We start from the raw sequence: 57,671 nt of genomic DNA on the forward strand, positions 1-57,671 counted from the left end.
CCGTCGGGCCGCATCTGGAAGCTGTTCCGTAGTCAGGTGGGTTGCTTTCATCGACTCTGGCTCTTTTATCAATTTTTATCGCTCCCGGACTGCAGCGGTGCAGTAGCAATGGGAGGCCGTTGAACTGATTCTTGACAAAAGGGCCGGTGCCAGCGATGGCAACCCGTGGGCACAAACAGCATTTCGTGCCAAAAAGCAGATTCCCTGGAAGCCGCGCCAGCGCTGGGCTCGGCGAGTGGCACGAAAGGCTGGTTGGTGTCGCGCAGAGCAATGGTCGGCCTTGTGCAGGCGCGCCTATAACCACTGACACACCGAATCGACTCGCGGAGAACGACATGCAGACATGGCAGGATCATCAGGACATCAGCGCCCTTCTCATTCAGTACGGCTGCGCTCTGGATGAACGGGATTGGGACGCTCTGGCGCGGGTTTTTATTGCCGACGCGCAGGTGGACTACGGCAGTCTGGGAGTGTTTTACGGGCGTCAGGCAATCGTCGAGGTAGCTCGGGCTTTCATCGAGTCCTGTGGACCCACCCAGCACCTGATCGGCAATATCCGGATCAGCGTCGACGGCGATCAGGCGCAGGCAAAATGTTATGTGCAGGCCACCCATGCCGCTCAGCAGGCGAAGGATCCGCGCATCATGACGCTATGGGGCGAATATCGGGATTTGCTGGTTCGCAGCGACACAGGCTGGGCGATCGAAAAGCGTAGCCTGCACATCCAGCATCTTGACGGCGATATCGGTGCGCCGTTGAAAGGCTCCGTCTGACATAACCGGTACGCGCCAGGCTTACCGGTTATTCGCAGTCAGCCCGTCGGGCTGACTGCTGTCAGTTGTATACCGGCTTGCGCCGCGCGAAAAACGCAGTTATGCCCTCGTGAAAGTCCTCACTGGCGGCGCATTCGACAAAGGCCAGACGTTCATTCTCCAGCTGCTCCTCCAGGGTTCGTTCTCCAGACTGGCGCAGCAGCCGTTTAATCGCAGCATTTGCCCCCGCCGGGCCGCCAGCCAGTTGCCGCGCCAGGCTTTCGGTGCGCTGCCGCAGCTGCTCTGCCGGTACTATCTCGGCAACCAGACCCAGATTCAAAGCCTGCTCGGCGGTCAACGGCTCGTTAAGCAGCGCCAGCCGCATGGATCTCTGCAGTCCGACCTGGCGTGGCAAATACCAGGATCCACCACCATCAAGGCTCGCGGCGATGGCGCTGTAGGCCAGACAGAAGCGTGTATCCTCTGCGGCCAAGGACATATCGCAACCCAGCGCCAGACTCATGCCAGCGCCGGATACCGCGCCGTGAACACTGCCCAGCACGATCTGCGGCATTTGTGCCAGCATCGCCAGCGCCTGATTCAGCGGCTGGATGATCGCCGAAGCCAGCTCGGCAGGCTCCGGCGAGTCGCGGAACGCCGCCAGATCCCCACCGGCCATGAACGCGCGGCCGGCGCCAGCCAGCACTATCACCCGCACATCAGCCCGCGCTTTCAGTTCCTGGCAAATCTCCAGCAGGCGCGACGCCAGTTCCACGTTGATCGCGTTCAGCGCCTGGGGGCGATTGAACTCTACCCAGGCCACACCCTCGGCGATGCTCAGCTCAATTGACATCACGCAGGTACCGCCAGCGACTTGAGCGGGATGGAGGCGTCGGCAAGCGCTTCAAGGTCCGGTATCGCCCCGGCCTTCACCAGCGCCTTACCCTGCACGAAGTCCTTCACCAGATTGACACTGTCCAGCGCCAGCACCCGTCCGTCCTTCAGATACACCACGGAAAAACTGCGCGCCGCCGGGTCTCCGCGCATGACCGTCTGGTCATACCCTACCGACAGGCCTACGGTCTGCAGCTTGAGGTCGTATTGATCGGACCAGAACCAGGGCAATGCAACATAGGGCTGAGGGTTGCCCGTCAGATAATCCGCCACGACCTTGGCCTGATCATTGGCGTTCTGCACCGACTCCAAACGGATAGGGGCGCCTGTTGAGCAGAAGGGGTTGTGGTGGGTCGCGCAATCGCCGATGGCGAAGACGTCGGGCACGCTGCTGCGGCAGAATTCATCCACCAGAACGCCCCCCGTCTCGATCGCCGCCCCGCCATTGGCTAATGGCGTAATTGCAGGGAGAATCCCGATACCCACCACTACCAACTGCGCCGGCAGCACGGCTCCGTCCTGCAGCTTCACACCGCTGACTTGGCCGTTTTCTCCGACGATCTGATCCACGCTGCAGTTCAAGCGTACATCGACCCCGCGGGCTCGATGTTCACCTTCGTAAAAGCGTGACAGGGGTTCACCGGCGACCCGCGCCAGTACGCGGTCCTGGGCTTCCACCACGGTCACCGATTTGCCCAGGTTATTGAGTACTGCCGCCGCCTCGAGGCCTATATAACCCCCGCCGATGACGACCACGGTATCGGTGTCGCCGAGTTCGGCGCGCATGGCGTCGACATCGGCTCGAGTGCGCACATAATGTATGCCCGCCAGATCGTGACCCTGGCAGGCTAGCCGCCGCGGCGCGCCACCGGCGGCCCATATCAGGGCGCCATAGCCAAAGCGTTCACCCGATTCGGCCCGCAGTTGGTGACCCTCAGTATCCACTGCCTCAATGTGCAAACCGGTGAGCATTTCGATTTCATGGGTTCGCCAGAATTCCGCCGGGCGCAGCAGCAAGCGCTCGAAGGGCTTCTCACCAGACAAGTATTCCTTGGACAGCGGCGGGCGCTCATAGGGCAGCTCCGGCTCGTTCCCGACCATGGCGACGGTTCCGGTGAAACCCCGCTGCCTCAGCAGGCTTGCCGCCTGCGCTCCGGCATGCCCGGCACCCACAATTATCACGTCAAATGTTTGCATTATTGCTCTCCTGTGTTTCGGAATCCGCCGGCGGGGCAGGTCAATCCTCGGGGGCTATCCTTACGCAGAGACCGTCCAGTTCTTCGCTGAAAACCACCTGGCAGGCCAATCGCGAACTCGAAGTGCGATGGTCGGAATATTCCAGGAGATCCATCTCATCTTCGCTGGCCGGGCCTACCCGTTCAGCAAATTCATCCTCCACGATGACGTGGCAGGTCGCGCAGGAACAGGTGCCGCCGCACAGGGCAAGGATGTCTTCCACACCGTTGGTACGCATGATGTCCATCAGCGTCAGAGACGGTTGAGCCGGCAGGCTAACCCGCTGGCCCGCACGGTTTTCGACAATAAGAGTGCTCATATTATTTTTCTCTCTCTAGTTCCCGGACAATTGAAAACGGCCCGCCCTGGTGGGCGAACCAACTGAATCAGTTATATAAACCCTGCCCAGATTCAAGCCTGCGAGGCAATCCTGGCGGGACGGCATACCGGGCGCCATGCTCACGTTCAAAGTGTTGCGCCTGGGCGATGAAGGCTTCGAAACCCTCGATTTCGATATACCCCAACGGTCCGCCGGTCCAGGACGGAAAGCCAGCCTCGATCGCACCCAGGTCAGCCTCCAGCGGATCAACCACGATCCCGGCGTCCAGGCAGCGGGCCGCGGCCAGTGCCTGGACATACAACAGCCTTCGCTTGAGCAGATCGATGGTTTCCAGATCAACGCCCCTGGTCTCGACCGCCGGCACAGCTGCCGGACTCCCGGTGCCCACTGACGTCACCCGGCACAGATTGGCTACCAGAACACTCGAATAGCCTTCCTCCAACAATACCTGTTGCTCCTGCTCGGAGACCTGCTGCAGCACGCCCAGGTAGCTTTCCAGATCTTCTCTCTCCTTGCGCTTGTTCAATGCCTGACGGGCAATGAAGAAGGTGCGCGCCATCGCCTTGGCCTGAGGCCTGCGCAAGGTATTGAAGAAATAGCGCGCCTCAATACGCAGGCCCGCATCAATCGGCACTTGTGAACCTTCGTAAATGCATTTGAGGATATTGCCAACGGACGGATGTTCAGCGCCAAACCCGGTATGCCGCGCCGCGATCATCGGCGCGAAGTGACGATACCCTTCGGCTGAATGCGGACCGCCGCCCGGCAATCGATAGCCTTTTTCGTCCCAGGGCGCCTGTGCTTCGGGGTTTGCCAACACCCAGCGGCGCGCATCCTCCAGTGCGGTGTCTGCGGACATCACGGCATGCACTATGCTGCCCGCCATGGCATCTTCGAGGGAGATCAGCTCTCCATCCAGCAACCAGGGTGCAGCGGTCTTGATGCCGACCAAGCGTGGCAGACGCTGGGTGGCGCCGCCGCCTGGCAACAGTCCGACGCCTACTTCCGGAAGCGCCATGCGCAGCTTGGAGTCGGCAATGGCTACGCGATAATGACAGGCCAATGCCAGCTCCAGACCGCCGCCGACGGTTACGCCATGGATGACCGCCGCCACCGGTTTGCCACAGGTTTCCAGCTCCCGCAGCCGCCGGGACCAGCTGCCACTTTCTGCGATGCCGCGGGCCAATTCCTGCTCGCCGTCGAGCGCACACCAGCTATCAATATTGTCGAGCAGTTCCGGCAGGTCAGCGCCGGCACAGAACCCGCCCGGTTTGCCGGACATGATCACCGCGCCCCGTACGTCCGACGAGTCGCGCAGCACGGCCAACACCTCGTCAAACTCGCGCTGGACCTCATCGCTGATAACGTTCATGCCTTTCTCCGGCACATCGAAGGTGACGACCGCTACCCCATCACTATCGGCTCTGACTGAGAAATTCTTCATCGTCCGCCTCCTCATACCCGCTCTATGACAGTGGCTGTGCCCATGCCAGCGCCCACGCACAAATTGATCAATGCGGTCTGTTTGTCACTGCGTTCCAGCTCATCCAGCGCGGTACCCAGAATCATGGCCCCGGTTGCCCCGAGCGGATGACCCATGGCGATGGACCCACCATTCACGTTAAGCCGGGCCGAATCAAGGTCCAGCTCCTGCTGATAGCGCAGCACCACAGAGGCGAAGGCTTCATTCAGTTCAAACAGGTCGATATCGCTTAAGGTCATGCCAAGCTTCTGGAGTACCTTGCGCGTTACCAGCGCCGGGCCGGTGAGCATGATGGTGGGTTCGGAGCCGATCGAAGCCATACCAATGATTCGGGCGCGGGGCTTGAGTCCGAGGGACTCGCCGGCTTCACGCGAGCCGATCAGCACAGCTGCGGCGCCGTCCACCACGCCGGAGGAGTTACCACCGTGGTGGACATGGTTGATCTTGCCGGCTTGCGGATAGCGAGCCAGGGCAGCCTGGTCATAGCCTGATTCGCCCTGACCCACAAAAGCCGGCGCCAGGTTGGCGAGGGAATCCAGGGTGGTCTGCGGGCGCATGTGCTCGTCGCGGTCGAGCAGGACCAGCCCGGCCTGGTCTCGTACCGGCACAATGGAACGATCGAAGCGCCCTTCGGCCCAAGAACGAGCTGCGCGCTGCTGGCTCTGCACCGCGTAGCTGTCCACATCTTCGCGGCTGAAGCCATGCAATGTGGCAATGAGATCGGCTCCGATGCCTTGCGGCGCATAGTAATGATCAAAAGCAAACGCGGGGTCGACCAACATCGCCCCGCCATCCGCGCCAAGCGCCACCCGGGACATGGATTCGACGCCTCCGGCGACAACAAAGCGAGCTTCACCGCTGGCAACCTTGCCAGCGGCCATGTTGCAGGCTTCGAGCCCCGAGGCGCAGAAACGATTGATCTGTACGCCAGGAACGCGCTGGTCGTAGCCGGCAACCAGCGCGGCAATGCGCGCTATATCGCTGCCCTGCTCACCTACGGGCATGACGCACCCAAGAATCACATCATCTACCAGCGAGGTATCGAGCTGATTCCGATCGCGGATGGCCTGCAGAACTTGGCTAGCAAGGCTTAGAGACGTCACCTCATGTAGCGAGCCGTTTGGCCGACCGCGCCCTCTGGGCGTGCGGACGGCATCAAAAATGTAGGCTGAACTCATTCTTCCTCCGGGCTATATTCTTGTCGTCAGGGACCAGCAGCTATTGTTCAACGTGGCGCCAGGCGCAGTGCTCCATCCAGGCGTACCGACTCGCCATTCATGTAGCTATTGGTGATGAGAAACCGGGCCGTTTCGGCGTATTCCTGGGGATCGCCAAGACGCTGCGGGAAGGGCACGGTGCCAGCCAGGGACTCCCGAACATTCTCCGGCAGTCCCGCCATCATCGGCGTGGCAAACAAACCCGGAAGAATGGTATTGACTCGGATGCCATCTCCCATGAAGTCACGGGCAATCGGCAGGGTCATGCCGACCACACCCGCCTTGGATGCCGCGTAAGCGGATTGGCCGACCTGTCCATCCTGCGCAGCGATACTGGCGGTATTGATAATCGCTCCGCGCTCGCCATGCTCGAGCGGGTCCAGCGTAAGCATGCCGGCCGCCGAATGGGCCAAACAGCGGAAGCTACCAACCAGATTGATCTGAATGACCTGATCGAATGCGGTGCTGGGGAACATCTTGATCTCGCCGGTTTTTCGATCACGACCGGCAGTCTTGATGCCTTTGGAGATACCGGCGCAATTGACCAGAATGCGTTCCTGGCCGTGCGCCCCTCGAGCGCGCTCAAAGCCGCTTGCTACCGACTCGTCGGACTGTACATCCACTGCGCAGAAAACCCCGCCGATTTCTGCGGCCACAGCCTCGCCACGCTCGGTGTTCATATCAAAAATGGCCACCTTGACCCCATCGGCCGACAGCCGGCGCGCTACTGCCTCACCTAGTCCCGAGGCACCACCGGTTACAACCGCAGCAACTTCTGTATTCAACTTCATATTTCCTCCAGCGGCCATGAGGGGCTTTCCCGGCCAGATTGTTTTTGTCATTGGGTCCATTGTGTTGATTCCGCTGGAGGAACCCTTGACCTTAGGTGCCAGAAGTTAACTTTTCACGCCATTAACTGCGTAACTCTGTATTTGCCAGCTGCAGCGGTTGTGTCTTAATCTGCGACAGTTACATACGATAAATATAAAGCGCTACCTTGGGCCAAGCCCATGATCCAGTGAGGAGATAAGCATGAAATCCGGACACTCTGGCTGGGTTCTCGCCATTGCACGTACTCTGGATGCCTACGGACTGTCACATACAGAAATTTTTCGCAAGGTAGGGATGGATCCCAGCATCCTCAAGGATGCCAACAGCCGCTATTGGCAGGAAATGATCAGTCGCCTGTGGCGCACTGCGGTGAAGGAAACCGGAGATCCGAACTTCGGCTTGAAAGTCGCGACTCAGATCCGCCCTTCGTCGTTTCATGTGGTTGGCCATGCCATGAGCTGCAGCGCAACCCTAGGCGATGCCATTCACCGCTTTGCTCGCTATGCCAAGCTGATCTCCAGCTCCGCCACTATAGGATTAACGGAAACCGAGGATTCGCTGAAGCTGAATTTCGCCTTTGACACGGGAGATATGCCCGTATTGCCTGAAACAATGGATACAGTCGTGGCGGGGCTGGTCTGTTTCAATAACTGGATCGTAGGGGAAGACGTCGCCCCGATGGAGGTGCGCCTCATGCGTCAGCGCCCCGAAGATCCGCAGGAATATCTGCGTCTGATGAAATGTCCCGTGCTGTTCGAACAGCAGGAGGACTGCATCATTTACAGTCCGGACGACATGCTTTTGCCCATGCTTTCCGCTGATGAGCATTTGGCCGCCACCCTTGACAGTATGGCCGCCACCCAGCTGGCTCAACTGTCCGAGCGCTTTGCCCGAAAAGTACGAGAGTGCCTGGTACTGCAGCTGTCCGAAGAGAGCGAAGTATCACGGCGTACTACGGCGCAGCTGCTAAACATGACCGAACGCACCCTGCTGCGACGCTTGAAAGAAGAAGGCACGACCTTCCAGGAAGTGCTCGACCACCTGCGTGAAGAACTCGCATACGAGTACTTGCAGCGTCCGGACTGTACTGTACAGACCGTGTCATTCATGCTCGGTTTTTCCGATGCCAGCACTTTCTCTCGCGCTTTCAAACGCTGGACGGGGCACCGTCCCAGCCTGGCGCAACACACCGGGCCGCACCCCCACCCGGACCACTGAAAGCCGCACAGCCCGGTTTTTGTCAGCCCTTGCTCGGTCACGCGACAATATGCCGACCACATATCGGCATATTGTCGCGTTGAGCCCGGGTCTGGCCCGGCAAGCCATCGTGAACGCCAGCTTGCCCCGCTACGGTCTAACCACTCTTAACTCCCAATAAAAATCAGGAGACAACTATGAACCTCCAATGGTCGCAGTACTGGATAGGTCTGTTCGCCGGCAACAACGACGAACTAATGACACTTTATGCCAACAAGTTTGAATTCGAGGACGTCAACCTGGGCGTGCATATATTCGACGACCTGAATGCCCTGCGAGAGTTTCACTCGGGATTTCTGATTGAGGATCCAAGCAAGTCCTACAACCACTTCGATGTTTTCGAATATGTCGGTGACGAGCACCTCGGGTCTTTTCAATGGACTTGGGAAACCAAGCATGCCGGCGATTTCCTCGGCGTTGCCGCTGCCGGCAAGACGACGAAGACCCGCGGCGTGACTGTGATGGCCTGGGATGAGAACGGCAAAATCACCCTGGAACGGAGCATCTGGGATGCAGTACCGGTACTGCGTCAACTGGGAGCCATTCCGTAGTTCATCCGTGACCGCCTCGACTGGAGCCTAAACACCAGCCAACCGATGTGCGCTCTGGTCAGGCTGAACAGGTACTACATTTTGATCTGATGCCGAAGGAATCAAGCGAAGATGCCAAGCATATATGAGGAATTGTTCTCCCTGACTGGCAAGACTGCCCTGGTCACCGGTGGCGCCAAAGGTATTGGTGCGATGATAACCCGCACGTTGATCCGTGCAGGCTGTACGGTCTTTATGACCGGACGCAGCCAAGCGGCTGCAGAAGATCTGGCTGCAGAACTCGGATCCGATGCCCCGCTGATCTTCCTGCAGCATGATCTGTCGCAACCGCAAGGCATTCAGGCCGTATCGGCAGAGCTGAGCAAACTGTGTCCGCGACTGGATATTCTGATAAATAATGCTGGCACCTTCAATGCGGCGCCCCTAGGGGATACAAGCAACGACAGCTGGGATCAGGTGATGGGCCTCAATTTGCGAGCCCCCTTCATGTTGGTTCAGGCGTTGTTGCCGCTATTGGAGGCAGCTGGCAGCGATGCCGAACCGGCCCGAATCATCAATCTCGGCTCGATCGGAGGACTGATGCCGCAGAGTAACGGCGGCGCCTATGCCTATGGCTGCAGCAAGGCAGCGATACACCAACTGACTCGCATGCTCGCGTCCGACATGCGCAGCCGTAACATAAACGTGAATGCCATCGCGCCGGGATACTTCCCCAGCGATATGACCTCCGGTTTTTTTGACGCAGTACCCAACCTTAGAGAAAGCATGCTGGCACAGATTCCTGCGGGACGCTTTGGTAGCGCTGAGGACGTGGGCGGCATGGTGATTTTTCTAGCCTCGAGAGCTGGAGCCTATCTGACCGGCTCGGTCACCGCGCTCGATGGCGGCCTGCTCAGCGCCCCCTGAAACAACCATTCACAACTATAAAAAAGGACCTGGACAATGGCCACAGTGACCACTATTGCTCTGTTGAGCAAAAAAAACGGCATGCCAGACGCACTGTTCACCAAATACTGGCGTGACGTGCACGGGATGCTGGCGACGCGCATCCCCGGATTCTCTTCCTATGTTCAGTTCCATCTGCAAGCACCGCTGAAACTACGGCCGTCTGACCATGGCGCTCCGGAAACCGATCTGCAGGGCATCGCCATTGTCGATTTCGTCAGCGAAAACGAGCGTGCCGGACTAGCCAGTAGCGAGGTTGCAGGGATGATCAGACAAGACGAGACCAATCTGTTCCAGAGTTCGCTGCTATATAACCTTCAATCAGGCGCCGACAATCTATGGCTCGGACATCTGCCGAACGCACAGCAAGAAGAAAAGCACTATTTTCTACTGCTGCAACGATGCAGCGGATCGGACCCGTCCAGCCTGATGGAGGCCCTGCGGCTAAAGGTCATCCCCGCTTTATGTGGTGATCAGGACATAATTCGACTGCGATTGTTTCCGCTTCGCATAAGCGACGCCGCTCATTGGGAAACACCCGGAGTCAACAACCAGCCTTCCGATCACAATAACTTCGACGTTGTGTTGCAGGTGACAGGCGTCGGTGATCGCATACCCGAAAGCATAGGCCAATCCCTGGAAGAGCTTCCGCTGGCGCCGGGTCGACTGCAATTATATCCGGTAAACGCTGCCTACCCGATGGTTCAGGACGGCCGCCCCACTCATCTCGGCTTGAGGGGGCTGGATGTTTTGCAGACAATTGAGGCGGTAGGGGCGGCAAATCAGTACGAGAACAGACTGCTTGAATTGCTGTACGGCGTGTCGACGGATAGCAAACCGAAACCACGCTGCTGACACAGCGTATTCTCGCTATGTCAGCAACATAGCGCTGGCACGAAACGCAGGCAGATAGTGAATTCTTGCCTGCGAGGAATCACGCCACTGTTTCACTCTCAAACCAGGCGGCGGTCCCATTCTGGTCCGCCTCCAGCAGGCCGGCTACCCGTTGCAGGCTGGCCAGCAGCATCAGTTGTTCCCAATCAGCCAACTGACCGAAACGCTCCAGAAACTGGCTTGGCAAGAGTGCAGGTTCCGCCTGGATCGCGGCCAGGCCTTTTTCAGTCAGGGCCAGGTGTACCTTGCGCTTGTCGCGCTGACTGCGAATGCGGTGAAGCAACTCTCGGTTCTCGAGGCGGTCAATGATAGTACTGAGTGTTGCCTGGGACACGCTGACCTGCTTTGCCAGCTGGCCCAGGGTGCCCTCACCCATAGCCTTGATGCTATGCAGGATCAGCAGCTGAATGGGCGTCAGTCCGCTGTGTCGGCCCAAACGTTTTGCATGAATCTCACTGGCTCGTTGCAGCCGTCTAAGGGAAAGATAAAGGTCGTGCATCATGTGCATGTGTCTAACTCCGGCGGCACGTCGAACGAAGGCAGTATTTTGCCATAAACCCTAAATATTACAGTAATAACTAGATAAGCTTTTTCAGATGCAGGGATATAACCAGAAACCCCATGGAAAGGCGCTATCAGCGCATCGAAGGCAAGAATGCTACAACATTAGTATTTTGACTTCAAAGTAGTTGCTTGTTTAAATCGGCGATCACATAGCCAAAAACACCCGAGAAAGCGCTTTTGGCCAAATTTCTTTCCAACGGACAAGACTATGTGTGGAATAGCTGGAGAACTTCGCTTTGACGGGTTGCCCGCTGATATGGGTGCCCTGGACAAAATCACTCATCACATGATCAAACGCGGCCCGGACAGTGCCGGCCTGTGGTCCCAGGGCCCGGTCGGATTCGGTCACCGCCGCCTGAAGATCATGGATTTGCACGCCGCTTCGGGTCAGCCCATGGCCGACGCTGAACTGGGATTGTCGATGGTCTTCAATGGCGCCATCTACAATTACCCGCAACTGCGCGCCGAGCTGGAATCTATGGGCTACCGCTTCCATTCGGGCGGCGATACCGAGGTCGTGCTCAAGGGCTATCACGCCTGGGGTGAACAACTGTTGCCGCGCATGAACGGCATGTTTGCCTTTGCCATCTGGGAGCGCGACGCGCAGCGCCTGTTTCTCGCCCGCGACCGCCTGGGCATCAAGCCGCTGTACATCAATCGCACCAACGAACGCCTGCGCTTTGCCTCCAGCCTGCCCGCCTTGCTGCAGGGCGGCGGCGTGGATACCGCAATCGATCCGGTCGCGCTGAATCATTACCTGTCGTTCCATGCCGTAGTGCCTGCGCCGCGCACCATGCTGGCGGGGGTCGAGAAACTGCCACCGGCGCACTGGTTGCGCATCGAGGCGGACGGGAGCCAGCAGCAGGAGTGCTGGTGGACTGTGCGATATGGCGCGCGCCCCGAGGAGCAGGAGCTAACCTTTGATGACTGGCAGGACCGCGTCCTCGACAGCCTGCGCGCCTCGGTCAAACGCCGCAATCTGGCGGCGGTCGACGTCGGCGTGTTGCTGTCGGGTGGGGTGGATTCCAGCCTGCTGGTAGGGCTGCTGCGCGAAGCGGGCGCGGACAAGCTGCAGACCTTCTCGATTGGCTTCGCTGACGTGAACGGCGAAGCCGGTAACGAGTTCAAGTACTCGGACCTGATCGCCGAGCATTTTGCGACTGACCACCATCAACTGATGATCCCCGAGCAGGAGATCCTCACCGAGTTGCCCAATGCCTTCCGCGCGATGAACGAGCCGATGGTCAGCCACGACTGTATCGCCTTCTATCTGTTGTCGCGGGAAGTGTCCAAGCACTGCAAGGTGGTGCAGAGCGGTCAGGGCGCAGACGAAATCTTTGCCGGCTATCACTGGTATCCCAAGGTCGACGAGGCAGACGATCCGCTGGCAGCCTATCAGCAGGCGTTTATGGACCGTGACTTCGCGGAGTACCGCCGCACGGTGCAACCCGCCTGGGCGAAACACGATTACGCCGGCGACTTCATTCGCGACCACTTTGCCCAGCCCGGCGCGACCAGCGGCCTGGACAAGGCCATGCGTCTGGATACCTCGGTGATGCTGGTGGATGACCCAGTCAAGCGCGTCGACAACATGACCATGGCCTGGGGCCTCGAAGCACGCGTGCCCTTCCTCGACCACGAAGTCGTCGAGCTGGCAGCGCGCATTCCCGGTAAGTACAAGCTGCCGGACGAAGGCAAGTACGTACTGAAGGAAGCCTCGCGCAAGGTCATTCCCGCTGCGGTGATTGATCGCCCCAAGGGTTATTTCCCGGTACCGGGACTCAAATATCTGGAAGGCGGCACCCTGGATTGGGTACGCGAGGCGCTCACCAGCCAGCGCGCCCGCGAGCGTGGGCTGTTCAACCCGGCGTACGTCGATACGCTGCTGGATGATCCGAAGAGCCACATCACGCCACTGCGTGGTTCGAAACTGTGGCAACTCGCCGTGCTCGGACTCTGGCTGGAGGCGCACGAACTCTGATCCGCTGTGACGGTCAGGATTGGACAGGGAAAGCATCGGCTGCAAACGCCGGATATCACCCAATTGCCCGAAGAATGTTAGTGGGCCAGAAGAGGATAACGCTCGAATGACCAAGCATGTGCATCCCGACCAGCACCGACTGCGGCGTGGCCAGGCTCCGACGTACGAGAGCATGCGCGCAGGACAGGCCCAACAGGGTGGGCTGGATGAAGGGCGTACGGAACCTGTGACTATCCAGTGCGGCTGGGGACGTTTGCTGGTAGGTCAGACCTTCTCCGATTACGAACTGTTGGCCAATACCCTGCTGGAGGAGCGCCCCGGTGAACGCGACATCGCCCTGTACGTGGCGGATCCGCAGGTGGTGCTGTCTTATGCGCCGCAGCACCTGTTTCTCGATCCATCCGACACCCTGCGCCTGTGGTTCAGTGATTACCGTCCCGCGCATCAGAGCCCACACGGATTTCAGATCCGTCGGCCGCAGAAACCCGAGGACTGGGCCGCCATCAATACGCTGTATGCCGCGGCGGGAATGGTGCGGGTGGACCCGCAGCGCATTACCGCCCGCGAGGACGGCGGGCCTACCTACTGGCTGGCCGAAGATGAAGATACCGGCGAGATTATCGGCACGGTCATGGGTCTGAATCACGAAAAGGCCTTTGGTGACCCGGAAAAAGGCTCCAGCCTCTGGTGCCTGGCGGCGGACAGCCAGAGCATGCGCCTGGGGATCGGCGAAGCGCTGGTGCGTCACCTGGTCGAGTACTCCATGAGCCGCGGATGTCATTATCTCGATCTGTCGGTGATGCATGACAATCAGCAGGCCAAGACGCTGTATCGCAAACTGGGCTTCCGCAAACTGCAGACCTTCGCCATCAAGCGCAAGAACAGCTTCAACCAGCCGCTGTTCATCGGTCCGGAAACCGACAAGGAGCTCAACCCCTACGCCCGCATCATTACCCGTGAAGCCCGCCAGCGCGGTATCGAAGTACTGATCGAAGATGCGCCCGCCGGGCTGTTTGTGCTGACCCACGGCGCACGCCGCATTCGCTGCCGCGAATCACTCAGCGACGTCACCAGCGCCGTGAGCATGACCTTGTGTCAGGATAAGACACTCACCCACCGCACCCTGCAGCGCCATCAGCTGCGCACCCCGCAGTTTCAGCTGGCGAGTGAGCCCGGGCGCAACGCGGCCTTTCTTGCCGAACACCAAGCACTTGCGGTGAAGCCCAATAATGGCGAGCAGGGACACGGCGTTGCGGTGAATATCCGCGATAACGCGGCGCTGGAAGAAGCCATTACCGAAGCGCGGCAGTATGACGCCGAGGTACTCCTCGAGAGCTATCACCCAGGCGAGGACTTGCGGGTGCTGGTAATCAACTATGAAGTCGTGGCGGCGGCAATCCGCAAGCCTGCGGAAATATGCGGCGATGGCAACAGCCCTATCTCACGGCTGATTGAAAAACAAAGCCGTCGGCGCCAGGCGGCCACTGATGGCGAAAGCCAGATTCCGCTGGATGCGGAGACGCGGCGTACGGTGGAGTCTCAAGGCTATACGCTGGACGACGTGTTGCCGGCCGGCCAGCAGCTGTTTGTCCGCCGTACCGCCAACCTGCATACCGGCGGCATACTGCTGGATGTGACCGACAAGTTGCACCCGGACCTCCGGCAGGCAGCGGTGAACGCCGCTGAAGCGCTGGAGATCCCCGTCGTAGGTCTGGATTTTCTGGTGCCTGCGGTAGATCAGTCCGACTACGTGATCATCGAAGCCAACGAGCGGCCGGGGCTGGCAAACCACGAGCCCCAGCCCACCGCCGAGCGCTTCATCGACTTGCTGTTTCCGCTGAGTCGGGCGCATCCTTGATGCGAGAAGCGACAGCCCGCGAACGGAGATTTTATGCCCTATAAGCACTACGGCCCGGACATGGGCTTTCTCAAAGGCACCCTGCTGGAGATGTTGGCCATCCCCTGCCCGACCGGTTTCACCGACGGCATCGTGCGTTATGTGTCGGAGCACCTGGACGCCATGGGCGTGCCCCATGAACTGACCCGGCGCGGCACCATTCGCGCCACCATCAAGGGTCGGCAGAACAGCCCGGACCGCGCTATTGCAGCGCATCTGGACACCATCGGCGCCATGGTGCGCAGCATCAAAGCCAACGGTCGGCTGGAACTGGCGCCGATCGGTCACTGGTCGAGCCGCTTCGCCGAGGGCAGCCGGGTCAGCCTGTTCGGCGACCATGGTTGCCTGCGCGGCAGCGTGCTGCCGCTTATGGCCTCCGGTCATACCTTCAACGAGGAGGTCGATACCCTGCCGGTCAGTTGGGACCACATCGAGCTGCGCATCGATGCCGTCACCACCAGTCGCGCCGAGACCGAGGCGCTAGGGGTCAACATAGGCGACTTTGTTGCCTTCGATCCACTCCCGGAGTTTTCCGATAGCGGTTACATCAGTGCTCGGCATCTGGACAACAAGGCCGGCGCCGCTGCGCTGCTCACCACCATCAAGCAGATAGTCGAGAGCGGCGAACAGCTGCCGATGGATCTGCACCCCATCTTCACCATTACCGAGGAAACCGGAACCGGTTCCGCCGGAGCACTGCCCTGGGATGTCAGCGAATTCGTCGGCGTGGATATTGCGCCCTCCGCTCCCGGGCAGAGCAGTACCGAGCATGCTGTGTCGTTATGCATGCAGGATTCCGGCGGGCCCTACGATTACCACCTGTCACGCCACCTGCTCAGCCTGTGCCAGCGCGACGAGATACCAGTGCGCCGCGACGTGTTCCGCTATTACCACAGCGATGCCGAGTCAGCGATACGCTCAGGCAACGACACCCGCACCGCGCTGATTGCCTTTGGCACCGATGCCACCCACGGCTATGAGCGCACCCATCGCGACAGTCTCGAAGCCGTGACCCGGCTGCTCACCGCCTATGCGTTCAGCCCGCCGGTTTTCGAGAACGATGAGCGCGACGATGCGCCCCGGGAAAACTTCCAGCGCCAGCTCAATCCAGAAACCATGTCGAGCAACGACACGCAATTGCCGCCGCTGGAGCGCGTATTCGCGCACAAGAGCATGGACGGCGACATACCGGAGTGGGACGAGAAAAAGCGCCTGACCGGCACCAACGGCAACCCCGATAACAACAATACGTGAGCGAACCGCTGCCCATGCACAAACTCCCTACGCTGGTCCTTGGCGGGCTGACCCTCGCTGTTCTGACACCTAATCTGCTGGCACAGGAGCGACAACTGAGTCTGCCCGCCCAAGTGGTGCTGGGCAGCGAACGCGGCAACGAAGAGGTGCGGCTACCACTAGCGCGTGACACCCTCGCTGGCGATCAGATCAGCCCCCAGAGTCTCGGTGCGAATATTTCGGAGTCACTGCAGCGCGTGCCGGGCATCGTTGCCCTCAATCGGCAGAACTACGCCCAGGACCTGCAGATATCCTCCCGCGGGTTCGGCGCCCGTGCAGCCTTTGGCGTGCGCGGTGTGCGCCTGGTGCAGGATGGTATTCCGCTGACCATGCCGGACGGCCAGGGCCAGCCAGCCTTGTTCGATCTGGACAGCCTGCAGCGCATTGAAGTACTGCGCGGTCCGCTGACTACGCTGTACGGCAACGCATCCGGCGGAATCATTCAGGGCTTCACCGGCGAGGCACCCTTCTATCCGACCCTGGACACCCGGACCGCCTTCGGTCCGGACGGGCTGCGCCGCTCGCGATTGCGCTATGGCGGGCAGCATGGCGATCTGAATGTCAGCGCCAATGTCTCGCGATTGGAAACTGACGGCTATCGCGATCACAGCGATACCCGCCGCGACCTGGCCAATCTGCGACTGGGCTGGGATATCGACGATGCTTCCAGCCTGACGTTGCTGGTCAACATGCTCGACCAGCCGGACACTGAAGACCCGCTGGGGCTGACTGCAGACGCCTTGCGGGAGGATCGCCGCCAGGCGGTGCCGGGCGCTTATAGGTTCAATACCCGCAAGTCGGTCACGCACAACCAGGCAGGTTTGAACTACCAGCGACGTCTGAGCAACGACGATGAGATCACGGTGATGATCTATGGCGGCGAGCGCGACGTGCAGCAATACCTGGCATTCCCCGGTGACGATTCCATTCGAAATGGAGTATTGCAGCCCGGAAGTGGCGGCGTGATTGAACTGGATCGCCGTTTCGGTGGTGGCGAACTCGGCTGGCAGCGCGACACCGAGCTGTTCGGTCTGCCCGTGGAGCTGGCCGCTGGCCTGACCTACGACTATCAGGGCGAAGGCCGCAAGGGCTTCGTTAATAACACTGGCGTCAAAGGCGCACTCAAGCGCGATGAATTCAATCGGGTCGACGGCCAGGAAGCCTATCTCATCAGCACCTGGCAGCTGGATCCGCGCTGGAGCCTGACCGCCGGGGTGCGGCACAGCCGCATCGAATTCGATTCGGATGATGACTTCCTGTTCGACGGCCAGAACGACAGCGGCAGCGTGCGCTACAACCAGACCAATCCGGCCCTGGGCGTCAGCTACCAGTGGACCGAGTCAGTCAGTTTATATGCCGCACTCGGCCAGGGTTTTGAAACGCCGACCTTCCAGGAGCTCGCCTACCTGCCCGAAGGCAGCGGCCTGAATTTCGGACTGGAACCGAGCCTGTCACGCAACGCAGAAATCGGCCTCAAGCTGCGCAGGGAAAACACTCAGGTCAACGTTGCGCTGTTTGAAAGCCGGGTCAAGGATGAGATCGTCACCGGCCCCGACCAGCTGGACACCGGCCGTTTGACCTATGCCAACGCCGGCCGCTCGACCCGCCGCGGGCTGGAGCTGTCGATCGATCAGCAGTTCGCCCACGGCGTCGGGGCCTACCTCGCCTACAGTTATCTGGATGGCACCTTCGATCGCTATCGCAACAGTGACGGGGAAGACCTATCAGGTCGGCAATTGCCGGGCGTGCCGGAACACAGCCTGTTCGCCGAGCTCAGCTGGCAGCCGCCGGGGACCGGCTTCACCACCGCACTGGAGGCGCAGAGCCTGAGCCAACGCTACGCCACGGACGACAACAGCGCCCAGGCAGCGGGTTACGCCGCATTCAACTGGCGCGCCAGTTACCGGCACGAGATCGGTCAACTGGCTCTGGAGCCCTTCGCGCGGATCGACAATCTCGGTGACAAGGAGTACATCGGCTCGCTGATCATCAATGGCGCAGGCAATCGCTTCTATGAGCCAGCGCCGGACCGCCAATGGCTGGTGGGGCTGGGGCTGCAATATCAGTGGCGATAAGCTGAACGTGAGCATCGGTGCATTTAGTCCCGATGGCACGATCTGTGGAAGGCCCGGTTCCATCCTGGCCAGCGTTAGCTGGCGACGACGCTGATCGAGGAAGAACTCGTCGCTCTCCGTAGCGCCGGCTTTTATTTCGGGCAGCGTGCCTGACGGCGACGCCTAGGGTACGAGCTGGTGCTCGAACTCCCCGGTAAACCCGCTCCCACCTCGCGAGCCCGAACAGCCGATTACCCTCGCTGCGTATGAGCGTGCCGGCTAACTTTCAATATATTAAACAAGTCCTCCCATTCGGCCTGAAATTTAGCTCTGGGGAGGCTTCTTTGTTTGCTATTTTTTACATAGACTCGGTCCGAATCTATCCGTCATCGTCATCGCCGGTCCGCGCCAGGAGCCACCCCATGAACAGCATGCAGCCACCCATCGATGCCGCGCAGGATCTCAGTCTTGATCCGTACTGGATGCCCTTTACGGCCAACCGTCAGTTCAAGGCGCGGCCGCGTTTGCTCGAGAGCGCTCAGGGCATGTTCTATACCGATGTTCAAGGGCGTGAAGTGCTGGACGGCACCGCCGGGCTGTGGTGCTGCAACGCCGGACACGGCCGCCAGGAAATCACCGAGGCAGTCAGCAAGCAGATCGGCAAGCTGGATTACGCACCCTCCTTCCAGATGGGGCATCCGCTGGCCTTCCAGCTGGCTGAACGGCTGGTGGACATTGCTCCGGCGGGGCTCAACCGCGTATTTTTTACCAACTCGGGTTCGGAATCGGTGGACACTGCGCTGAAGATTGCCCTGGCCTATCAACGAGGCCGCGGCCAGGGCAACCGAACCCGTCTGATCGGCCGTGAACTGGGCTATCACGGCGTGGGCTTTGGCGGCATTTCGGTCGGCGGTCTGGTTAACAACCGCCGAGCCTTTGGCGCCTTGCTGCCCGGCGTCGATCACCTGCCGCACACGCTGGATATCAAGCGCAACGCCTTCACCCGGGGCCTGCCTAAACAGGGCATGGAACTGGCAGACGATCTGGAGCGCATTATCGCCCTGCATGGCGGCGAAAATATCGCCGCCGTAATTGTCGAGCCCATGGCCGGATCCGCCGGCGTCATCCTGCCGCCGCAGGGCTATCTCAAACGCCTGCGCGAGATCACCAGCAAACACGACATTCTGCTGATTTTTGATGAAGTCATTACCGGCTTTGGCCGCCTGGGCGAACCTTTCGCAGCGCAGCGCTGGGAGGTAACGCCGGATATCATCACCACCGCCAAGGGGCTGACCAACGGTGCGATTCCGATGGGCGCGGTATTGGTCAGCGAGCAGATTCAGGATGTATTCATGCAGGGCTCGGAGAGCGTTATCGAGCTGTTCCACGGCTACACCTATTCCGGTCATCCGGTCGCCGCGGCTGCCGCCTTGGCGACCCTGGATATCTACGCCAGCGACGGCCTGCTGACCCGCGCGCAGCAGCTGGAAATTTACTGGCAGGAGGCATTGCACAGCCTGAAGGATCTGCACCACGTGATTGATATCCGCAATGCGGGCCTGGTGGGCGCGGTGCATCTGGCCAGCCGCGACGGCGCTCCCGGCGCGCGCGGTTACGAGGTATTCGAAGAATGCTTCTGGGACGGACTGATGGTGCGCTGCACCGGCGACATCATCGCCCTGTCGCCGCCCCTGATTCTCGAAAAAACCCATATCGACCGTATTGTCGAAACGCTGGCAAAGGTAATCCGGCGTACGCCCTAAGCCGCAAATAGCGGAGTCGCCACCTCGACCAGTCCCCCCTTTGAAAAAGGGGGCTAGGGGGATTCGGGCTTAAACAAACCCCGATGCGACCCCATCCGCCACAATCTCCGCTGCAGATTGCCCCCACTCGATAACTCACCAGTCATGGTATCGCTGCCGCGATCACCTCTTTCTTGCGGGCACACCATGGTCTAAACGTGACTGACGGGTTACATTCCTCGTCAACCAATGCATTCAAGACCATAATTTTCCCTGGATTGTTAAGAGGCTTCGAGAACCAACCACGCAACAGTCTGATGAGACCCGTTGGAGTCACCTGGCAGACCGCGCTCGCGAAAGCGCTTACGGATTGCCATGAGTGTGCCGAGCGCGATTCCTGACTGAAATACTGGTTCTCGTAAAATGCTTCAGGATGAGTGGCCAGACCGGGTCTAGCGCCCGGCGACCGACCATTCAATTCAGCCTGATCGCCAAGCATGGCGAACAGGCGCCGGGGTACAGCGAGGAGTCCTGCGAGATGTCGCGTTTACCAGTCATTGTCGGGTTCGGTGGATACAACGCCGCTGGCCGTAGCTCGTTCCATCACGGCTTTCGCCGCACCATCATCGAATCCCTGAGTCCGGCCGACCGACAGCAGATGCTGGCCGGGCTCGCCGTGCTCATGAAACTGGTACGCGTGGAAGGCGATAGCTACCTCGACGATGACGACCAGCCGCTGAGCCTTCAGGACATTGAACAGCGTTTCGGCGATCAGATTCTCGACGGCACCCTGGTGCGCCGCGTCGAGAAACGTCATCTGGACGTCGATGCGGCGCACTGGCACAAGAATCTGACGGTGACCGGCGAGGCCGGCAAACCCTTCTCCTTCATCACCCTGGCCAAGCAGTTGCCCGAACCTCTGCCCTCCGACTGGGTGGTCGAGCCGCTGAACGCCGCTGAAGTGCTGGTCACCATGTACGACGGCTGTGACCTCAAGGTCGACAGTTATCGCGCGCTGGCGGTGAAGTCCGCCGGACAACTGCCCAGTGGCTTTGAGCCCGGCGAGCAATACACCTCACGCTTTCACCCCCGCGGCCTGCAGATGACCATCGTTGCCGCCACCGACGCCCTGCGCTCCAGTGGTATCGCCTGGGACGACATCACCCAGCGCATACAGCCAGACGAAGTGGCCGTGTTCGCCAGCAGCATCATGAGCCAGCTCGACGAATTCAGTTTCGGCGGCATGATGCAGTCGCGACTCAAGGGCAACCGGGTCAGTGCCAAGCAACTTGCACTGGGCCTGAACAGCATGCCGGCCGATTTCATCAACGCCTATATCCTCGGTAGCGTCGGCACTACCGGCGCCATCACCGGTGCCTGCGCCAGCTTCCTGTACAACCTGCAGAAAGCCACTGAGATGATCACCAGCGGCCGGGCCCGGGTGGCACTGGTCGGCAGCAGCGAGGCGCCGATCACCCAGGAATGCATCGAAGGTTACGGCGCCATGGGCGCGCTGGGCACCGAGGAAGGTCTGCGCAATATCGAAGGCAAGGCCGACGTCGACTTCCGCCGCGCCAGTCGGCCCTTCGGACAGAATTGCGGCTTTACGCTGGCCGAATCCAGTCAGTTTTTCCTGCTGATGGATGACGAGCTGGCGATGGAGCTGGGCGCCGATATCCACGGCGCAGTGCCGGATGTATTCGTCAGCGCCGACGGCTACAAGAAATCGATCTCCGCACCCGGACCCGGTAATTATCTGACCATGGCCAAATGTGTGCACAGCGCCATGCAGATTCTCGGTGAAGACAGCGTGCGGCAGCGCAGCTTCGTGCATGCGCATGGCTCCAGCACACCGGCCAACCGGGTAACCGAGTCAGAACTGCTGGACCGCGTCGCCGGTGCCTTCGGCATTGCCGACTGGCCGGTGGCCGCGGTGAAGGCCTTTGTCGGCCATTCGCTGGCCAGCGCCAGCGGCGACCAACTGGCTTCGGCGTTGGGCACCTTCAAATATCAGATCATCCCCGGCATCAAGACCATTGATGAAGTCGCGGATGACGTGCATCAGCAGCAGCTGCGCATCAGCACCCATGATGTCGATCGCACACAGGACCCGCTTGAGGTCTGCTTTATCAATTCCAAAGGCTTCGGCGGCAACAATGCGAGCGCGGTGGTGCTGGCCCCACAGGTGGTCGAGCGGATGCTCCGCAAGCGCCACGGTGAAGAGCGTTTCGCCGAGTATGCTGATCGCCGTGAAGCTGTCCGTGCCGCCGCGCAGGCCTACGACCAGCGCGCCACGAAAGGTCAGCTGGAGGTGATCTACAAGTTTGGCCAGGACATGATCGATGACCGGCAGATCGAGATCTCAACCGAGCAGATGACAGTGCCGGGCTTTAGCCAGCCGCTGGTGTTTCGCAAGGATGACCGTTTCAGCGACATGCTCGACTAAAGCTCCCCGAAGCAGGGGCAAGTGCAGAATCAAACACGCACCTGGCCCCTGCCAAAACAGATTCATCCGCAATCCTTACCGCACCTTTCCCTTGAGTTGTAGTCCATAACTTGGAACCGTTGAAACCTCTGAAAACGCAACGAGCGAAGTCAGGCCAGACGCAACTGAAGTAAAAGCGCAGTATGCGTAGGTAAGTGAGTATTAACGCGAGATGTCATGTCGCATGGTCTGCCCGGTCGCTATCAGGGTTTCGTGAGCATTCAGGTCAAAGGAGCATACATATGTCATTCAGTAAGCAAGTATCAGCTGCCCGTAAAGAAGCCGAAAAAGAAGCGCACCACCTGGGTTCGGTTGCCCGCCGTTTTTACAAAGACGCCTCCAAGGAGTCCAGCCACGGCCTCAACATGCTGCAGAAACGTGCGCGCCACACCATGCATGACATGCATCTTGGCGATCACGGCAATCGCGCCTCCCACTCGCTGCAACAGGCCGGTCAGATGGTCAAGCAGCATCCTGTGGTCACCCTGGCTATTGCCGCCGGCGCCTTTGCACTGGTCGCGTATTTCCTGACCAAGCCACGCAATGAACATACCCGCCAGGTCGGAACCGATAGCAGCCAGACGCCGTTGTAAGCACTACCTAGGCGCCGCTGGCATTCCAGCGGCGTCGCGCCTGTCACAATATCCTGCCTTGATGCTGCCACCCCAGACACCGTACAGTTCAGCTATCTGTCTCAACTGAACCGAGGTCAGCATGTCGCCCTTCAGCTTCGCCACCACTGCACAAATCCTTTGCGAACCCGGCTCTGCCCAGCGCCTGGCCGACCTCTGCCATGAGCGCGAGGTCCACCGCGTGCTGATAGTGACCGATCCCGGCATCATCCAGCTAGGCTTGCTCGACGATATTTTTCCCGGCTTTGCGCAAGGCGGCATCGAGTACCAGATATTCGATGCGGTGGCGGCTGACCCGCCGGAAGCGGTGGTCCTGGCTGCAGTGGAACAGGCCCGAGCCATGCAGGCCGAGCTGGTGGTCGGCTTCGGCGGCGGCAGTTCCATGGATGTAGCCAAGCTGGTCGCGCTGCTGGGGCACCCCGAGTGCAAGCAGCAGTTGTCTGATATCTATGGCGTGGGCAACGCGCGGGGTCGGCGTTTGCCACTGATCCAGGTCCCCACCACGGCGGGAACCGGTTCGGAAGTCACCCAGATCGCGATCATCACCACTGGTGAAACCACCAAGATGGGCGTGGTCTCGCCATTGCTGTTGCCTGATCTGGCCGTACTCGATGCAGACCTCACGCTCGGCCTTCCACCCGCCGTCACCGCCGCCACCGGCATCGATGCCATGGTGCATGCCATCGAGGCCTACACCAGCAAGGTCAAGAAGAACCCGCTGTCTGACATGCTCGCCCGGGAAGCCCTACGCCTGCTCTCGGCCAACCTGAGCGAGGCCGTGCATAACGGACAGAACCGTGAAGCTCGTCAGGCCATGTTGCTCGGCGCCCTGCTCGCGGGTCAGGCCTTTGCCAATGCGCCGGTTGCAGCCGTGCACGCGCTGGCCTATCCGCTGGGCGGGCATTTTCATATCCCGCATGGCCTGTCCAATGCCCTGGTGCTACCGGCGGTGATCGAATACAACGCCTCCCACGCCGCGCCGCTCTACGCCGAGCTGGCTCCTATTGTCGTGGGCGATAAGCTGGAGCCCGGCGACGATGCGAGCCTGACCGCACAGCTGGTGGCTGCACTGTCCAGACTCAGCCCGGACAATGGCTTGCCTAGCCGTTTGCGCGATGCCGGGGTACCAGAGGACAGTTTGCCCATACTCGCCCGCGACGCGATGCTTCAGCAGCGTTTGCTGATCAATAACCCCCGCGAGCTGAGCGAAGCCGACGCCCTGGCCATCTACCAGAAAGCCTATTGATACATATTGATCTACAGGGCCGCCGACCCGTTGTCGGGGCCCGCTCTCAGGACACCCCATGATCGAAACCGAGAACGCTTCACGTCGGTACTACCCCTACCTGCACCCCATCACCACCCGCTGGCACGACAACGATCTGTACGGCCATATCAACAACGTCACCTACTATGCGTTCTTCGACAGCGCAGTGAACAGCTGGCTGATCGAACAGGGCGGCCTGGATATCCACAACGGCGAACAGGTAGCTTTCGTGGTCAGCTCGGCCTGTGAATACTTCAAGCCGGCGGCCTTCCCTGAACGCATTGAGGTTGGCGTTCGCGTGGGCAAGCTGGGCAACAGCTCGGTGCATTACGAACTGGCGGTGTTCAAGGCCGGCGAAGAAGCGCCCTGCGCGGCCGGGCGCTTTGTACATGTGTTTGTCGAGCGCAGCAGCAACCGCTCATGCGCCATCCCCGCCGGACCGCGCGCGGCGCTGGAACGGTTGATGATTTGAGCCTCAGTGTCTGGTTTGCCCGTTGATAACGTCGGTCTTTGGCAGGGAAACGAGGCTTTCGGCTCCGTGGGTTGCGCTGAACGTCTGCCAGGCGTGGGACGCGTTATCCACAGCGATCATTACCACCTCCGGCTTGTCTGGTAGTTTGGACACACCGTAACGCGCCTCGACCTCGGGCATATCCACTGACAGAAAATGACCATGCTCGTCATTATGGACAGTCTGCACCTGCTGCTCCTGTACCAGCTGCAGCAATCGATGCTCCACCCTGAAACTATTCGACAGCGCCTCATCACTCATGATCGGCACCCACTTGCGGCGGGTGAATCTTGCCGCCCGCTTCTCGCGGAAAGTGGCCCAGGTACTCAAGACGATAGCAATCGACAGGCTCAAGACCAGATAAAACAGCAAGCTTTCCAGGCCGAATAGCAGCAGCGCATCCATTTCGATACGCAGGCCTTGGCTTTGCTCAGCCAGCAGTCCAGCGATGCCGATATACAGCAACCAGGCTAACAGCCCCCAGGCAGCCAAGGTGAAAGCGGTATCAATCAATTTCGGCATCCAGTGCCTTGGTGTGCAGATAAGAGTCATGAGTTGTTCCTCGCAATTCCACGGTCGGGACTGATCCAGCGCGCGCGCTCCTGCCGCGGCCTGAGCATGACTTTGGGAAAGCTCGCCAAAGTCGTAAGCAGCGTGATGATCCAGAACACCAGCGGGTACCATATGATCCAGAACAAGGCGCGACCCAGCCCCTCCTCGTAACGCCGCTCGATGAGCAGACTGAGACTGAACTGCATAAGGCAGACGCACGCCAGAACCAGACCGGTAAAGCCGGGCGGAATGATACTTTGCACCTGAAGGTTTTCGTGGAGTTCGAAGAAGGATCCCAGCGCCAGCAGCACAATGGTTAGGGCGAAGGCAAACGCCCACACCGCAGACAGACAGAACTCAATCAGCAGGGGCCACATATAACGGAAGCGCCACTTCCAGATAGTGCTGATGTTCTTGCGCAGCACCTCTGCCCCGCCGCGTGACCAGCGCAAACGTTGCTTCCACAAACCCCGCAGGGTTTCGGGCATCAGAATCCAGCACAGCGCCCGGGGCTCATAGAATATCGACCAGTGATCCAGCTGCAGCTTCCAGCTGATGTCGATATCCTCGGTAATCATATCCGGGCTCCAGTAGTCGACCCGGTCCAACGCACTGCGTCGGAATGCAGCGACCACGCCAGAGATCGTAAACACCCGGCCATAGACTCGCTGGGTACGCTTGATCAAGCCAATGATCGAGGAGAATTCGCCGACCTGAATGCGGCCGATCAGCGTCGAACGGGTTCGAATACGCGGATTGCCGGTCACCGCACCAACCCGCATATGCTTGATCAAGGGCGCGACCAGATAGGCCACGGCGTCTTCGGCCAACAGGGCGTCGCCGTCGATGCACACCAGATACTCGCTGCGAGCGGCCAAGGCACCCATCCGCAGTGCAACGGCCTTACCCTGGTTCTTGGCCAGATGCACGACGCGCAAGCGCGGATGCTGTTTGGCCAGCTCGTCGAGGCGTACACCCGTGTCATCGCTCGAGCCGTCGTTAATGGCCACCACTTCAATATTCTGATAACGCTGGGCCAGCGCCGCGCCGACTGTTTCCGCCACCTGCTGGCCTTCATTGAAACAGGGTATCAGGATCGAAATCAGCGGATTACCGGGCAGTTCCGGGGCCGGGATATCGCCATCATTGCTCCAGGGCCACTTACGCTCCCAGTGCAACCAGAAGTACAGCCCCCCGGCCATCCATAGCGCCGACATCAACAGCGGATAGAAGAACACGAAGTTAAGCAGCACCTTGCCAGTCAAGGCCAGGGTCAGCCCTAACGGACCGAATAACACCAGCAGGAAGACCAGAATGGCGATTGTCCGCTCTCTCATCGCTCGGTACTCCAGGCATTGGACAGTGCCGGACGCACTTGTTCGAGGCGCGGATTATCAGTATGGAAATCATCCGGGTAATAGCCAAAGTGACGCGCACCCTCCCACTGCAGACGCTCCATCCAGCGCACCAGCAACTCGCTGTCGATCGGTGCCTCCTGGCCGACACGCCAATCGCGGGCCTGAAGCTCAAACAGGGTCTTGTCCATGGCGTCGGGGTGCTGCTTGACCTCACGCACCAGCCGCGAGAGCCAGGCGTCTGAATCGGCCTTGCTGACGCCCTCCATCAGGGGCATGGCCATGATGGCGGTCCAGTCATAGCTCTCCAAAAAGCCCTGCATGTTCTGCGCGAACCAGGCCTCGCTTTCCGGCTCGAGGATTGGCATGGCGAAGATATTCCGTGCGGTTTTCACCTGCGGGCCGCGAATGGCTTTGACCTTGTCAGCCAGTTCCAGGGTGAAATCGGTCAGATACTGGCTCTTGAAGCGCGTCCAGGCGGCCATCTGTTCGGGGTTGGCGCGCAGGACTGTCAGGTCAGGGTTCAGGCCTGCGTCGGCATAGGCCTGCCGCGCCGCGCTGCCGGCATCTTCAAAATCGGAGAGCAGGGCGTCATCGTGAAACAGCAGACCCTGGAAACTCGCATGCCCGGCCAGATCCTCATAGATTTCGCCAATCTGCTTGCGCACCTCGGGATCAAACGGCGACAGACGCCGGTACTGCACGGGGCTCACTGCCGCCTCATCCTCGCCGGCGCCATCAATTTCGGTCACGCGTGGCAACGCTGGATCCAGGTCAAAACTCATGACCGGCATCCAGGCATAGATTTCCACCCCGGTGCGGGTACGCAATTGCCAGGCAGCGCGATTGAACAGGTCAGCCCGCATCGGCAAATGACGGTTCGGGAAATAAAGCGACTTGACCAAACCGTCCCCTTCGGGATCGGCATAGGCCTGGAGGAATACGGTATTGATGCGCAGGTCGAAGATTCGCTGGATCAGCAAGCCCAGATTCGCCTCCATCTGCATCGGATCCGGATCGTACACGTAGTCCAGATCGACGTGGGCGACGCGCATGGCGGGCTCCTCCTGCATGCCACTGACGGCGGCCGCGAAGTTCTCGGTGCTCGGGTCTTCACCGATCAGATAGCGCCCGGCATTACGCAGATTCTCGACCGTCGCCAATCCGCCTTCCAGCGTCACCGCCATCTGGTAGCCGTTCTTGTCTAAAATCTCCAGTGCCATGCCGTTGGCGGCGCCATAGGGCCATACCCAGACCCGCGGGCTACGACCGGTAACATCGCGTATTTTCTGCGTGATCCGCTGCACATCAGTATCGAGCCGAGCCTTGTACGCCTCGCCTGTCTCGTAGGTGCGGCTCAATGGGTCGTACATGCGATTGGCCGCCGCCGGCAGCTTGTTGCCCTGCGGGTTGGCCAGCGCACCAAAGTGCAGGTTGTCCGTGTGTGCGCCGATCTCCACCAACCCCGAGTCGGCTATCTCGCGGATCTGCGCACGGGTTGCGAAGCGCTCGCGAGCCGCGGGCACACCACCAAAATCGACCTTCTGATCGGTGGGGGTGTCCATCCAGACACCCACCGGCGCCAGCACCGCCGGCCATTGATAGGCCCTGAGTATCGGCAGCACGCGCTCACCGAAACTGCTGAAACCATCGTCAAAGCTCAGCAACACGGCCTTTTCCGGCAGCACAGTACCGCCCTGGCGTGCTTCCAGAATCTGATCAATGGACACTGCCTGGTAGCCGCTCTCGCGCAACCAGGCCAGTTGATCGACCAGGTTTAACGTTCGTACCGACAGGAAGGTGTTATCCGCCTCGCCGTCTTCCACGTCATGGTAGGCCAGCGCCAGAACATGGTTCTTTGGCCAGGGTGCTTCACGATTGGTTACCGGTCGATCCGCTGGTGCGGTGAAAGGGACTGACTGCGCCCACACAGCGCCCAGCAGCAGAACCCATAACAGAAAAACACGTCCGAGACATTTCATCACAGCCCCCTGAAGCGAAAGTTGACGTAGAAAACCAGGCGATATTCCCGCTCACGGTCCCCGTCATAGGGCCGGCTTAAAGCAGACAGCATGAAACCGCTGTCGAACACGTCGTTCATGCTTAATCGCTGCCCATAGGCGATTAGCCCCATCGCGCCGCCACTGAAGTCGCGCTGATCGTAATAACCCAGGCCCAGCTGCACGTCCTGACTCCACGCTGTCTCGTAGCGCCGATGCATGATGTGCGACAGACTCAGGGTCGACATCACGCTGGCATCGGCTTCCGGGTTGAAGTACGGTCCCTCCCCTCCCTGGCTGTTGCGGCTGGTCGCCAGCTCCAGCCCGGCATCGAGCGTCAGCCGCGGAGCCGCAAAGACCCGTTGGCTGCCGTCAAGCACCAGGCTCAACCGGTCGTTACCATCACTGAAGCGCATTGGCGAAACAGACAGGCTGACTTCCCGGCTCTCGCTTTCACGCCAACGCGCGTAAGCAGAGAGGCTGTCGGCGTCAACATCGCTGTTTAATGCCCGCAGCGGCGTCGAGCCCGATAGCAGTTCGGCTGACCAGCCGTACTGCCATTCATCGCTGATGTCATGCACGCCAGCCAACCTGGCTCCGGTACGACGACCGAAGCCATATTCATGGCTGGAGACTTCTGCTTCCAGGGTGTGATTGCGGCTACGCCGCTCGACGCCGGCACGCAGCCAGTCGTGGTCTGCATCACCTTCGAGAAACTCGCCCCGGCCGATACCGCCGCCGGCGAACACCCGCCAATCATTCTGAAACGGCGAACTGTATACGACCGTTTCAACACCATAGTCGTCGCCGCCCGTGACACTGTCGTCGGGGCTTTTGCCGCGATAGCCGGCTATGCGCAACTCGGCCATGTGGTGAACGTCGCGCAGACGATCAGCACGCCGAGCGCGGAGGTTGTCCGGAAAACGGGTCACCAGGTCGTCGGTCAACACATCGACCTGCCACCACTCCTGCAGCGCCATGGCATTTATCGCCTGGCCCGCCTCGACCTCTACGGATCGCGGCGCGATGTTCTCGGCCATCTTCAACTGCTGTTCGGCACGTCGCGGCCAGCCTCGCGCGGTGTATACGCTGGCACGGCTGGTGCGCAATGAAATATTGCCCGGCGCAGCATCCGACAGGCCATCGAAAGCCTGCTGCGCCGCAGGCAAGTCATCACGGTACAGGGCGTTATTGGCCAGTAGCATCTGGCCTTCGAGCCAGTTCTGATTCGGTCGCCCTTCGGGCACACCCATGGGATATAGCCGCGCGGGCTGAGCCGCGGCCAGTTGTTTGCTGAGCTGATCAGCCTCTTCCAACCGCTCGCTCTCAATCAGTGCGTAATACAGGCCCTGATGATCACTCATCCAGCTCTGATCCTTGTCACTGCTGGCAGCAATCACCTGACGGTACAGCTCGGCAGCCTGTTCGGGCTGGCGCAAATACAGCAGGGCACTGGCCATCCAACGCAGCGCATAGGGGGGCAATGCCACCTGCATGTCTCTTAGTGCATGGTATTCATCGACAACACGTTGCATCTCCCCACGCGCAAGCAGCGCACCCATGCGGTCAGTACGCACTCGTACAATGTCCGCCTCCGCCGCGGGCACCGTTTCCCATTCCTTGAGCAGCGCATCGGCTTTGGCCAGTGCCCGGTCTGCCACGACAAAGCGTTCGGATTCAGAGCGACTGGCAGTGTCAGCCAGACGTATGCGCTCAGCCAGAGCATCGCCACGCATGCCACGCAGCTCCTCGTCTGTGAGCAGCTGCGGGTGCTGCTCGGCAATGTCCAGAGCCAACACCGGCAAGCCTGCACGCTGGAGGGCAAACAGATACTCGCGCAGCACGTCGCGACGGCCGGGAGCCAACCGCCAGGCACGGTCGTATTCTGCCAGCGAGGCATGCGATTGCCCGTCACGCATCAAGGCATAACCCAGCGCCAGGCGCGCTTCCAGTTGTTTGGGTGCCTGCTCGGTCCAGTCACGAGCTCGCTCGATAGCGGCTGGCGTCTGGCCCATATCGGCCATGGTCATCAACTGTGCCTGCAACAGATCGGCCCGCGCCGGTGCGAGCGAACGAGCCAGCCGGAAGCCCTCGACAGCCTGGTCCCATTCACCGCGGTTGCGCCGGATACGCGCCACAGCCGCGACGGTGTCGGGGTTTCTGGCATACACGGAGGGATTGGATTGATAGAGGCGCAACACTTCATTTTCTTCGCCTGCCCAACTGGCAATCAGAAGCAAATCGATTTGCTGCCTGCGAGTAAGCGACGGCGACTGGCGCAGATATGCCAGCGCGGGCTGCTCGTCGCCGAGACGCGCACGTTCCAATAGAGCGTTATAGGATTGATCGGCCCAGAGAAGACTGGAACCCAAAGACAGACCCAAGGAGAGGCAGAAAGCAATGACTCGCTTCCCTGCTACGTTACTTTGCATTCTTCGCTCCGGACATTGCGAAATTATGACAAGAGGAACAAGCAGGAAAAACAAGGTGCCAACTTGCTGTTACCGAAAAAATCTTACGACCAACACTGGAAAGTGTCAAACCGAAACGGTGATATATATATTAGGTGGGGTAGTGGGAATCTTTTGGCACATACGTGCTCCAATCGCCTCGCGCCAAAAAACTTCTTTCATAAGTTACAGCTGCCCTGCTCAAAGTCTCGAAAGAGGTGCCGGGCGAGGCGCAGGCGCACCAGCGACCACGCCAGCCTTAGGCGCGAGTCAGGGAGGGGCTTATAGCGAAACACTATATGCCGCAGTACTGATAGGCAGGGTCGGTAAAACACTGCGGAGGCTAACACCTCTCATTCTCAATATTTCGGATCGCGGCGATTATGGATAAGCTATCTCACTTGCACGAGAACTTTCATGACATATTAAACCCATCATTACCAAACTTAGAGGAGACATCTATAATCGCATATATAATGTATTCACTCAAATACTCAATACCGAAGATATCTTAAAAACCTCCTCTCCAGCTCGAACACTTATTTATTTCAACCGGTACAACTTATTTATTATTAAACCCACCAACTTAAAACCATCTCCGATCTTCTCCATACTCTAATCAACCCACCCTTGCATGTTTTAATTAAATTGCAGGCTTTTCTGGTTAGTCAGTGGGATTTGTAAACCAGAGGGAACAGCAAAACCTCCCCACTGGAACAATGAAACCAACAGGAAGCCCATTTTCAAGCGGTTACGTGGTTTGGAGTGACCTGCCTCCCCGACGGTCCGAAGCACAAGTAAGGCAAAAAACCCCGCGCACCTTAGGGCAAAAAATCCCTGATCGGGCCGCGCAATTGTGATCTAACCCCCAAAGTTTTTATTCAACTTGCAGGCAATTTCACAGCTTGAGGGAGATAGCCATTTGACGTGACCCACGGTTTCGCGTACTCAACGCCGCCGGCATAACAGGAAGCGGGCCAATATAAATGGTTAACAATTGTGTCAAACCCGATGGACGCTCCGACTGACAAACTTTTTTACAAATGCGCGACTTGAAAAGTCGCGTTCAGCTCAACACGTCAGGCAACTGCCCCGGCGTAAAAAGCTCTATCCAATAGCTATCCGGATCCTTAATGAAGGCGATGCGTTTCATTTTTCCGTCGTTCGGACGCTTGACGAAATCCACCCCGAGCGACTCGAAGCGCTCGCAAGCGGCATCCAGATCCGGAACGGCAAAACCGATATGGCCGAAGCCCTGAGGCTGGTCGTTGCCGTTGTGATAGGCAAAATCCGGATCGTCCTCGGTACCCCAGTTGTGCGTCAGCTCGAGCATTGCCGGGCGGCCGAAGGTTTGCACCAGCCGCACTTTGGCCTCATGCGACCAGTAGCCCAGATCCAGTTCGTCGATCATTGCCAGGAAATACAGGCTGAAGCGCATGTCTTCAAAATCCAGGCGCTTGACCAGGGTCATCCCCATGATGCGGGTGTAGAAATCCAGCGATGCAGCGGGATCCTTGATGCGCAGCATCGTCTGATTGAGGACGAAGCCCTCCGTGGCCGGGTCGCGATCCTCGCACAGTCCTTCAGCGGTTTCGAAATGGCGTGACATGGCAACGGCTCCTCAAATGATTGGTCAGTAAGGAAGCCTAGCATTTCAGCATCGGTTGGCGCTCTATCGCGAACCTCAGACGACGCCAACCGAACCCGGCACTCAGCGGAAAGGCCGCTCCGGCCACCAGGGGAAGAAGTCCGGACGGTCCTGGCTGGGACGCAGGGTGAAGCGTGCCGGCCGTTTTTCCAGGAAGGACTGCACGCCCTCCTTCGCATCGGCCGATTCGCCCATGAAGGCAATCGCGCGGGAATCAACAATATGCGCTTCCATCGGGTGGTCGGCGCCCAGCATGCGCCAAAGCATCTGGCGATTCAGCAGCGTAGACATGGGCGAGGTGTTGTCGGCAATTTCGCGGGCCAATGTCTTGGCCGCAGGCAGCAACTCGTCCGGTTCATGGATGCTGCGAATCAGACCGCCGCGCAGTGCCTCTTCGGCATCGAACACGCGTCCGGTAAAGACCCACTCCGCCGCTTGTTGTACGCCGACCAGGCGCGGCAGGAACCAGCTGGAGCAGGCTTCCATGGTGATGCCCCGACGGGCGAAGACAAAACCGAAGCGCGCCTTGGTGGAGGCCAGACGAATATCCATGGGCAGGGTCATGGTCGCGCCAACGCCCACCGCCGCGCCGTTAAAGGCGCCGATTACCGGCTTGGTGCTCTCGAAGATGCGCAGCGAAACGGTACCACCGCCGTCACGCAGATCGGCGTTGCTACGCTTGTGACGATTGAAGGTATCGCCGCCGCTCTCCAGATCCGCACCGGCGCAGAAGGCCTTGCCGGCACCGGTCATGATCACGACGCGCACGTCATCGTCGGCGTCAGCGGCATCAAAGGCTTCGATCAGTTCGCGACGCATGTCGGCATTGAAGGCATTCATGCGGTCGGGGCGGTTGAGGGTCAGGACGAGGATGCCGTCCTCGACCTGATAATTCAGCGTTGAATAACTCACTGCGGCACTCCTGCGAAAAGGGGAAGGCCGAACAGTGTAAGAGCGTAAATGTGCGTGGACCATGACACTCGGCTTTGCGTATGCAAAGCCATAGGCAGGGCCGATTGATGCTGAGGTTAAGCTAGTCGACGCGCTCGAACTTGAGATCCCAGACGCCGTGCCCGAGACGCTCGCCGCGGCGCTCGAACTTGGTCACCGGACGCTCTTCCGGATGTGGGATATAGGTGCCATCGGGTGCCAGATTACGGTAACCCGGCGCGGCGCTCATCACCTCAAGCATCTGCTCGGCGTAGGCTTCCCAATCGGTTGCCATATGGAACACACCGCCAGGCTTGAGCTTTTGCCGCAGCTTCTCGGCAAAATCCAGCTGCACGATACGGCGCTTGTTGTGCTTTTTCTTGTGCCAGGGATCGGGAAAGAACAGCAACACCCGGTCCAGGCTGGCGTCAGGAATGGTCTTGTCGAGCACTTCGATCGCATCGCAATCGAATACCCGGAGGTTGCTCAGCCCGGCATTGAGCACGCCATTGAGTAGCGAGCCAACGCCGGGGCGATGCACTTCCACGCCGATAAAATCCTGCTCCGGGGCGGCCGCTGCCATCTCCAGCAGCGACTGGCCCATGCCGAAGCCGATCTCCAGCGTGCGCGGTGCCTGGCGGCCGAATAACACATCCAGATCGAGCATGCCGTGCTCAAGATCAAGCCCGAACTTTGGCCAGCCAACGTCGATGCCGCGCTTCTGTGCATCGGTCATGCGTCCGGCACGCATCACAAAGCTGCGAATCGCGCGGCGGGGATGTTCGCTGGCCTCAACGGGCAGGTCGGTCGGGGTCTGGCTATCGGTCATGACAAAGGCTCAAATGAAATCAGAAAAAGGTGCCGGCCAGCGGCGAGGAAGCTGACGCATACAGCTTGCGTTCCATGCGTCCGGCCAGATAGGCGCCGCGACCTGCGAGGACCGCGTGCTTCATGGCCTCGGCCATCAATACGGGCTGCTGAGCATGGGCGATAGCGGTGTTCATCAACACACCGGCGCAGCCCAATTCCATGGCGATCGCCGCATCCGAGGCCGTACCTACACCCGCATCGACCAACACCGGCACGGTCGCCTCTTCGAGAATGATGCGCAGGTTATAGGGGTTGCAGATGCCCAGGCCTGAGCCGATCAGACCGGCAAGCGGCATAACGGCGACGCAACCGATTTCGGCCAACTGACGCGCGATGATCGGATCGTCGCTGGTGTAGACCATCACATCGAAGCCATCACGCACCAGAATCTCGGCGGCCTTGATGGTTTCAATGACGTCCGGGAACAGGGTTTTCTGGTCCGCCAACACTTCGAGCTTGACCAGTTTATGACCGTCCAGCAGTTCACGCGCCAGTCGGCAGGTACGTACGGCATCTTCGGCAGTGAAACAGCCAGCCGTGTTGGGCAGGATGGTGAAGCGATCGGGCGGTAGCACGTCGAGCAGGTTCGGCTCGCCCGGATTCTGACCGATGTTAGTCCGGCGGATAGCCACGGTCACGATCTCGGCACCGGAGGCTTCGATCGCGTCGCGGGTTTCGTCCATATCCTTGTACTTGCCGGTGCCTACCAGCAAGCGGGAACGGTAACGCACGCCGGCAATTTCCAGCGCGTCCTGAGTCAGGTTAGTCATGTGAGCTCCGATCGGCGGCTAGCCGCCACCTATGGCGTGAACAATTTCTACCCGGTCGCCATCGGCAAGTCGGGTGTCGGCGTGTTGGCTGCGCGGCACTATATCCAGATTCAGCTCTACGGCCAGGCGCTTGCCGCTCAAACCCAGCCGCTCGACCAGTTCAGCCAGCGTAATCGGGGTTTCCAGGGCGTAGGCTTCGCCATTCAGTTGGATCTGCATGGGATACTCGAACGTAGTCAGGGAGCCGCCATGATAGCCTGCTTTACCCGACTCTGGCCACGCCGCAGAGCCTCATAACGTACGCCAGACGCCGATCCCCAGACACAGCCAGGCGAGCAGGAACATCACGCCGCCGATGGGGGTAATAATGCCCAATTTGCCTACTCCGGTCAGTGCCATGGCATACAGACTGCCGCTGAACAACAGAATGCCAAATGCGAAGAGCCCGCCGGATGCCTTGAACAGGGCAACGTCCGGCCAGCGCAGCAGCAGCAGTGCAACACCAAAGATCGCAGCGGTGTGCCAGAGCTGATATTGCACGCCAGTCTGAAAAGCGTTCAGCAGATTGTCCGGCAGCCGGCTGCGTAAACCATGCGCCGCAAAGGCGCCCAGTGCGACGCCGGTGAATCCGCTAAAGGACGCCAGCAAAAGCAATAACTTGGCCATGGATAAATCCCCCGGTCTATACTGCGGGCCAATTCCGAAACCGATTCGCCCATGTTGAAAAAACTGTTACGCACCTCAGCTCGCTGGCTGCTGTACCTGATGGTGCTGAGCCTGATCCCGGTCGGTCTGCTACGCTGGATCCCCTCCCCCGGCTCGACGCTGATGGTAGAGCGCTGGATCGAATTCCGCCAGCAGGGAAGCGACGTCAGCATCCGGCATCAATGGGTTCCCTACGAAGCGATCTCCGACAGCATCAAGATGGCGGTCATCGCCGGCGAAGATCAGCGGTTCGCCGAGCATCACGGCTTCGATCTCAAGGCCATTCGCGCGGCGATGGAGCACAATCTCGAAGGCGGCAGCGTGCGAGGCGCCAGCACCATCAGCCAGCAAGTCGCAAAGAACCAGTTCCTCTGGTCCGGGCGCAGCTGGATACGCAAGGGGCTGGAGGTCTGGTTCACGGCCTGGATCGAAGTGTTGTGGCCGAAACAGCGGATTCTGGAAATCTATCTGAACGTGGCGGAATGGGATAAGGGCGTGTTCGGTATCGACGCTGCCGCCCGACACCATTTCAACGTCGGTGCCGGCACCCTGTCTGATCGCCAGGCGGCGCAGCTGGCCGCCGTATTACCCAGCCCGATCCGCTGGAGCGCGGCCCGACCCACGGACTATGTGCAACGACGCGCCACCTGGATCCAGCGCCAGGCACGCCAGCTTGGCGGGAGACACTATCTGGATCAGATGGAGGCCGGCCGCTCGCGACCTGACTGGTTGAGATTCGCCTACTGGCAGGAACGGGTTTCGATGAAGTGAACAGTTGAGGGGTTCTGCCGGGCACCAAGGTCCGGCAGGCTCCACGTCATACCGTGCGCGAGAACTGGCCCTTCTGTTCTTCGCCAAGGTAGGCGTCGAAGGTCATCGCCACGCTGCGCATCAACAGGTGGCCCTGGGGCAACAACACCAGCGCATCATCGTGCAACTCCACCAGACCATCGCGTTCGTGCTCGCGCAACAATGCCAGCGCGTCGGCAAAGTATTCGGTGAAATTGATCCCATAACGCTGTTCGAACTTGGCGTAGTCGATGCGTCCATGGCACATCAGATCGGTGATCACATCGCGGCGCAGGCGGTCGTCTTCGCTGAGCTGATAGCCACGTTGCACCGGCAGCATGCCTTCATCCATACGCGCGTAATAGCGCGATAGCTCCTTCACGTTCTGGCTATAACTGTCGCCCACCTTGCCGATGGACGAGACGCCGATGCCGATCAGATCACAGTCGGCATGGGTCGAGTAGCCTTGGAAGTTGCGCTGCAGCGTGCCATTGGCCTGCGCGCGGCTCAGTTCATCTTCCGGCAACGCGAAGTGATCCATACCGATATACACGTAGCCTGCATCGGTGAGCCGGCGGATGGTCAGTTCCAGCAGTTCGAGTTTACGTTCCGGCGGCGGCATGTCCTCCATGCGGATCAGACCCTGCGCCTTTACCTGCTCGGGCAGGTGCGCATAGCTGTACGCTGCGATACGGTCGGGGCGTAGATCGATGATCTTTTCGAGCGTGATATCAAAGCTGGCGACGGTCTGCAGCGGCAAGCCATAGATCAGATCCACGCTGATCGACTTGAAGCCGGCGTCGCGCGCAGCCATGACCAGATCACGGGTCTGCTGCTCGCTCTGGATGCGATTCACCGCAGCCTGCACGTCGGCGTCGAAGTCCTGTACGCCGAAGCTCAGACGATTGAATCCCAACTCGCGCAGCGTATGGATTTGTACCGGCGCCACGGTGCGAGGATCGACCTCCAGGGAAAACTCATGCGCGTCGCTGTCGTCCATGTTGAAGGCATTGCGCAACGTCTGCATCAGATCAGCCAGCTGCTCGCTGGTGAAATAGGTCGGCGTGCCCCCGCCCAGGTGCAACTGGGTCAAACGACGAGAGGAATCGAACAGGCTGGCCTGCGCGGCGATTTCGCGCTTGAGATATTCCAGGTATTCGACGGCCCGTTCGGTCTTGTGCGTGATGATCTTGTTGCAGGCGCAGTAATAGCAAAGGCTCTTGCAGAACGGAATATGGATATACACCGACAAGGGCTTGGGCGAAGCCGCTTCATTGCTGGCCTTGGCCGCCGCCTGATAATCATCCATGGCAAAGGCTTTGTGAAATTGCGGCGCAGTGGGATAGGACGTGTAACGCGGTCCGGGCCGGTCATACTTCTCGATCAGATCACGATTAAAACTCAGCCGCTGGTCCATATCTACTCCACTACTTTGAACGTCTGCAGCGGCGTGAATGGCGCCGGCGGCAGACAGGTCGAATGATGATCAGAAATCGTGCCATTGGGCACAATATACAGTTCGAGGTATAGCCCGCAGCGTTACTGGTAGTCGATGCTCGGACCAAACATGATTGAGTGAGCCTGGTCGTCGCTCACCGCGAGCACCGCGCCCTGTTCAGGGTAGACCCAGGCTTGCCTGGCGTCACCAACCTCCATGCGCATGGCTGGATTGCCCAACGAACCCTGGAAGCTCAACACATCCACCGGCTCCTCGGGGATCAGACTGATGCGCTGCACCCGCCGCCCGGCTAGCGCCGCACCGACATCGGAGGATAACGGCTGCTCAGGCGAATTAACCGTCCAGTCCTGGGCGCGAACCAGGCTTTCGGTCTGCTCTGAGTCCAGGCTGATCACCGCCTGCACGCGCCAGTTCAAACCGTCACTTTCGAGTGGATAGCGGCTGACCAGCAGTGGCTGGTTGTCAGTATTGACCAGCCACAGGCTGCCCAGTCCCAGCGCCGCATCGACGCCGGCCAGTGTCAGCGTCTGCTGGTGTAGCGGCTGCCACAGCGATGCCTGGTACTCCGTGTGCCATTGCATCTCGCCTGGCTGGTTTTGCTTCGCCATCCAGCTACCCAGGGCGAAAAACCCCAGCACCACCACAACCAGGATGGTCAGGGTTCGGACGCCCATTCGCAGCGACATGCCTTTACTCCCTCAAAAGAATCGAATTCGTTTGCCATTATGCAGCCCGGACCTATGACTTGAAAGTCCGGGACAACGGCGATTCTTTTGAGTGCTTACGCGGCACCGCCAGCTAGAGACCACATTATCGCCGATATGGACATGTCGTTAATTGAGCCGGATCAAGACCTCGTTCAGCCCGACCGGGGGTCAGATACCCCGAAGCGCATCTGACCCTCGCCTCGCCCATCGCTAGCCGCTGACGTCCAGCGCCTCCACTGGCTTCGCCTGCTGCCTTCCAGTCGTCGCACGCAACAGAAACTCACGATTGATCGGGCTGTGTGGCTTCAGGGCCAGGCGTTCATCGGCAAGTGCTCTGCCCAAGCCACGCAAACCTCCACGAAGGGCCGCCTCGGTCAAGGTCAGATCGATAATGTCGCGCTGGGCGTTACTGCCGCCGAAGCCGTTGGCAATAAAGCGACCGCGGTGCAAGCGTTCGGCGGCGGTCCCGTAGGACCCACGCCAAAAGGCGATAAACCCCTCGACCAGCGCAATGCCTTCCTCGCCCGCCCATCTGGCCGCTTCGGTGTTACTGGCGGCCCTGACTCTGAGATTCTGCAGCAATCGCTGCAGCTCCGTGTCGCGGCCCGCGCCGAGATAGGCCATGGCTGCGTGCCAGTCGTTGAACGGGTAATCACTCTGCTCGACGTGCGCCGCCCAGCTGTCCGCGACCGCGTGCCAGCGGTTGCCAAGCTCCGCGCCCTTGAGGTGCAGCCGCCACAGCAGCGCCGACGCATCGACCAGTTCCAGGGCGATCGTACTGGGGGTGCTCCAGACAGCCTGGTCATACAGTGCCAGCGCCTGCTCAACTTGCCCCAGCTCCAGATGACAGAGCGCGCGGTGCCACCAGTTGTGGACCTTGAATATGTTGTCGTCACTAGCCCAGTGCGGCTCGCGAGAAATCATCCACTCGATGCCCTCGTCGGGCCGACCCTGCATTTCCATTACATGAGCTACAGCGTGATGGGCCCAGCAATCCAGAGGCTGCAAGGCCACCGCGCGGCGTCCCGACGCCTCGGCTCTGGCGTAATCACCGGTTTCCTCCAGCCCGAAGGCATACATCCCCAGTACCACCGGATAGCCCGGCGTGTCGGCGGACCACTGCGGCAAGACCCGGGCAATGCGATCACGCAGGTTACGGCTGTTAGCCCGGTAGAAATCAATCAGATGCCCCGCCTGCAGGGCCACCATGTCCCTGGGATAGTGCACATTGTGCAGATCCAGTTGCAGGGCCGCCCGGGTCCAGTTGCCCGCCAATACGTGCTCCAGCGCGGCGACATGGGACGACTCTCGGTCGGACAGCGTCATGCGCTTGAGGGTCTGCACAAGCGCCCTCGCTTCCCGGCTCGCCTCCGGCTCGGTGGCCAGTGCAAACGCATGTGCCTTGAATATGTAGGCCATCGGGCAGGCGGGCGCCGCATCGATTGCCTGATCAATCAGCGCCACCGGGTCGCCGCGATACAGGTTGAAGGCGTCAACCGCCTGATCAAAAAGATCCGCCGCCTGCTGGTTTGCGCCGTTCAATGCTTCACCCTGTCTATCTGTAATCATTGTTTTTCTCCTCCGAAATCAGTATCCATTACCCCTCTCCGCAGGCTTGCCAGCCTCATGGCGACACTGCGGATTGCTGCTAAGCTTATTCAGCGGGGGCAACGCAAAGAATGTGCAAGACACCGGATCTTATGACCGATCCGCCGGATTGGAGATAAGGAGGTGGGTGACTCACCGCTGCTGGGGACATTACGTCTGACGGGAGGCATTTTTCTGGATGCCGAGTTCAGCGCGCCCTGGTGTATCAGCGCTCAGGTCACCCCGGATGATTGCGGGCCCCTTACCCCACCGCCACGCCACATCATCGCCTACCATTACCTGATCGCCGGTCACTGCATCGTCAGCGTAGCGGACATGCCGCCCTTTCACGCCTATGGCGGCGACATAGTGGTGCTGCCGCGCAACGATCCGCACATACTCAGTAGTGCCCTGGACCTGCCACCGGCCTGCCCGGACCAATTTCTGCAGCCAGCCGCTGACGGCGGGTTGACCCGGCTGGTATATGGCGAAGGTGGCGAGCGGACGTCGATCCTCTGCGGTTTTCTCGGTCACAACATGCAACGCAGCCCGATCATTGCCCTGCTGCCCAGCGCGATGAAGCTCAACGTGGCTGAGGATAGCGCTGCCGGTTGGATCAAGAGTCTGTTCAAATTCGTTGCCAGCGAACTGGCAACCGGGCAGCGACAATCGGCGGCCATGCTGGCCAAGATCGCCGAACTCATGTTCACCGAAGCAGTGCAGCAATATGCCGCCGCGCAGGCAGATCAGTCGGAAGGCTGGATAGCCGGGCTGCGCGATCCCATGGTCGCTCGCGCGTTGGTGCTGATGCATGGGCAACTGGCCAGACACTGGACGACTGATGATCTGGCAAGGGAAGTAGGCCTGTCCCGTTCCGCCTTTGCAGACCGCTTCGTACGTGCCCTCGGCGAGGCACCGATGGGCTATCTGCTGCGGCACCGCTTAGAACAAGCCGCCACCCAGCTACTGGAAACGTCGAATTCCATCGCACATATCGCCTATGACATTGGCTACGAGTCAGAGGGTGCCTTCAGCCGTGCCTTTCGGCGGGAGTATGGGCTACCTCCAGCCACCTGGCGGCGCTCGAAACGGCATTGACCCGCGGTAGGACGAAGGAACAGAAGCAAAAAGGGCACCCGAAGGTGCCCTTTTAAATGAATCCGAACCAGGTGGATCCGAACGACGTTATGCCGCGTCGTCCTCGGATGCCAGATTCTTCTTCAACTTGTTCATCGCGTTCTTTTCCAGCTGCCGGATGCGCTCGGCAGATACTTGATATTTGGCCGCCAGCTGGTGCAGGGTCGCTTTCTCTTCGGACAGCCAACGCTGGTAAAGAATATCGCGGCTACGCTCGTCAAGCTGCTCCAGTCCCTGTTGCAACTGGGCTACAGAACTGTCGGTCCAGTTCTCCGTTTCCAGCTGGGTCGCCGGATCATAGCGCTTGTCTTCCAGGTAATGAACCGGCGCGTAGGCCGCATCGTCATCTTCGTCCTGGGCACCATCGAAGCCGAGATCCTGTCCATACAGACGGCTCTCCATCTCACGCACCTCACGGGTCGCGACGCCCAGGTCTGCGGCGACGGCACCGACTTCGTCATGCGACAGCCACGCAAGCTTCTTCTTGGCACTGCGCAGATTGAAGAACAGCTTGCGTTGCGCCTTGGTGGTGGCGACTTTGACGATGCGCCAGTTGCGCAGGATGAATTCGTGGATTTCCGCACGAATCCAGTGCACCGCGAACGACACCAGACGCACGCCAATCTCGGGGTTGAAGCGCTTGACCGCCTTCATCAGGCCCACGTTACCTTCCTGGACCAGGTCGGACTGCGCCAGACCATAGCCCGAGTAACTGCGAGCGATATGCACGACGAACCGCAGATGCGACATGACCAGCTGGCGGGCCGCTTCCAGATCTTCGTGATAGTACAAACGATCAGCCAGCTCGCGCTCTTCCTCAACACTGAGTATCGGAATGCTGCTTACGGTCTGGACATAGGCCTCAAGGTTCGCACCGGGAACAAGGATATGTACGGGCTGTAAAGCAGTGCTCATAGTTGAACTCCGAAAAATTGACGGCTCAGTGTATCACCGCTGAATGAGACTGTGAACGCCTGACGAAGTTCATCCGCATAACATTAATACGTTATAAAACATGATGTTACGATCATGTAACGGTTTCACTGCGGCTCGATGTCACGGATATGTCGGCCGACTGCCAGCCACGCCCCGAGCAATCCCAGCAAAACCGCTCCGGCAACCAGTAGCAAGCCATCGCCAGCCGGCATCGGTAACAGCTCGAAACCGCTCTCATATAACGCTGCCACCTGCCGCACAGTGGTGTTCAGCCAGGCGATACCGCCAGCCAACAACAGCCAGGCCAGCAGCCCGGCGAGCAGCCCGTAAACCATACCGATGTACAGGAACGGCCGGCGCACGAACGCGTCGGTGCCGCCGACCAGCTTGATCACCTGAATTTCCTCGCGCCGGCTTTCAATGGCCAGCCGGATGGTCGTAGTCATGACCAGCAGCAGCGCGAAGATCAACAGCACCGCCAGGCCGCCGGTGAAGCGTTCGAGCATGGCAAGAATCGAGGTTAACCGCTCGATCCAGAGCAGATCGATCTGCACCAGCTCGACACCCGACATAGCGGCGATACGGTCTCTCAAGGGTTGCAGGGCCGAGGCGCCACCTTCGATGCTGTTCGGTGTCACCAGAATCACTGCGGGCAAGGGGTTGTAGGACAGCTGCTCCAGCGCATCGCCCATCCCCGAATGCTGCTGGAACTCGGCCAGCGCCAGCGCCTTGTCGAGCAACTGCACCTCATCAACCTCATCCAGCGCGGCGATACTGTCACGCAGCTGTTCGGCTACCGGGCCGTCGACCGTCTCCTGCAGATAAACGGATAACTGGGCCGCGCGCTGCCAGTCGACACCCAGCCGCTCGACCTGACCGATTAACACGGCCAGCCCGGTAGGCAGTGCCAGAACGATGGTCATCACCAGAATGGTCATGGCGCTGCTCAGGGGATGCCGGCGCAAGCGCTGCAAGGCCTGTTGCGCGCTGTCCCGGTGGCTGCCCAGCCAGCTGCGCAACGGATGCCGCCAGTTGCGTTGCGAGCGGGCGGCTCCCTTGGGTGCCTTTGGCGCTGGGTTCTTCTTAACCGGTGTGTCCGCACTCTGTCGCTTGCGCGGCGCTGCCGGGTTCCGCTTGTTCTCGGCCATGCCTATTCCCCGTCCCTGACCAAGCGGCCCTCGTGCAGCGTGAGCATGCGGTGATCTAGCCGCGCAATCAGCGGCAGGTCGTGACTGGCGATCAGTACCGTGACGCCCACGCGATTAAAATCCTCGAACAGCGTCATGATTTCCGCCGACAGCGCCGGGTCCAGATTGCCCGTGGGCTCGTCAGCCAGCAGCAGCGCAGGCTTGTGCACCACGGCCCGCGCGATGCCGACGCGTTGCTGTTCACCACCGGACAGGGAGATGGGAAACAGATTTTCCTTCTTTAACAGGTCGACCTTGTCCAGCGCGGCGCGCACACGTCTGCCGACTTCGTCCCGCGGGGTGCCATTGATGATCAACGGCAGCGCCACGTTATCGAACACCGTGCGATCAAACAGCAATTGGTGGTTCTGGAACACTACGCCAATCTGCCGACGCAGGTAGGGAATGTCGTCACTGCCCAGTTCGTGCAGATCCTGACCGCCAATATGCACTCGGCCCGCGCTCGGCCGCTCCATGCACATCACCAGTTTGAGCAGAGTGCTCTTCCCCGCGCCGGAGTGGCCGGTAATGAAGGCCATTTCGCCGGTGCGGATATGAAAGTCGAGGTTGTCGAGCCCCTGATGACCATTGGGGTAACGCTTGCTGACCTGATCGAAACGAATCATGGATTACTCGCGCCCGAACAGAGCCTTGACGAACTCCGGCGCGGTAAAGGGTCGCAGATCATCAATCTTCTCGCCGACACCAATAAAGCGAATCGGCAGGCCGAACTGCTTCGCCAGGGCGAAAATCACGCCACCCTTGGCGGTCCCGTCGAGCTTGGTCAGGACCAGACCGGTCAACCCCACCGCCTGATCGAACAATTTGGTCTGGGAAATCGCGTTCTGACCGGTGCCCGCATCCAGCACCAGCAGCACTTCGTGCGGCGCTTCGTCGTCCAGTTTGGTCAGTACCCGTTTGACCTTCTTCAACTCATCCATGAGGTGATCCTTGTTATGCAGACGGCCGGCGGTATCGGCGATCAACACATCGACCCCGCGCGCCTTGGCTGCCTGCAAGGCATCGAATATCACCGAAGCCGAGTCGGCGCCGGTATGCTGCGCGACGACCGGAATCTGGTTGCGCTCGCCCCACACCTGCAATTGTTCCACCGCTGCCGCGCGGAAGGTATCGCCCGCCGCCAGCATGACCTGTTTGCCCTCGCCCTGCAGCCGCTTGGCCAGCTTGCCGATGGTGGTGGTCTTGCCGACACCGTTGACGCCGGCCACCAGAATCACGAAGGGTTTCTTGTCCGGCGCGATAACCATGGGCTTGGCCACATCACTCAGCAGGCTTTCCAGCTCACCCTGCAGCGCGGCATAAAGCGCCTTGCGGTTGTTTACCTGGCGCCGGCTGACACGCTGTTGCAGCGATTCCATGATCAGGGTGGTGGCTTCGATACCAACATCCGCCAGCAGCAGACGGGTTTCCATGTCCTCCATCAGCTCATCGTCGATTTCCTTCTCGCCGAGGAACATGTTGGCCATGCCTTCGCCGAGATTGACGCTGGTCTTGGACAGACCGGCCTTCATTCTGGCGAAGAAGCCCTTGGGTTCCGCTGCAGGCTTTTCCGGTTCGGGCTCGGGCTTTTCCGACGACTGTTGACCGAGACCAGCAAAGAGCTCGGCCGCCACTTGTCGGGCGGCCTCATCCTGACTCGAGGCAATAGGCGTAGCATTGGGCACAGGATCAGGCGTAGAGGAAGGCGTATCCGCTTCGGCAGGTGCAGCCGTTAGCGCGTCGGGCACCGTCGGTTGCTCGACCGGCTCGGCGACGGGCTCGCTGGCAGCAGGCGGTGGCGTCGGCTCGGACTTGCGCCGCGCCCAGCCGAACAGACCCTTCTTTTCGGGCTTGGCCGGTTCGTTCTCCGGGCGCTTGGAATCCGATTTATCTGACTTGTCTTTTGAACCAAACATTTACGATCACTATCAGAGTCTGGCGACGCTGTTTGGCCGCCACGTTGTAGGTTGGGTTATCCTACCCCACTTCCGCCACAGGCGGTATGACCGTCGTCCCTCCAAGACTACCCAGGATCATCCATGTCGCGCCTTCTGCATCCATTTTCATTCCTGCTGCTGACGCTGGGCCTGTCCGGTCTCGGCCAGGCCCAGGAACAGCGTCAGACTACCCACGAATTCAGCCTCGACAATGGCCTCAAGGTGATAGTGCGAGAGGATCACCGCGCGCCGGTGGTGGTGTCACAGCTCTGGTACAAGGTTGGCAGCAGCCAGGAGCCGCCGGGCAAGACCGGCATGACCCATGCGCTGGAACATATGATGTTCAAGGGCAGCGAAAACATTGCGCCGGGCCAGGCCTCGAAAATACTCAGCAGCCTCGGAGCGCAGGAGAATGCATTCACCAGTCGCGATTACACCGCCTATTACCAGGTGCTCAGCCGTGACCAGTTGGCCGTTGCGCTGGAGCTCGAAGCGGAGCGGATGCATTTATTGTCCTTGCCTGAGGATGAAGTCATGCGCGAGATGCAGGTCATCAAGGAAGAGCGCCGGCTGCGGGTCGATGACAACCCCAACAGCCTCGCCTACGAGCGCTTCATGACTCAGGCGTACATGGCCAGCCCCTATGCGCAACCGGTGATCGGCTGGATGCATGACCTTGACCGCCTGACGGTGGACAACCTGCGCGACTGGTATGAACTGCACTACCACCCTGGCAACGCCACCCTGGTCATCGTCGGCGACGTCAAGCTCGACGAAATCCGTGGCCTGGTCGAGCGCTACTTTGGCCCGATTCCCGCTGGCCCGGTACCTGAACAGAAAGCCCCGCTGGAATTGCCAGATGGCGGCGAGCGCAGCCTGGTGCTGGAACTGGATGTGCAGCTGCCGAGCCTGATCATGGGCTTCAACGTACCCAGCCTGAACACCGCCGAGGCGCCCTGGGAAGCACACGCCTTGCGACTGCTGGAAGCCGTACTGGATGGTGGCTACAGCGCCCGTCTGGCGAGCCGCCTGGAGCGCGACCAGTCAATCGCCACTTCGGCCTCGGCCAGTTACAGCGCCTTCTCCCGCGGTGATTCGCTGTTCATGCTCAGCGGCGTGCCCAACGAATCACGGGAGATCAGCCTGGAGCAACTTGAACAGGCGTTGTGGGAACAGATCGAAGAACTGAAAGCCAACCCGCCCAGTGTCGAGGAGCTGAACCGCGTGCAATCACAACTGATCGCCAGCCTGGTCTATGAACAGGATCAGATCAGCCAGCAAGCCAACCGCATCGGCCAGCTGGAGAGCATCGGCCTGCCCTGGACCCTGCTCGACAAGGACGTCGAGACCCTCGAAGCCATCACCCCGGAACAGGTCAGCGACGTCGCTCGCCGCTACCTGACCCGTGAGCGCCTGACCCGCGCCCATGTACTGCCCACCGCCAAGGACAAGGAGACTCGCTGATGGCTACCGCTCATTCACGCAGCACGCTGCGCTGGTTACTCGCTCTGCTCGTTGTCGCTGCGATCATTGGCATCATGGTGTTCAAGCCCTTTGCAAAGACCCCGTCTGCCGAGGCGGAGACCGCGCCGGCTGGCCTGGTCGCCACCACCCATGCAGCGGTTGATACCGATGCGGTCGCCCAGGGCAGCGCTGACGATGAGCCGCTCCCGGACCTCGAATCTCTGAGCAGTCTGGATACGGATAAGCCACCGGCCCGGCGCAAACTCGACCTGCAGCACTGGACCACCGAGCAGGGCTCGCGGGTGTACTTCATGCAGGCCGATGAATTGCCGATGCTGGATGTGCAGGTACTGTTCGCCGGCGGCTCCAGCCGCGACGGCGACCAGCCCGGCCTGGCGACCCTGACCAACGCCATGCTCAACGAAGGTGCTGGTGACAAGGACGCTGGCGACATCGCCGCAGGCTTTGAGCGGCTGGGCGCGCAGTTCAGCAACAGCTCCCACCGCGACATGGCGCTGACCGGCCTGCGCAGCCTGACCGCGCCGGACAAACTGGATCCGGCCCTGGCGTTGTTCGCCGAAGTCGTCAGCAGCCCAAGCTTTCCACAGGACGCATTCGAACGCCTGCGCAATCAGTTGCTGGCCAGCCTGCGTTATCGCCTGCAGCGGCCGGCAGCCCTGGCCAGTGAAGCCTTCTGGGCCGAACTCTATCCGGAGCATCCCTACGGCAGCTTGCCTGAGGGCACCCCGGAGAGTTTGCAGCAAATCACGCCTGAGCAACTGCGCGCGTTCCACCAGCAGTTTTACAGCTCGGGCAACGCCGTGATCGCCATGGTCGGCGCAGTAGACCGTCAGCAGGCAGAACGCATCGCCCAGCGTTTGGCCGATGCCATGCCCGAAGGCCCCGCGGCAGACAAGACGCCGGTACCGGATCCGGTCGAGCCTGAGCACACACATATCGCCTTCGATGCGCAGCAAACGCATATTCTGGTCGGCCAGCGCGGCATCAGCCGTCACGATCCCGACTACGCAGCGCTCTATGTCGGTAACGAAATTCTGGGCGGCTCGGGCTTTGGTTCCAGGCTTATGGAAGAAATCCGCGAGAAGCGCGGCCTGTCCTACTCAGTGAGCAGCAGTCTGATTCCGATGCAGGCGCCCGGCCCGTTCATGATCAGCATGCAGACCCGCGCCGACCAGGTCGATCAGGCGCTGGAAGTGATCAACAACAGTCTGGATGAGTTCATCGAGAAAGGGCCAAGCGAAGCCGACCTACAACGCGCCAAACGGCAGATCATGGGCCAGTTCCCGCTGAGCACCGCCAGCAATGGCGCGATCGTCGGCCAGTTGGGCGCCATCGGTTTCTACGACCTGCCGTTGAATCACATGCAGCTGTTCATGGACCGCATCCAGGCGTTGAGCACCGAGCAGATCCGTGAGGCCTTTGCCCGTCATCTGGACCCGGCCGGCAGGCTGGTGGTGACCGTCGGACCAGTGATCGCGGAACCCGAAACCGATCAGGACGATACCGAAACCGCACCCGATACGCTTGAGGAAGCAACCCCATGAGGCAGGACAAGGGACGTCAGAGCCAGCTGCGAATCATTGCCGGAACATGGCGCAGCCGGCGCTTCACTTTCACCGAGCAACCCGGGCTGCGGCCCACGCCGGACCGGGTGCGGGAAACCCTGTTCAACTGGCTCAGCGGTCAAATCGAAGGCGCGCGCTGCCTGGATCCCTTTGCCGGTAGCGGCGCGCTGACGCTGGAAGCGCTGTCGCGCGGCGCCCGTTTCGCACTGTGCGCAGACGCCAGCCGCGATGTCGTCGCCACCCTGCGTAGCCATCTGGTCACGCTGGAATGCGCGAACGCCGAAGTGCGCCAGCAGGACGCCCTGAGTCTGCTGGCCGGCAGTCCGGAAACGCCCTTTGATGTGGTATTTCTCGACCCGCCGTTCAAGCAGGACCTGCTGGCACCCGCCTGTGCTGCGGTGGAGGACAACGGCTGGCTGACCGACCAGGCCTGGATCTACACCGAGAGCGAACTGCCCCCGGACCGCCAGACAGTGCCGGCGAGCTGGCGGCTACATCGTGAAAAACGCGCCGGACAGGTGTGGTACACACTGTGGCGTCGCCAAGCATAACGATGGAATGTCGAGTTCCACCTCGATAGCGCTACCGCAGGCGGCTCCGCTGCCAAGGTCGGAGCTCGGCAGCCCTTGGAAGGCGAGTACCACGGGGCGCGATCGAACTCGACCATAGGCGCCACCGGTCAGCCCGCTCGCCGGGATGGAACCCGGCCCTCCATAAAAACACCTCCCGATGGATTGTCGAGTTCCATCTCGACAAAGCGCGACCGCCCACCACACCACAGCCCATAATGCCCCCGTGGCGAGACAATACCGGCAATTGACAGATCCGGCCTATTCCTCTAGAACCAGTTCTCTTGAAACAGTCTTGATCCCCAGCCCGTCGGCCTGCCGACTTTGAAACCGAGATCCCATGGTTGCCGACATTGCCTACCTGCAGCAGCAAGACGATGCCATTTCCGAACTGAAGGAATTGTTCACCCTGCAACGTGCTGCCTGCCGCGCAGCGCCCAGCGCGGAGCTCGCCCAGCGTATCCGCCAGCTCAGACAGCTCAAGGCCGCGCTGATAGCCCAGCAACAGCAACTGATCGACGCGATCAATCAGGATTTCGGGCGCCGCTCCAGCGACGAGACCCGGCTGGCCGAACTGTTGCCGTCGGTGGAAGGGATCAACTACACCATCAAGCACCTGAGTGACTGGATGAAGCCCTCGCGGCGCAGCGTTGGCCTGGCTTTCCAGCCGGCCACAGCGCGGGTGATCTACCAGCCACTGGGCGTGGTAGGCATCATCGTGCCCTGGAACTATCCGCTGTATCTCGCCATGGGACCACTGACAGCTGCCCTGGCGGCCGGCAACCGGGCGATGATCAAGATGAGCGAGTCGACGCCCGCCACCGCCGCAGCACTTGCCAACCTGCTGGCGACGGTGTTTACCCAGGATCAGGTTGCCGTGGTCTGCGGCGAAACCGAGGTCGCCGTGGCCTTTGCCAAGCTGCCGTTTGATCATCTGTTGTTTACCGGCGGCGGAGGCATTGGCCGCCACGTGATGCGCGCCGCAGCAGAAAACCTCACGCCGGTAACCCTGGAGCTCGGTGGCAAGTCACCGGCACTCATCTCGACCGATGTGCCAATTGCCGATGCGGCCGAGCGAATCGCCTTCGGCAAGGGGCTCAACGCCGGCCAGACCTGCGTCGCGCCTGATTACGTACTCTGTCCGCGCGAACGGGTGGCGGAGCTAGTGGAGGCCTTGCGCCAACGCTTCAGCAAGATGTATCCCACCCTGGCAGCGAACCCGGACTACACGCAGATCATCAATGCGCAGCACTACCAGCGGCTGACGGGTTATCTGAGCGATGCCCTCGACAAGGGCGCCAGCGTGCATGAGATCAATGCAGCCGGGGAGGATCTCGCTGGAACCCGCGTGTTGGCGCCTACCCTGGTGCTGGGTGTCACCGATGACATGCGGGTGATGCAGGACGAGATTTTCGGGCCACTGCTACCGATCGTGCCCTATGACAGCCTGGAGCAGGCGCTTGCCTATATCGCCGAGCGACCCACGCCGCTGGCGCTCTACTACTTCGGCTACGACCGTGCCGAGCAGCAGCGCATCATGACGCAGACCCAGGCCGGCGGCATGTGCATCAACGATACCCTGCTGCATGTAGCGCAGGATGATCTGCCCTTCGGCGGCAAAGGGCCTTCGGGCATGGGGCAGTATCACGGGCGCGAAGGCTTCCTTACCTTCAGCCAGGCAAAGGGTGTATATATCAAGCAACAGTTCAACGGTGCCCGGCCGATCTATCCACCCTACGGCGGTACGCTATTGAAATGGATCTACCGGCTATTCATTCGATAGCAGGGATTGAGCCCGTACCACCGCGCACCTGAAAGGAGGGGAAAGGATGACCCGCCCGATCCAGCTTAACCGCCGGGATCTGTTAAAACTCGGCGTCGGCGCGAGTATCGCGCTCTCGACGGCGGGGCTCGTCGCCACTATGAGCGGCGCCACGCCAGACCAGCCGCACGCCGGCATGAAGGTGTTGCGCAGCACGGATATGCCGGTGCTGGCAGCTCTCTTTCCAGCCTTTGTCGGCCCGCATTCAATGCTGGATGCCCCCGCGATCCAGGCATCCATCCGCCAACTGGACTTCACCCTGGCGCATAGCTCAACGCAGACACAGAAAGATGTCCTGCAGTTGCTGGGCCTGCTCAGCTTCGCCGCGACCCGCGGTCCGCTGACCGGCATCTGGGGCGCGATCGAGCAGGCCAGCCCGGCGCAGATGGATGCGCTCCTGCTGCGTTGGCGCGATAGTCGGCTGGACATGCTGCGCCAAGGGTATAAGGCCCTGGGACAGTTACTGTTGATGAGCTGGTATGCGCTGCCCCAGTCCTGGGAAGCTGCCGGCTATCCCGGTCCGCCGGTCATCTGACACATCAAAGGGACATGAGCGATGCCAGTAACAGACGTATTCTTACAAGGAATTGAACAGGGCTGGGACGTACTGGACGCAAGCACCTTCGAGCACGACCGCACCTTCGAGGCCGATGTGGTGATCATCGGCACCGGCGCGGGCGGCGGAACCAGCGCGGAAATTCTCGCCGAGGCCGGGTTCAAGGTGTTGCTGATCGAAGAAGGCGCATTACGGACCTCCAGTGACTTCAAGAATGATGAAGCCATCGGCTACGCTCAGCTGTATCAGGAGGGTTCGGCGCGCGCGAGCAAGGACGGCGGCATCGGCATTCTGCAGGGGCGTACGGTGGGCGGCAGCACAACGGTAAACTGGACCAGCAGCTTTCGCACCCCCGACCAGACATTGGCGCACTGGAATACGGAACATGGCGTGTCGGGTATCGATAGCGCCAGCATGGCGCCGTGGTTCGAGCGCATGGAGCAGCGCCTGGGTGTCGCGCCCTGGGCCGAATCGCCCAACGCGAACAACGATGTGATCCGCAGCGGCTGCGACAAGCTCGGCTGGCATCAGGCCGTCATCCCGCGCAACGTGCGCGGCTGCTGGAACCTGGGTTACTGCGGCATGGGCTGCCCGACCAATGCCAAGCAATCGATGCTGGTGACCACCCTTCCCGCCGCACTGAAGTGCGGCGCCACCCTGATTCACCGTGCCCGCGCCGAACGACTACTGATCGAGGGAGGTCGCGTTATCGGTGTGCACTGCCGAGCAATGAACGCCGAGCTGACCCGCGCCGACGGCCAGCGCATCGAAGTGCGCGGTACGCATACTGTGCTCGCTGGCGGCGCGATCAACAGCCCGGCGCTGCTGTTGCGGTCCCAGGCACCGGACCCGCACAACCTGGCCGGCAAGCGTACCTTCCTGCATCCAGTCAATTTCAGCACGGCGCAATTCGACAAGCCCATCAATGGCTTTTATGGCGCGCCGCAATCGGTGTATTCCGACCAGTTCCAGTGGCAAGACGGCGCGAGCGGGCCGATGGGTTTCAAGCTGGAAGTCCCGCCGATGCAACCCAGCATCACCTCCGCCCTGCTCGGTGGCCACGGCCCAACCAACCTGCAGCGCATGCACAAGCTGTCCCACAGCAACATGATATTGGCGCTGCTGCGCGACGGCTTCCACGAGCAGAGCCCGGGCGGCACGGTCATGCTGCGCGACGACGGCACCCCGGTGCTGGATTACCCGCTCAATGATTACCTCTGGGACGGTACGCGTCGGGCCTATCTGGCCATGGGCGAAATCCAGTTCGCTGCGGGCGCTAGCGTCGTAGCGCCGGTGCATAGTCGCGGCGAATACAGCAGCAGCTGGGCTGCATACCGGCAGCAGGTCGAAGCCTTGCGCTATGTGATCCACGACGTGCGCCTGGCCAGCGCCCACGTCATGGGCGGCTGTCCGATGGGCGAAGACCCCTCCCAATCAGTCGCCAACAGTCGCGGCCAGCATCATCAGCTGGAAAACCTGTCGATATTCGACGGATCGCTGTTTCCGACCAGTGTCGGCGCCAACCCGCAGCTGTCGGTATATGCACTGACAGCACGCCTGGCAACGCAGTTGGCAGAGCAGTTAAGCCGGGGCGCCAGCTCGATCGCAACAGAGCAGGCGAGCAGCACAACGGTTGGCCGCGGATAAGCATTGAGCTACCATTTGCCCCTTCTAGCACTCATGAAAAGGCTAACTGCCAATGAACACCGTATTGTATCCCGGCACATTCGACCCCATCACCAAGGGCCATACTGATCTGGTCGAACGCGCAGCTCGGATGTTTGACAAGGTGGTCGTGGCGGTCGCGGCAAGCAGCAAGAAGAACCCCGCCTTTTCCCTCGAGGAACGCGTCGACTTGTGTCGACAAGTCCTCTCGCACCTGCCTAACGTCGAAGTTGTCGGCTTTTCGACGCTACTCGCGCACTTTGCCAAAGAGGTCAATGCCAATGTCCTGCTCCGTGGTCTGCGCGCGGTGTCGGATTTCGAGTATGAATTCCAGCTGGCAAACATGAACCGCGTCCTGGCGCCGGACGTCGAAAGCCTGTTTCTGACCCCTTCGGAAAAATATTCCTACATCTCCTCTACGCTGGTGCGTGAGATTGCCAGCCTGAAAGGTGATGTCACCAAATTCGTTCACCCAGTAGTCAATGAGGCCCTGCTCAAGCGTTATAATGCCTAGGCTCAGACCGTAACGCACCATCATGTAGGAGTGCCTGGTTCCATGTCTCTGATCATCACTGACGACTGCATCAACTGCGACGTCTGCGAGCCGGAATGCCCCAACAACGCCATTTCACAGGGCGACGAGATCTATGTGATCGACCCCAACCTGTGCACCGAATGCATTGGACATTTTGACGAGCCGCAGTGCCAGCAGGTGTGTCCCGTCGACTGCATCCCGCTGGACCCGAACCACGTGGAAAGCCGTGAGGAACTGATGGAAAAGTATCAGATCCTCGTCGGCACGGCTTAAGCCCGTGCACCGCCTGTTTCTGCTGCCAGCCCTGCTGCTGGCATTCACGATTCAGGCGGGCTCGCTGCCTGATCAACAAGCAGTCGCCACCGCCCACCCTGACGCCACCGCCGCCGCGCACCGCATCCTCGATGAAGGCGGCAACGCCTTCGATGCCGCCATTGCCGCCGCAGCAACTCTCGGCGTAGTCGAACCCTATAGCTCCGGCATCGGCGGCGGCGGCTTCTTCCTGCTGCGCCAGCCCGACGGCGAAACCATCGATTACCGCTTCATCGACGCCCGCGAGACCGCGCCGCTACGCGCCAGCCGTGACTTGTACCGCGACGCTGACGGCGAGGTGCAGCGTGATCCGGCGCTGAATGGCCCCCTGGCTGCCGGCATTCCCGGTCTACCGGCCGCGCTGGTGCATCTGGCCGAACACTATGGACGTCTGCCGCTGAGTCAAAGCCTGGCGCCCGCCATCGAAGCGGCCGATCAGGGTTTTGCCGTCACTGACCGTTACCGGATGCTTGGCGGCTTCCGCGTCGAGGCCATGCGCCGCGACCCCGAAACCGCCCGGCTGTTTTTAGATTACAATGAACTGCCCGCCGAAGGCGCGCTGATCAAGCAGCCGGAGCTGGCGAACACGCTGCGGCAGCTGGCTGACAAGGGTCGCGATGGGTTTTATCGCGGGCCAGTCGCCGCGCAGCTGCTCGAGGGTGTTCAGGCGGCAGAGGGAATCTGGCGGCAGGCCGATTTCGACGCCTACCGGGTGATAGAGCGCGAACCGATTCGTTTCAAATCCCACGGCATGGAGATTATCAGCTCGCCCTTGCCGTCAGCCGGAGGCATTGCGCTGGCAACCATTCTTCAAGGTGTGGAAAGCCTACCGGCGACGAAGGTCGGCTCGGTCGCCTGGACGCACAATGTGGTGGAAATGATGCGCCGCAGTTACCGCGACCGCGCGCTGCTGCTGGGCGATGATGACTTCGTCGAGGTTCCGGTGGCGCGCCTGGTGTCCAGGGAATATGCCGAGCAGCTCGCCGCCACGATTGATCCGGCGCGCGCCACCCCCAGCGCAGAACTGGGCGCACCGAAGGTCTTCAGTGAAGGCACCAACACCACACATTTCTCGCTGATGGACGCCCAGGGCAATGCCGTCGCCGCAACACTGAGTATCAACCTGCCCTTCGGCGCAGCCTTTACCGTACCCGGCACCGGAGTGCTGTTGAACAACGAAATGGATGATTTTGCCGCCGATCCAGCGGGGCGTAACGAGTATGGGTTAGCCGGCGGCGAAGCCAACGCCATCGCACCCGGCAAGCGCCCCCTGTCGAGCATGGCACCGACCATGCTGGAAAACGACTCACGCCTGGCCGTGCTCGGCACGCCAGGCGGTAGCCGCATCATCACCATGGTATTGCTCGGCGCACTGGAAGCGATTGAACAGCAGCCGGTTCACCGCTGGGTCAGCCGGCCGCGCTTTCATCATCAGTATCTGCCTGACCGGATTCAGACCGAGGATAACGCCTTCAGCGCCGAGCAACAGACTGCGCTGGAGCAACTTGGCCACCGGATCGAGCCTGCCGGGCGCCGCTATGGCGACATGCATGCGCTGGAATGGGACAAGCGCAAGGGCGAAGTGAGCGCCGCCAGCGACCCACGCGGGGTCGGCGCGGCGCAGGTCAGGCATCCACTCAGCGCAGAGTGATCGACGGTTCGATCCGCTCCTTGCCACCCTTGCCCCGGGGCTTCTTCTTCGGCGGCTTCGGTGGCGGCGGGCTTGCCTTCGCTGGCCGCTCTCTCCTGACCGGCTGCTCGGCGGCGACCGGGTCCTGCTCGTATGGCGCAACAACCTGGTCGACGACCTCGCCGCGCGCGGCCAGAACCGCATGTGCCATCGCCAGATGCCGACGAATATCCATCAGATAATGCATGTCATTGAGTAGCGAAGTCGCCTGCCAGCCATCCAGCTCGCGGTTACGCAGCTGAAGCTGTACGTTCTTCTGGAACTCGGCGGAGAACAGCTTGCCCGCCTTTTCGTACTCGTAGAACAGCTCAGCCTGTGCTTCAGCATCGCCCTGGATATCTTCCAGCCGACCCAGCGCGAGCAAGGCCAGGCCGCACTGTTCACGCAGCGCATCGTAGGATGTGCGAACGCCCGGCTGGGTCTCATCCAGATGCTTGCGCAGGTTCTTCTGCAGATGCTTGGCCGCCTTGACGGCTTCGACCAGATCGCGCCCCGCCACGTTATGTTCCATCAGCGTTTGCTGCTGTTCCGGTAGGAACGAGATGTCCATCCGGCTGATGAAATCGACGATGTCCGAGTACACGCCCTTGATATGCCGCTCGTACAGCACGTCGGCATCTTCACGCTGGGACGCCGCCACTGGGGCGCGCACGGCCTCGTGCAACTGTCGCCGTGGCATGCCCAGCAGCACCGCTGGGGGCAGATAGGTCGAGGCGGCAATCACCTGCCGGGTCAGTGCCGCCAGATGCAGCAGCTCCTGATCCAGTACCTTGAGCGCCGTATTGGCGTGCACCAGAGCCGAATCGTTCAGGTACAGGGCACGTGCACGCGGCTGCTGGCTCAGCACCGACGGCTTGATTTCGGTGCTGCCGACGGGAATGCCCTCCGGGAACCAGCGCATCAGCATCTTTATCATTAACGGAATGAAGGGCAGCATGATGACCAGCCCGAGAAGGTTGAACAGGGTATGGAACAGCGCGAGTTTGAGCGTGTAGGCATCGGCTGCGATGCCCAGAATATAGGCAATGGAGTCGACGCTGCGGGCCAGCAGGGGGAGAATCAGCAAGGCTACTGCGGCGGTGACGCCATTGAATATGATATGCGCTGCCGCCAATCGACGGCCGGCATTGTTACTGCCGAGCGCTCCGATTACAGCGGTCACGGTGGTTCCCAGATTGGCGCCAATGGCCATGGCCAGCGCGTTGTCGTAGGCCAGCTGTCCGCCGGCCAGTGCGGCCAGCGTGATCATCAGGGTCGCGTGGCTGGATTGCATCACTACCGTGGCAAGCAGGCCCAATATCACGTAAATGAGCACCCCGAACCAGCCGGAGAATGCATAGCTATCGAGATTCAGTGCACCTTCGAAACTGGCGAAGCCGGCTTTCATCAGGTCAATGCCGAAAAACAGCAGACCGATGCCCAGTAGCACCTGGCCGATGCCTTTCCAGTGCGCCTCGGCTCGACGTCCGAGCATGACGCCAAACACCAGCAACGGCATGGCGACCGTCGCCAGATCGACCTTCAGGCCAACCAGCGCGATCAGCCAGGCACCGGTAGTGGTGCCCAGGTTGGAACCAAACACGATGCCGATTCCCGCAGTCAGACTGATAAGCCCTGCGCTGAGAAA

The 57,671-nt window shown here is 60.4% G+C and carries 51 protein-coding genes (2 of these 51 cut by a window edge); 25 read left to right on the forward strand and 26 right to left on the reverse strand.

Annotation, left to right across the window (positions count from 1 at the left end; translation table 11 throughout):
* A protein-coding gene (locus FHK95_RS11725; protein ID WP_235906770.1) for an FAD-binding oxidoreductase crosses the window boundary here: on the reverse strand, positions 1-51 show its 5' end (the start). 1,413 nt of this gene lie to the left of the window's left edge; 51 of the gene's 1,464 nt are visible here — the first part of the coding sequence; its start codon is at positions 49-51; its stop codon lies off the left edge, out of view.
* Between the two features lie 284 nt (positions 52-335).
* On the opposite strand from FHK95_RS11725, the gene FHK95_RS11730 reads away from it, so the two are divergent.
* Complete coding sequence (locus tag FHK95_RS11730; RefSeq protein ID WP_178114776.1) at positions 336-773, forward strand: nuclear transport factor 2 family protein; 438 nt, start codon at positions 336-338, stop codon at positions 771-773.
* Between the two features lie 61 nt (positions 774-834).
* Here the strand turns inward: FHK95_RS11730 and FHK95_RS11735 are convergent, their stop codons facing one another.
* From FHK95_RS11735 to FHK95_RS11760, 6 genes are all read right to left on the reverse strand, one after another.
* A complete protein-coding gene (locus tag FHK95_RS11735; RefSeq protein WP_150304812.1) occupies positions 835-1,605 on the reverse strand; it encodes an enoyl-CoA hydratase/isomerase family protein in 771 nt (256 codons plus the stop codon).
* Positions 1,605-2,843 (reverse strand): NAD(P)/FAD-dependent oxidoreductase, encoded by a 1,239-nt coding sequence (locus tag FHK95_RS11740; protein WP_150304813.1) that lies wholly within the window; start codon positions 2,841-2,843, stop codon positions 1,605-1,607. Before FHK95_RS11740 ends, FHK95_RS11735 begins: the two co-directional genes overlap by 1 nt.
* A gap of 40 nt (positions 2,844-2,883) precedes the next feature.
* A complete protein-coding gene (locus FHK95_RS11745) occupies positions 2,884-3,201 on the reverse strand; it encodes a 2Fe-2S iron-sulfur cluster-binding protein (protein ID WP_150304814.1) in 318 nt (105 codons plus the stop codon).
* A gap of 67 nt (positions 3,202-3,268) precedes the next feature.
* On the reverse strand, positions 3,269-4,666 hold the full coding sequence (locus FHK95_RS11750) for an enoyl-CoA hydratase-related protein (RefSeq protein WP_178114777.1): 1,398 nt from the start codon (positions 4,664-4,666) through the stop codon (positions 3,269-3,271).
* A gap of 11 nt (positions 4,667-4,677) precedes the next feature.
* Positions 4,678-5,883: an acetyl-CoA C-acetyltransferase gene (locus FHK95_RS11755; protein ID WP_150304816.1), complete on the reverse strand. Its 1,206-nt coding sequence runs from the start codon at positions 5,881-5,883 to the stop codon at positions 4,678-4,680.
* Positions 5,884-5,930: 47 nt separating this feature from the next.
* Positions 5,931-6,713, reverse strand: coding sequence for an SDR family NAD(P)-dependent oxidoreductase (locus FHK95_RS11760; protein WP_150304817.1), 783 nt, complete (start codon positions 6,711-6,713; stop codon positions 5,931-5,933).
* A gap of 241 nt (positions 6,714-6,954) precedes the next feature.
* On the opposite strand from FHK95_RS11760, the gene FHK95_RS11765 reads away from it, so the two are divergent.
* From FHK95_RS11765 to FHK95_RS11780, 4 genes are all read left to right on the forward strand, one after another.
* Positions 6,955-7,971: an AraC family transcriptional regulator gene (locus tag FHK95_RS11765; RefSeq protein ID WP_150304818.1), complete on the forward strand. Its 1,017-nt coding sequence runs from the start codon at positions 6,955-6,957 to the stop codon at positions 7,969-7,971.
* Between the two features lie 176 nt (positions 7,972-8,147).
* Positions 8,148-8,561 carry an ester cyclase gene (locus FHK95_RS11770; protein WP_150304819.1) on the forward strand — a complete coding sequence of 138 codons (414 nt, stop codon included), beginning with the start codon at positions 8,148-8,150 and terminating at the stop codon, positions 8,559-8,561.
* Between the two features lie 111 nt (positions 8,562-8,672).
* Positions 8,673-9,467 (forward strand): SDR family oxidoreductase, encoded by a 795-nt coding sequence (locus tag FHK95_RS11775; protein ID WP_150304820.1) that lies wholly within the window; start codon positions 8,673-8,675, stop codon positions 9,465-9,467.
* Between the two features lie 36 nt (positions 9,468-9,503).
* Positions 9,504-10,361, forward strand: coding sequence for an EthD domain-containing protein (locus FHK95_RS11780; protein ID WP_150304821.1), 858 nt, complete (start codon positions 9,504-9,506; stop codon positions 10,359-10,361).
* A gap of 79 nt (positions 10,362-10,440) precedes the next feature.
* On the opposite strand, the gene FHK95_RS11785 is transcribed toward FHK95_RS11780, so the two are convergent.
* Entirely contained in the window at positions 10,441-10,908 is a 468-nt protein-coding gene (locus FHK95_RS11785) for a MarR family winged helix-turn-helix transcriptional regulator (protein WP_150304822.1), read from the reverse strand.
* 264 nt (positions 10,909-11,172) lie between these two features.
* On the opposite strand from FHK95_RS11785, the gene FHK95_RS11790 reads away from it, so the two are divergent.
* The 9 genes from FHK95_RS11790 (at position 11,173) to FHK95_RS11830 (ending at position 24,787) form a co-directional block, all read left to right on the forward strand.
* Positions 11,173-12,945, forward strand: coding sequence for an N-acetylglutaminylglutamine amidotransferase (locus FHK95_RS11790; protein ID WP_150304823.1), 1,773 nt, complete (start codon positions 11,173-11,175; stop codon positions 12,943-12,945).
* 106 nt (positions 12,946-13,051) lie between these two features.
* Positions 13,052-14,803, forward strand: a complete 1,752-nt coding sequence (gene ngg, locus FHK95_RS11795; protein WP_150304824.1) for an N-acetylglutaminylglutamine synthetase — start codon at positions 13,052-13,054, stop codon at positions 14,801-14,803.
* A gap of 33 nt (positions 14,804-14,836) precedes the next feature.
* Entirely contained in the window at positions 14,837-16,096 is a 1,260-nt protein-coding gene (locus FHK95_RS11800; RefSeq protein ID WP_150304825.1) for an osmoprotectant NAGGN system M42 family peptidase, read from the forward strand.
* A 14-nt stretch (positions 16,097-16,110) separates the two neighbouring features.
* Positions 16,111-18,210: a TonB-dependent receptor family protein gene (locus FHK95_RS11805; protein WP_150304826.1), complete on the forward strand. Its 2,100-nt coding sequence runs from the start codon at positions 16,111-16,113 to the stop codon at positions 18,208-18,210.
* Positions 18,211-18,620: 410 nt separating this feature from the next.
* The gene (locus FHK95_RS11810; RefSeq protein WP_408003618.1) at positions 18,621-19,952 is read left to right on the forward strand and encodes an aspartate aminotransferase family protein; all 1,332 of its coding nucleotides are present in this window, start codon (positions 18,621-18,623) and stop codon (positions 19,950-19,952) included.
* A gap of 517 nt (positions 19,953-20,469) precedes the next feature.
* On the forward strand, positions 20,470-22,377 hold the full coding sequence (locus FHK95_RS11815; RefSeq protein ID WP_150304828.1) for a beta-ketoacyl synthase: 1,908 nt from the start codon (positions 20,470-20,472) through the stop codon (positions 22,375-22,377).
* Between the two features lie 281 nt (positions 22,378-22,658).
* Complete coding sequence (locus tag FHK95_RS11820; protein ID WP_150304829.1) at positions 22,659-23,009, forward strand: hypothetical protein; 351 nt, start codon at positions 22,659-22,661, stop codon at positions 23,007-23,009.
* A gap of 121 nt (positions 23,010-23,130) precedes the next feature.
* Positions 23,131-24,294, forward strand: a complete 1,164-nt coding sequence (locus FHK95_RS11825; RefSeq protein ID WP_150304830.1) for an iron-containing alcohol dehydrogenase — start codon at positions 23,131-23,133, stop codon at positions 24,292-24,294.
* 58 nt (positions 24,295-24,352) lie between these two features.
* Positions 24,353-24,787: an acyl-CoA thioesterase gene (locus FHK95_RS11830; protein ID WP_150304831.1), complete on the forward strand. Its 435-nt coding sequence runs from the start codon at positions 24,353-24,355 to the stop codon at positions 24,785-24,787.
* Between the two features lie 3 nt (positions 24,788-24,790).
* Here the strand turns inward: FHK95_RS11830 and pgaD are convergent, their stop codons facing one another.
* The 10 genes from pgaD to FHK95_RS11880 form a co-directional block, all read right to left on the reverse strand.
* The gene (gene pgaD, locus FHK95_RS11835; RefSeq protein ID WP_150304832.1) at positions 24,791-25,378 is read right to left on the reverse strand and encodes a poly-beta-1,6-N-acetyl-D-glucosamine biosynthesis protein PgaD; all 588 of its coding nucleotides are present in this window, start codon (positions 25,376-25,378) and stop codon (positions 24,791-24,793) included.
* Positions 25,375-26,715: a poly-beta-1,6-N-acetyl-D-glucosamine synthase gene (pgaC, locus tag FHK95_RS11840; protein ID WP_150304833.1), complete on the reverse strand. Its 1,341-nt coding sequence runs from the start codon at positions 26,713-26,715 to the stop codon at positions 25,375-25,377. Before pgaC ends, pgaD begins: the two co-directional genes overlap by 4 nt.
* Positions 26,712-28,715 (reverse strand): poly-beta-1,6-N-acetyl-D-glucosamine N-deacetylase PgaB, encoded by a 2,004-nt coding sequence (pgaB, locus tag FHK95_RS11845; protein ID WP_150304834.1) that lies wholly within the window; start codon positions 28,713-28,715, stop codon positions 26,712-26,714. The genes pgaC and pgaB overlap by 4 nt, the downstream gene beginning before the upstream one ends.
* Positions 28,715-31,165 (reverse strand): poly-beta-1,6 N-acetyl-D-glucosamine export porin PgaA, encoded by a 2,451-nt coding sequence (gene pgaA, locus FHK95_RS11850; protein ID WP_150304835.1) that lies wholly within the window; start codon positions 31,163-31,165, stop codon positions 28,715-28,717. Before pgaA ends, pgaB begins: the two co-directional genes overlap by 1 nt.
* Before the next feature lie 1,084 nt (positions 31,166-32,249).
* Positions 32,250-32,792, reverse strand: a complete 543-nt coding sequence (gene gloA, locus FHK95_RS11855; protein WP_150304836.1) for a lactoylglutathione lyase — start codon at positions 32,790-32,792, stop codon at positions 32,250-32,252.
* Between the two features lie 102 nt (positions 32,793-32,894).
* Positions 32,895-33,743 (reverse strand): crotonase/enoyl-CoA hydratase family protein, encoded by an 849-nt coding sequence (locus FHK95_RS11860; RefSeq protein ID WP_206668572.1) that lies wholly within the window; start codon positions 33,741-33,743, stop codon positions 32,895-32,897.
* Between the two features lie 121 nt (positions 33,744-33,864).
* Positions 33,865-34,590, reverse strand: a complete 726-nt coding sequence (trmB, locus tag FHK95_RS11865; protein ID WP_150304838.1) for a tRNA (guanosine(46)-N7)-methyltransferase TrmB — start codon at positions 34,588-34,590, stop codon at positions 33,865-33,867.
* Between the two features lie 19 nt (positions 34,591-34,609).
* Complete coding sequence (locus FHK95_RS11870) at positions 34,610-35,401, reverse strand: thiazole synthase (protein ID WP_150304839.1); 792 nt, start codon at positions 35,399-35,401, stop codon at positions 34,610-34,612.
* An 18-nt stretch (positions 35,402-35,419) separates the two neighbouring features.
* On the reverse strand, positions 35,420-35,620 hold the full coding sequence (gene thiS / locus FHK95_RS11875; protein WP_150304840.1) for a sulfur carrier protein ThiS: 201 nt from the start codon (positions 35,618-35,620) through the stop codon (positions 35,420-35,422).
* A gap of 72 nt (positions 35,621-35,692) precedes the next feature.
* Complete coding sequence (locus FHK95_RS11880) at positions 35,693-36,067, reverse strand: DUF423 domain-containing protein (protein ID WP_150304841.1); 375 nt, start codon at positions 36,065-36,067, stop codon at positions 35,693-35,695.
* Between the two features lie 51 nt (positions 36,068-36,118).
* Between FHK95_RS11880 and mtgA the strand changes: the two genes are divergently transcribed.
* Positions 36,119-36,877: a monofunctional biosynthetic peptidoglycan transglycosylase gene (mtgA, locus tag FHK95_RS11885; RefSeq protein WP_150304842.1), complete on the forward strand. Its 759-nt coding sequence runs from the start codon at positions 36,119-36,121 to the stop codon at positions 36,875-36,877.
* A gap of 46 nt (positions 36,878-36,923) precedes the next feature.
* Here mtgA and hemN read toward each other — a convergent pair whose 3' ends face one another.
* From hemN to FHK95_RS11900, 3 genes are all read right to left on the reverse strand, one after another.
* Positions 36,924-38,312 (reverse strand): oxygen-independent coproporphyrinogen III oxidase, encoded by a 1,389-nt coding sequence (gene hemN / locus FHK95_RS11890; RefSeq protein WP_150304843.1) that lies wholly within the window; start codon positions 38,310-38,312, stop codon positions 36,924-36,926.
* Positions 38,313-38,434: 122 nt separating this feature from the next.
* Positions 38,435-39,040, reverse strand: a complete 606-nt coding sequence (locus tag FHK95_RS11895; RefSeq protein ID WP_150304844.1) for a hypothetical protein — start codon at positions 39,038-39,040, stop codon at positions 38,435-38,437.
* A gap of 231 nt (positions 39,041-39,271) precedes the next feature.
* Positions 39,272-40,630 carry a tetratricopeptide repeat protein gene (locus FHK95_RS11900; protein WP_150304845.1) on the reverse strand — a complete coding sequence of 453 codons (1,359 nt, stop codon included), beginning with the start codon at positions 40,628-40,630 and terminating at the stop codon, positions 39,272-39,274.
* Positions 40,631-40,792: 162 nt separating this feature from the next.
* On the opposite strand from FHK95_RS11900, the gene FHK95_RS11905 reads away from it, so the two are divergent.
* Positions 40,793-41,746, forward strand: coding sequence for an AraC family transcriptional regulator (locus FHK95_RS11905; protein ID WP_150304846.1), 954 nt, complete (start codon positions 40,793-40,795; stop codon positions 41,744-41,746).
* An 87-nt stretch (positions 41,747-41,833) separates the two neighbouring features.
* Here the strand turns inward: FHK95_RS11905 and rpoH are convergent, their stop codons facing one another.
* From rpoH to ftsY, 4 genes are all read right to left on the reverse strand, one after another.
* Complete coding sequence (rpoH, locus tag FHK95_RS11910) at positions 41,834-42,700, reverse strand: RNA polymerase sigma factor RpoH (RefSeq protein WP_150304847.1); 867 nt, start codon at positions 42,698-42,700, stop codon at positions 41,834-41,836.
* Between the two features lie 125 nt (positions 42,701-42,825).
* Positions 42,826-43,869: a permease-like cell division protein FtsX gene (gene ftsX, locus FHK95_RS11915; RefSeq protein WP_150304848.1), complete on the reverse strand. Its 1,044-nt coding sequence runs from the start codon at positions 43,867-43,869 to the stop codon at positions 42,826-42,828.
* A gap of 2 nt (positions 43,870-43,871) precedes the next feature.
* Positions 43,872-44,534, reverse strand: a complete 663-nt coding sequence (gene ftsE / locus FHK95_RS11920) for a cell division ATP-binding protein FtsE (RefSeq protein ID WP_150304849.1) — start codon at positions 44,532-44,534, stop codon at positions 43,872-43,874.
* 3 nt (positions 44,535-44,537) lie between these two features.
* Positions 44,538-45,824 carry a signal recognition particle-docking protein FtsY gene (ftsY, locus tag FHK95_RS11925; protein ID WP_150304850.1) on the reverse strand — a complete coding sequence of 429 codons (1,287 nt, stop codon included), beginning with the start codon at positions 45,822-45,824 and terminating at the stop codon, positions 44,538-44,540.
* Positions 45,825-45,947: 123 nt separating this feature from the next.
* Here ftsY and FHK95_RS11930 point away from each other — a divergent pair, with 123 nt between their 5' ends.
* From FHK95_RS11930 to ggt, 9 genes are all read left to right on the forward strand, one after another.
* On the forward strand, positions 45,948-47,309 hold the full coding sequence (locus tag FHK95_RS11930) for a M16 family metallopeptidase (protein WP_150304851.1): 1,362 nt from the start codon (positions 45,948-45,950) through the stop codon (positions 47,307-47,309).
* On the forward strand, positions 47,309-48,874 hold the full coding sequence (locus FHK95_RS11935; RefSeq protein ID WP_150304852.1) for a M16 family metallopeptidase: 1,566 nt from the start codon (positions 47,309-47,311) through the stop codon (positions 48,872-48,874). Before FHK95_RS11930 ends, FHK95_RS11935 begins: the two co-directional genes overlap by 1 nt.
* The gene (rsmD, locus tag FHK95_RS11940; protein WP_150304853.1) at positions 48,871-49,446 is read left to right on the forward strand and encodes a 16S rRNA (guanine(966)-N(2))-methyltransferase RsmD; all 576 of its coding nucleotides are present in this window, start codon (positions 48,871-48,873) and stop codon (positions 49,444-49,446) included. The genes FHK95_RS11935 and rsmD overlap by 4 nt, the downstream gene beginning before the upstream one ends.
* 358 nt (positions 49,447-49,804) lie before the next feature.
* Positions 49,805-51,247, forward strand: coding sequence for a coniferyl aldehyde dehydrogenase (locus FHK95_RS11945; protein ID WP_150304854.1), 1,443 nt, complete (start codon positions 49,805-49,807; stop codon positions 51,245-51,247).
* Positions 51,248-51,293: 46 nt separating this feature from the next.
* Positions 51,294-51,821 (forward strand): twin-arginine translocation pathway signal protein, encoded by a 528-nt coding sequence (locus FHK95_RS11950; protein ID WP_150304855.1) that lies wholly within the window; start codon positions 51,294-51,296, stop codon positions 51,819-51,821.
* A gap of 21 nt (positions 51,822-51,842) precedes the next feature.
* A complete protein-coding gene (locus tag FHK95_RS11955) occupies positions 51,843-53,489 on the forward strand; it encodes a GMC family oxidoreductase (RefSeq protein ID WP_150304856.1) in 1,647 nt (548 codons plus the stop codon).
* A 52-nt stretch (positions 53,490-53,541) separates the two neighbouring features.
* Positions 53,542-54,021, forward strand: a complete 480-nt coding sequence (gene coaD, locus FHK95_RS11960) for a pantetheine-phosphate adenylyltransferase (RefSeq protein ID WP_150304857.1) — start codon at positions 53,542-53,544, stop codon at positions 54,019-54,021.
* A gap of 42 nt (positions 54,022-54,063) precedes the next feature.
* On the forward strand, positions 54,064-54,315 hold the full coding sequence (locus FHK95_RS11965; RefSeq protein WP_150304858.1) for a YfhL family 4Fe-4S dicluster ferredoxin: 252 nt from the start codon (positions 54,064-54,066) through the stop codon (positions 54,313-54,315).
* A 4-nt stretch (positions 54,316-54,319) separates the two neighbouring features.
* Positions 54,320-56,005, forward strand: a complete 1,686-nt coding sequence (ggt, locus tag FHK95_RS11970; RefSeq protein ID WP_150304859.1) for a gamma-glutamyltransferase — start codon at positions 54,320-54,322, stop codon at positions 56,003-56,005.
* Here the strand turns inward: ggt and FHK95_RS11975 are convergent.
* A protein-coding gene (locus FHK95_RS11975) for a Na/Pi cotransporter family protein (RefSeq protein WP_150304860.1) crosses the window boundary here: on the reverse strand, positions 55,992-57,671 show its 3' portion. Its footprint extends 279 nt past the window's final position; only the last 1,680 of its 1,959 coding nucleotides appear in the window; its start codon lies beyond the right edge, outside the window; the stop codon is at positions 55,992-55,994. The genes ggt and FHK95_RS11975 overlap by 14 nt on opposite strands.

The sequence above is a fragment of the Pseudomonas saliphila genome, from assembly GCF_008638345.1.
In the GTDB taxonomy this organism is placed as follows: Bacteria; Pseudomonadota; Gammaproteobacteria; order Pseudomonadales; family Pseudomonadaceae; genus Halopseudomonas; species Halopseudomonas saliphila.

Bases quoted from the DNA above. Each gene is read 5' to 3' on its own strand.
- FHK95_RS11730 (WP_178114776.1), top strand. From the start codon at position 336: ATGCAGACATGGCAGGATCATCAGGACATCAGCGCCCTTCTCATTCAG.
- FHK95_RS11735 (WP_150304812.1), bottom strand. From the start codon at position 1,605: ATGTCAATTGAGCTGAGCATCGCCGAGGGTGTGGCCTGGGTAGAGTTC.
- FHK95_RS11740 (WP_150304813.1), bottom strand. From the start codon at position 2,843: ATGCAAACATTTGACGTGATAATTGTGGGTGCCGGGCATGCCGGAGCG.
- FHK95_RS11745 (WP_150304814.1), bottom strand. From the start codon at position 3,201: ATGAGCACTCTTATTGTCGAAAACCGTGCGGGCCAGCGGGTTAGCCTG.
- FHK95_RS11750 (WP_178114777.1), bottom strand. From the start codon at position 4,666: ATGAAGAATTTCTCAGTCAGAGCCGATAGTGATGGGGTAGCGGTCGTC.
- FHK95_RS11755 (WP_150304816.1), bottom strand. From the start codon at position 5,883: ATGAGTTCAGCCTACATTTTTGATGCCGTCCGCACGCCCAGAGGGCGC.
- FHK95_RS11760 (WP_150304817.1), bottom strand. From the start codon at position 6,713: ATGAAGTTGAATACAGAAGTTGCTGCGGTTGTAACCGGTGGTGCCTCG.
- FHK95_RS11765 (WP_150304818.1), top strand. From the start codon at position 6,955: ATGAAATCCGGACACTCTGGCTGGGTTCTCGCCATTGCACGTACTCTG.
- FHK95_RS11770 (WP_150304819.1), top strand. From the start codon at position 8,148: ATGAACCTCCAATGGTCGCAGTACTGGATAGGTCTGTTCGCCGGCAAC.
- FHK95_RS11775 (WP_150304820.1), top strand. From the start codon at position 8,673: ATGCCAAGCATATATGAGGAATTGTTCTCCCTGACTGGCAAGACTGCC.
- FHK95_RS11780 (WP_150304821.1), top strand. From the start codon at position 9,504: ATGGCCACAGTGACCACTATTGCTCTGTTGAGCAAAAAAAACGGCATG.
- FHK95_RS11785 (WP_150304822.1), bottom strand. From the start codon at position 10,908: ATGCACATGATGCACGACCTTTATCTTTCCCTTAGACGGCTGCAACGA.
- FHK95_RS11790 (WP_150304823.1), top strand. From the start codon at position 11,173: ATGTGTGGAATAGCTGGAGAACTTCGCTTTGACGGGTTGCCCGCTGAT.
- ngg (WP_150304824.1), top strand. From the start codon at position 13,052: ATGACCAAGCATGTGCATCCCGACCAGCACCGACTGCGGCGTGGCCAG.
- FHK95_RS11800 (WP_150304825.1), top strand. From the start codon at position 14,837: ATGCCCTATAAGCACTACGGCCCGGACATGGGCTTTCTCAAAGGCACC.
- FHK95_RS11805 (WP_150304826.1), top strand. From the start codon at position 16,111: ATGCACAAACTCCCTACGCTGGTCCTTGGCGGGCTGACCCTCGCTGTT.
- FHK95_RS11810 (WP_408003618.1), top strand. From the start codon at position 18,621: ATGCAGCCACCCATCGATGCCGCGCAGGATCTCAGTCTTGATCCGTAC.
- FHK95_RS11815 (WP_150304828.1), top strand. From the start codon at position 20,470: ATGTCGCGTTTACCAGTCATTGTCGGGTTCGGTGGATACAACGCCGCT.
- FHK95_RS11820 (WP_150304829.1), top strand. From the start codon at position 22,659: ATGTCATTCAGTAAGCAAGTATCAGCTGCCCGTAAAGAAGCCGAAAAA.
- FHK95_RS11825 (WP_150304830.1), top strand. From the start codon at position 23,131: ATGTCGCCCTTCAGCTTCGCCACCACTGCACAAATCCTTTGCGAACCC.
- FHK95_RS11830 (WP_150304831.1), top strand. From the start codon at position 24,353: ATGATCGAAACCGAGAACGCTTCACGTCGGTACTACCCCTACCTGCAC.
- pgaD (WP_150304832.1), bottom strand. From the start codon at position 25,378: ATGACTCTTATCTGCACACCAAGGCACTGGATGCCGAAATTGATTGAT.
- pgaC (WP_150304833.1), bottom strand. From the start codon at position 26,715: ATGAGAGAGCGGACAATCGCCATTCTGGTCTTCCTGCTGGTGTTATTC.
- pgaB (WP_150304834.1), bottom strand. From the start codon at position 28,715: ATGAAATGTCTCGGACGTGTTTTTCTGTTATGGGTTCTGCTGCTGGGC.
- pgaA (WP_150304835.1), bottom strand. From the start codon at position 31,165: ATGCAAAGTAACGTAGCAGGGAAGCGAGTCATTGCTTTCTGCCTCTCC.
- gloA (WP_150304836.1), bottom strand. From the start codon at position 32,792: ATGTCACGCCATTTCGAAACCGCTGAAGGACTGTGCGAGGATCGCGAC.
- trmB (WP_150304838.1), bottom strand. From the start codon at position 34,590: ATGACCGATAGCCAGACCCCGACCGACCTGCCCGTTGAGGCCAGCGAA.
- FHK95_RS11870 (WP_150304839.1), bottom strand. From the start codon at position 35,401: ATGACTAACCTGACTCAGGACGCGCTGGAAATTGCCGGCGTGCGTTAC.
- thiS (WP_150304840.1), bottom strand. From the start codon at position 35,620: ATGCAGATCCAACTGAATGGCGAAGCCTACGCCCTGGAAACCCCGATT.
- FHK95_RS11880 (WP_150304841.1), bottom strand. From the start codon at position 36,067: ATGGCCAAGTTATTGCTTTTGCTGGCGTCCTTTAGCGGATTCACCGGC.
- mtgA (WP_150304842.1), top strand. From the start codon at position 36,119: ATGTTGAAAAAACTGTTACGCACCTCAGCTCGCTGGCTGCTGTACCTG.
- hemN (WP_150304843.1), bottom strand. From the start codon at position 38,312: ATGGACCAGCGGCTGAGTTTTAATCGTGATCTGATCGAGAAGTATGAC.
- FHK95_RS11895 (WP_150304844.1), bottom strand. From the start codon at position 39,040: ATGTCGCTGCGAATGGGCGTCCGAACCCTGACCATCCTGGTTGTGGTG.
- FHK95_RS11900 (WP_150304845.1), bottom strand. From the start codon at position 40,630: ATGATTACAGATAGACAGGGTGAAGCATTGAACGGCGCAAACCAGCAG.
- rpoH (WP_150304847.1), bottom strand. From the start codon at position 42,700: ATGAGCACTGCTTTACAGCCCGTACATATCCTTGTTCCCGGTGCGAAC.
- ftsX (WP_150304848.1), bottom strand. From the start codon at position 43,869: ATGGCCGAGAACAAGCGGAACCCGGCAGCGCCGCGCAAGCGACAGAGT.
- ftsE (WP_150304849.1), bottom strand. From the start codon at position 44,534: ATGATTCGTTTCGATCAGGTCAGCAAGCGTTACCCCAATGGTCATCAG.
- ftsY (WP_150304850.1), bottom strand. From the start codon at position 45,824: ATGTTTGGTTCAAAAGACAAGTCAGATAAATCGGATTCCAAGCGCCCG.
- FHK95_RS11930 (WP_150304851.1), top strand. From the start codon at position 45,948: ATGTCGCGCCTTCTGCATCCATTTTCATTCCTGCTGCTGACGCTGGGC.
- FHK95_RS11935 (WP_150304852.1), top strand. From the start codon at position 47,309: ATGGCTACCGCTCATTCACGCAGCACGCTGCGCTGGTTACTCGCTCTG.
- rsmD (WP_150304853.1), top strand. From the start codon at position 48,871: ATGAGGCAGGACAAGGGACGTCAGAGCCAGCTGCGAATCATTGCCGGA.
- FHK95_RS11945 (WP_150304854.1), top strand. From the start codon at position 49,805: ATGGTTGCCGACATTGCCTACCTGCAGCAGCAAGACGATGCCATTTCC.
- FHK95_RS11950 (WP_150304855.1), top strand. From the start codon at position 51,294: ATGACCCGCCCGATCCAGCTTAACCGCCGGGATCTGTTAAAACTCGGC.
- FHK95_RS11955 (WP_150304856.1), top strand. From the start codon at position 51,843: ATGCCAGTAACAGACGTATTCTTACAAGGAATTGAACAGGGCTGGGAC.
- coaD (WP_150304857.1), top strand. From the start codon at position 53,542: ATGAACACCGTATTGTATCCCGGCACATTCGACCCCATCACCAAGGGC.
- FHK95_RS11965 (WP_150304858.1), top strand. From the start codon at position 54,064: ATGTCTCTGATCATCACTGACGACTGCATCAACTGCGACGTCTGCGAG.